This window comes from Enterobacter cloacae complex sp. IR5401 (genome assembly GCF_049238425.1).
In the GTDB taxonomy this organism is placed as follows: Bacteria; Pseudomonadota; Gammaproteobacteria; order Enterobacterales; family Enterobacteriaceae; genus Enterobacter; species Enterobacter hormaechei_C.
Map to the genome: position 1 here is coordinate 1 of NZ_JBMKHN010000016.1, position 56,331 is coordinate 56,331.

The 56,331-nt window shown below is 56.7% G+C and carries 53 protein-coding genes; 34 read left to right on the plus strand and 19 right to left on the minus strand.

Going from position 1 to position 56,331, the window contains the following annotated elements; genetic code table 11:
- The first annotated feature begins 441 nt into the window (after window positions 1–441).
- Window positions 442–1,395: a nickel/cobalt transporter gene (locus ACOTX1_RS19425; RefSeq protein ID WP_023315242.1), complete on the plus strand. Its 954-nt coding sequence runs from the start codon at window positions 442–444 to the stop codon at window positions 1,393–1,395.
- A gap of 33 nt (window positions 1,396–1,428) precedes the next feature.
- On the opposite strand, the gene proP is transcribed toward ACOTX1_RS19425, so the two are convergent.
- Window positions 1,429–2,931, minus strand: a complete 1,503-nt coding sequence (gene proP, locus ACOTX1_RS19430) for a glycine betaine/L-proline transporter ProP (protein ID WP_003860199.1) — start codon at window positions 2,929–2,931, stop codon at window positions 1,429–1,431.
- Between the two features lie 645 nt (window positions 2,932–3,576).
- Here proP and kdgT point away from each other — a divergent pair.
- Window positions 3,577–4,569: a 2-keto-3-deoxygluconate transporter gene (gene kdgT, locus ACOTX1_RS19435; protein WP_003860201.1), complete on the plus strand. Its 993-nt coding sequence runs from the start codon at window positions 3,577–3,579 to the stop codon at window positions 4,567–4,569.
- A 36-nt stretch (window positions 4,570–4,605) separates the two neighbouring features.
- Here the strand turns inward: kdgT and ACOTX1_RS19440 are convergent, their stop codons facing one another.
- Window positions 4,606–5,484 (minus strand): diguanylate cyclase regulator RdcB family protein, encoded by an 879-nt coding sequence (locus ACOTX1_RS19440; protein WP_023315241.1) that lies wholly within the window; start codon window positions 5,482–5,484, stop codon window positions 4,606–4,608.
- The gene (crfC, locus tag ACOTX1_RS19445; protein WP_023315240.1) at window positions 5,481–7,835 is read right to left on the minus strand and encodes a clamp-binding protein CrfC; all 2,355 of its coding nucleotides are present in this window, start codon (window positions 7,833–7,835) and stop codon (window positions 5,481–5,483) included. Before crfC ends, ACOTX1_RS19440 begins: the two co-directional genes overlap by 4 nt.
- Window positions 7,836–8,426: 591 nt before the next feature.
- Here crfC and ACOTX1_RS19450 point away from each other — a divergent pair.
- The 16 genes from ACOTX1_RS19450 to phnP all read left to right on the plus strand — a co-directional run bounded on the left by ACOTX1_RS19450 (window position 8,427) and on the right by phnP (window position 20,108).
- Window positions 8,427–8,762: a zinc ribbon domain-containing protein YjdM gene (locus ACOTX1_RS19450; protein ID WP_003860206.1), complete on the plus strand. Its 336-nt coding sequence runs from the start codon at window positions 8,427–8,429 to the stop codon at window positions 8,760–8,762.
- 80 nt (window positions 8,763–8,842) lie between these two features.
- On the plus strand, window positions 8,843–9,274 hold the full coding sequence (gene yjdN / locus ACOTX1_RS19455) for a VOC family metalloprotein YjdN (protein WP_023315239.1): 432 nt from the start codon (window positions 8,843–8,845) through the stop codon (window positions 9,272–9,274).
- 173 nt (window positions 9,275–9,447) lie between these two features.
- Entirely contained in the window at window positions 9,448–10,236 is a 789-nt protein-coding gene (gene phnC, locus ACOTX1_RS19460; protein ID WP_003860210.1) for a phosphonate ABC transporter ATP-binding protein, read from the plus strand.
- A 22-nt stretch (window positions 10,237–10,258) separates the two neighbouring features.
- Window positions 10,259–11,275, plus strand: a complete 1,017-nt coding sequence (phnD, locus tag ACOTX1_RS19465) for a phosphonate ABC transporter substrate-binding protein (RefSeq protein ID WP_003860211.1) — start codon at window positions 10,259–10,261, stop codon at window positions 11,273–11,275.
- A 53-nt stretch (window positions 11,276–11,328) separates the two neighbouring features.
- Window positions 11,329–12,108: a phosphonate ABC transporter, permease protein PhnE gene (gene phnE / locus ACOTX1_RS19470; protein ID WP_023302942.1), complete on the plus strand. Its 780-nt coding sequence runs from the start codon at window positions 11,329–11,331 to the stop codon at window positions 12,106–12,108.
- A gap of 20 nt (window positions 12,109–12,128) precedes the next feature.
- A complete protein-coding gene (gene phnF, locus ACOTX1_RS19475) occupies window positions 12,129–12,854 on the plus strand; it encodes a phosphonate metabolism transcriptional regulator PhnF (protein WP_003860215.1) in 726 nt (241 codons plus the stop codon).
- Window positions 12,855–13,307 carry a phosphonate C-P lyase system protein PhnG gene (gene phnG / locus ACOTX1_RS19480; RefSeq protein WP_003860217.1) on the plus strand — a complete coding sequence of 151 codons (453 nt, stop codon included), beginning with the start codon at window positions 12,855–12,857 and terminating at the stop codon, window positions 13,305–13,307. It abuts the gene before it with no gap.
- Window positions 13,304–13,888 carry a phosphonate C-P lyase system protein PhnH gene (gene phnH, locus ACOTX1_RS19485; protein ID WP_003860219.1) on the plus strand — a complete coding sequence of 195 codons (585 nt, stop codon included), beginning with the start codon at window positions 13,304–13,306 and terminating at the stop codon, window positions 13,886–13,888. Before phnG ends, phnH begins: the two co-directional genes overlap by 4 nt.
- Window positions 13,888–14,952: a carbon-phosphorus lyase complex subunit PhnI gene (locus ACOTX1_RS19490; protein ID WP_023315237.1), complete on the plus strand. Its 1,065-nt coding sequence runs from the start codon at window positions 13,888–13,890 to the stop codon at window positions 14,950–14,952. The genes phnH and ACOTX1_RS19490 overlap by 1 nt, the downstream gene beginning before the upstream one ends.
- Window positions 14,945–15,790 carry an alpha-D-ribose 1-methylphosphonate 5-phosphate C-P-lyase PhnJ gene (gene phnJ, locus ACOTX1_RS19495; RefSeq protein ID WP_006810438.1) on the plus strand — a complete coding sequence of 282 codons (846 nt, stop codon included), beginning with the start codon at window positions 14,945–14,947 and terminating at the stop codon, window positions 15,788–15,790. The genes ACOTX1_RS19490 and phnJ overlap by 8 nt, the downstream gene beginning before the upstream one ends.
- Window positions 15,787–16,542, plus strand: coding sequence for a phosphonate C-P lyase system protein PhnK (phnK, locus tag ACOTX1_RS19500; RefSeq protein ID WP_003860225.1), 756 nt, complete (start codon window positions 15,787–15,789; stop codon window positions 16,540–16,542). The genes phnJ and phnK overlap by 4 nt, the downstream gene beginning before the upstream one ends.
- Window positions 16,543–16,551: 9 nt before the next feature.
- Entirely contained in the window at window positions 16,552–17,232 is a 681-nt protein-coding gene (gene phnL / locus ACOTX1_RS19505; RefSeq protein ID WP_003860227.1) for a phosphonate C-P lyase system protein PhnL, read from the plus strand.
- Window positions 17,229–18,365: an alpha-D-ribose 1-methylphosphonate 5-triphosphate diphosphatase gene (phnM, locus tag ACOTX1_RS19510; protein ID WP_003860229.1), complete on the plus strand. Its 1,137-nt coding sequence runs from the start codon at window positions 17,229–17,231 to the stop codon at window positions 18,363–18,365. The genes phnL and phnM overlap by 4 nt, the downstream gene beginning before the upstream one ends.
- On the plus strand, window positions 18,362–18,913 hold the full coding sequence (phnN, locus tag ACOTX1_RS19515) for a ribose 1,5-bisphosphokinase (protein WP_086527943.1): 552 nt from the start codon (window positions 18,362–18,364) through the stop codon (window positions 18,911–18,913). Before phnM ends, phnN begins: the two co-directional genes overlap by 4 nt.
- Window positions 18,906–19,340, plus strand: a complete 435-nt coding sequence (gene phnO, locus ACOTX1_RS19520; protein WP_003860233.1) for an aminoalkylphosphonate N-acetyltransferase — start codon at window positions 18,906–18,908, stop codon at window positions 19,338–19,340. Before phnN ends, phnO begins: the two co-directional genes overlap by 8 nt.
- A gap of 9 nt (window positions 19,341–19,349) precedes the next feature.
- Entirely contained in the window at window positions 19,350–20,108 is a 759-nt protein-coding gene (phnP, locus tag ACOTX1_RS19525; RefSeq protein ID WP_003860235.1) for a phosphonate metabolism protein PhnP, read from the plus strand.
- Between the two features lie 52 nt (window positions 20,109–20,160).
- Here the strand turns inward: phnP and yjdP are convergent, their stop codons facing one another.
- Window positions 20,161–20,484: a DDRRRQL repeat protein YjdP gene (gene yjdP, locus ACOTX1_RS19530; RefSeq protein WP_023315236.1), complete on the minus strand. Its 324-nt coding sequence runs from the start codon at window positions 20,482–20,484 to the stop codon at window positions 20,161–20,163.
- A gap of 69 nt (window positions 20,485–20,553) precedes the next feature.
- Entirely contained in the window at window positions 20,554–22,833 is a 2,280-nt protein-coding gene (locus ACOTX1_RS19535; RefSeq protein ID WP_023315235.1) for a hybrid sensor histidine kinase/response regulator, read from the minus strand.
- Window positions 22,834–23,015: 182 nt separating this feature from the next.
- Here ACOTX1_RS19535 and ACOTX1_RS19540 point away from each other — a divergent pair, with 182 nt between their 5' ends.
- From ACOTX1_RS19540 to ACOTX1_RS19565, 6 genes are read left to right on the plus strand one after another with little or no spacing between them, the layout of a single operon-like run.
- Entirely contained in the window at window positions 23,016–24,530 is a 1,515-nt protein-coding gene (locus ACOTX1_RS19540) for a sugar ABC transporter ATP-binding protein (RefSeq protein ID WP_003860238.1), read from the plus strand.
- Between the two features lie 2 nt (window positions 24,531–24,532).
- On the plus strand, window positions 24,533–25,528 hold the full coding sequence (locus tag ACOTX1_RS19545; RefSeq protein WP_003860239.1) for an ABC transporter permease subunit: 996 nt from the start codon (window positions 24,533–24,535) through the stop codon (window positions 25,526–25,528).
- 28 nt (window positions 25,529–25,556) lie between these two features.
- Window positions 25,557–26,498, plus strand: coding sequence for an ABC transporter substrate-binding protein (locus ACOTX1_RS19550; RefSeq protein ID WP_003860240.1), 942 nt, complete (start codon window positions 25,557–25,559; stop codon window positions 26,496–26,498).
- Window positions 26,499–26,547: 49 nt separating this feature from the next.
- Entirely contained in the window at window positions 26,548–27,234 is a 687-nt protein-coding gene (locus ACOTX1_RS19555; RefSeq protein WP_023315234.1) for a D-lyxose/D-mannose family sugar isomerase, read from the plus strand.
- Between the two features lie 10 nt (window positions 27,235–27,244).
- A complete protein-coding gene (locus tag ACOTX1_RS19560; protein ID WP_023315233.1) occupies window positions 27,245–28,105 on the plus strand; it encodes a ketose 1,6-bisphosphate aldolase in 861 nt (286 codons plus the stop codon).
- Entirely contained in the window at window positions 28,105–29,124 is a 1,020-nt protein-coding gene (locus ACOTX1_RS19565) for a carbohydrate kinase family protein (RefSeq protein ID WP_023315232.1), read from the plus strand. The genes ACOTX1_RS19560 and ACOTX1_RS19565 overlap by 1 nt, the downstream gene beginning before the upstream one ends.
- Here the strand turns inward: ACOTX1_RS19565 and ACOTX1_RS19570 are convergent.
- Window positions 29,106–29,837: a response regulator gene (locus ACOTX1_RS19570; RefSeq protein WP_003860246.1), complete on the minus strand. Its 732-nt coding sequence runs from the start codon at window positions 29,835–29,837 to the stop codon at window positions 29,106–29,108. The genes ACOTX1_RS19565 and ACOTX1_RS19570 overlap by 19 nt on opposite strands.
- Before the next feature lie 256 nt (window positions 29,838–30,093).
- On the opposite strand from ACOTX1_RS19570, the gene fdhF reads away from it, so the two are divergent.
- From fdhF to ACOTX1_RS19585, 3 genes are all read left to right on the plus strand, one after another.
- Window positions 30,094–32,241, plus strand: coding sequence for a formate dehydrogenase subunit alpha (gene fdhF, locus ACOTX1_RS19575; RefSeq protein ID WP_080263600.1), 2,148 nt, complete (start codon window positions 30,094–30,096; stop codon window positions 32,239–32,241).
- A 321-nt stretch (window positions 32,242–32,562) separates the two neighbouring features.
- Window positions 32,563–32,715 carry a Hok/Gef family protein gene (locus ACOTX1_RS19580; RefSeq protein ID WP_003860252.1) on the plus strand — a complete coding sequence of 51 codons (153 nt, stop codon included), beginning with the start codon at window positions 32,563–32,565 and terminating at the stop codon, window positions 32,713–32,715.
- A gap of 121 nt (window positions 32,716–32,836) precedes the next feature.
- Window positions 32,837–33,511, plus strand: a complete 675-nt coding sequence (locus tag ACOTX1_RS19585) for a tetratricopeptide repeat protein (RefSeq protein WP_003860254.1) — start codon at window positions 32,837–32,839, stop codon at window positions 33,509–33,511.
- 83 nt (window positions 33,512–33,594) lie between these two features.
- Here the strand turns inward: ACOTX1_RS19585 and gltP are convergent, their stop codons facing one another.
- The gene (gltP, locus tag ACOTX1_RS19590) at window positions 33,595–34,908 is read right to left on the minus strand and encodes a glutamate/aspartate:proton symporter GltP (RefSeq protein ID WP_003860256.1); all 1,314 of its coding nucleotides are present in this window, start codon (window positions 34,906–34,908) and stop codon (window positions 33,595–33,597) included.
- A gap of 423 nt (window positions 34,909–35,331) precedes the next feature.
- Here gltP and acs point away from each other — a divergent pair, with 423 nt between their 5' ends.
- The 3 genes from acs (at window position 35,332) to actP (ending at window position 39,340) form a co-directional block, all read left to right on the plus strand.
- Window positions 35,332–37,290, plus strand: a complete 1,959-nt coding sequence (gene acs, locus ACOTX1_RS19595; protein ID WP_022650235.1) for an acetate--CoA ligase — start codon at window positions 35,332–35,334, stop codon at window positions 37,288–37,290.
- 89 nt (window positions 37,291–37,379) lie between these two features.
- Window positions 37,380–37,694: a DUF485 domain-containing protein gene (locus tag ACOTX1_RS19600; RefSeq protein ID WP_017382635.1), complete on the plus strand. Its 315-nt coding sequence runs from the start codon at window positions 37,380–37,382 to the stop codon at window positions 37,692–37,694.
- Complete coding sequence (gene actP, locus ACOTX1_RS19605; protein ID WP_023315229.1) at window positions 37,691–39,340, plus strand: cation/acetate symporter ActP; 1,650 nt, start codon at window positions 37,691–37,693, stop codon at window positions 39,338–39,340. Before ACOTX1_RS19600 ends, actP begins: the two co-directional genes overlap by 4 nt.
- A 33-nt stretch (window positions 39,341–39,373) precedes the next feature.
- On the opposite strand, the gene ACOTX1_RS19610 is transcribed toward actP, so the two are convergent.
- Together ACOTX1_RS19610 and ACOTX1_RS19615 are read right to left on the minus strand one after the other, a co-directional pair.
- Entirely contained in the window at window positions 39,374–40,063 is a 690-nt protein-coding gene (locus ACOTX1_RS19610; protein WP_022650232.1) for an LrgB family protein, read from the minus strand.
- Window positions 40,056–40,466 carry a CidA/LrgA family protein gene (locus ACOTX1_RS19615; RefSeq protein WP_022650231.1) on the minus strand — a complete coding sequence of 137 codons (411 nt, stop codon included), beginning with the start codon at window positions 40,464–40,466 and terminating at the stop codon, window positions 40,056–40,058. The genes ACOTX1_RS19610 and ACOTX1_RS19615 overlap by 8 nt, the downstream gene beginning before the upstream one ends.
- 102 nt (window positions 40,467–40,568) lie before the next feature.
- Between ACOTX1_RS19615 and ACOTX1_RS19620 the strand changes: the two genes are divergently transcribed.
- Window positions 40,569–41,450: a LysR family transcriptional regulator gene (locus tag ACOTX1_RS19620; protein WP_003860268.1), complete on the plus strand. Its 882-nt coding sequence runs from the start codon at window positions 40,569–40,571 to the stop codon at window positions 41,448–41,450.
- Window positions 41,451–41,544: 94 nt separating this feature from the next.
- Here ACOTX1_RS19620 and ACOTX1_RS19625 read toward each other — a convergent pair whose 3' ends face one another.
- The 4 genes from ACOTX1_RS19625 to soxR all read right to left on the minus strand — a co-directional run bounded on the left by ACOTX1_RS19625 (window position 41,545) and on the right by soxR (window position 46,428).
- Window positions 41,545–43,191 (minus strand): Na+/H+ antiporter, encoded by a 1,647-nt coding sequence (locus tag ACOTX1_RS19625; protein ID WP_003860270.1) that lies wholly within the window; start codon window positions 43,189–43,191, stop codon window positions 41,545–41,547.
- 152 nt (window positions 43,192–43,343) lie between these two features.
- On the minus strand, window positions 43,344–44,693 hold the full coding sequence (ghxP, locus tag ACOTX1_RS19630; protein ID WP_023315228.1) for a guanine/hypoxanthine transporter GhxP: 1,350 nt from the start codon (window positions 44,691–44,693) through the stop codon (window positions 43,344–43,346).
- 294 nt (window positions 44,694–44,987) lie between these two features.
- Window positions 44,988–45,659: a glutathione S-transferase family protein gene (locus ACOTX1_RS19635; RefSeq protein ID WP_003860274.1), complete on the minus strand. Its 672-nt coding sequence runs from the start codon at window positions 45,657–45,659 to the stop codon at window positions 44,988–44,990.
- A 310-nt stretch (window positions 45,660–45,969) separates the two neighbouring features.
- Window positions 45,970–46,428 (minus strand): redox-sensitive transcriptional activator SoxR, encoded by a 459-nt coding sequence (gene soxR / locus ACOTX1_RS19640; protein WP_023315227.1) that lies wholly within the window; start codon window positions 46,426–46,428, stop codon window positions 45,970–45,972.
- A 98-nt stretch (window positions 46,429–46,526) separates the two neighbouring features.
- Between soxR and soxS the strand changes: the two genes are divergently transcribed.
- Entirely contained in the window at window positions 46,527–46,853 is a 327-nt protein-coding gene (gene soxS, locus ACOTX1_RS19645) for a superoxide response transcriptional regulator SoxS (protein WP_003860277.1), read from the plus strand.
- Window positions 46,854–46,859: 6 nt separating this feature from the next.
- Here soxS and ACOTX1_RS19650 read toward each other — a convergent pair whose 3' ends face one another.
- Together ACOTX1_RS19650 and ACOTX1_RS19655 are read right to left on the minus strand one after the other, a co-directional pair.
- Entirely contained in the window at window positions 46,860–48,425 is a 1,566-nt protein-coding gene (locus ACOTX1_RS19650) for an EAL domain-containing protein (protein ID WP_003860279.1), read from the minus strand.
- Between the two features lie 265 nt (window positions 48,426–48,690).
- Window positions 48,691–50,091, minus strand: coding sequence for a sensor domain-containing diguanylate cyclase (locus tag ACOTX1_RS19655; RefSeq protein ID WP_003860281.1), 1,401 nt, complete (start codon window positions 50,089–50,091; stop codon window positions 48,691–48,693).
- A gap of 443 nt (window positions 50,092–50,534) precedes the next feature.
- On the opposite strand from ACOTX1_RS19655, the gene ACOTX1_RS19660 reads away from it, so the two are divergent.
- Window positions 50,535–50,816 carry a YjcB family protein gene (locus ACOTX1_RS19660; RefSeq protein WP_003860282.1) on the plus strand — a complete coding sequence of 94 codons (282 nt, stop codon included), beginning with the start codon at window positions 50,535–50,537 and terminating at the stop codon, window positions 50,814–50,816.
- Between the two features lie 61 nt (window positions 50,817–50,877).
- On the opposite strand, the gene ssb1 is transcribed toward ACOTX1_RS19660, so the two are convergent.
- Window positions 50,878–51,402: a single-stranded DNA-binding protein SSB1 gene (ssb1, locus tag ACOTX1_RS19665; RefSeq protein ID WP_003860284.1), complete on the minus strand. Its 525-nt coding sequence runs from the start codon at window positions 51,400–51,402 to the stop codon at window positions 50,878–50,880.
- A 251-nt stretch (window positions 51,403–51,653) separates the two neighbouring features.
- On the opposite strand from ssb1, the gene uvrA reads away from it, so the two are divergent.
- Entirely contained in the window at window positions 51,654–54,476 is a 2,823-nt protein-coding gene (uvrA, locus tag ACOTX1_RS19670) for an excinuclease ABC subunit UvrA (protein ID WP_003860287.1), read from the plus strand.
- A 3-nt stretch (window positions 54,477–54,479) separates the two neighbouring features.
- Here uvrA and ACOTX1_RS19675 read toward each other — a convergent pair whose 3' ends face one another.
- The 3 genes from ACOTX1_RS19675 to aphA all read right to left on the minus strand — a co-directional run bounded on the left by ACOTX1_RS19675 (window position 54,480) and on the right by aphA (window position 56,078).
- Window positions 54,480–54,833: an MmcQ/YjbR family DNA-binding protein gene (locus ACOTX1_RS19675; RefSeq protein WP_003860288.1), complete on the minus strand. Its 354-nt coding sequence runs from the start codon at window positions 54,831–54,833 to the stop codon at window positions 54,480–54,482.
- A 2-nt stretch (window positions 54,834–54,835) separates the two neighbouring features.
- Window positions 54,836–55,252 carry a secondary thiamine-phosphate synthase enzyme YjbQ gene (locus ACOTX1_RS19680; RefSeq protein WP_003860290.1) on the minus strand — a complete coding sequence of 139 codons (417 nt, stop codon included), beginning with the start codon at window positions 55,250–55,252 and terminating at the stop codon, window positions 54,836–54,838.
- A 112-nt stretch (window positions 55,253–55,364) separates the two neighbouring features.
- Window positions 55,365–56,078, minus strand: a complete 714-nt coding sequence (aphA, locus tag ACOTX1_RS19685) for an acid phosphatase AphA (protein WP_022650226.1) — start codon at window positions 56,076–56,078, stop codon at window positions 55,365–55,367.
- Between the last annotated feature and the right edge of the window lie 253 nt (window positions 56,079–56,331).

The window sequence follows — 56,331 nt, forward strand, 5'->3', positions numbered from 1 at the left end:
GTTCACTCGTTGAGACTTGGTATTCATTTTTCGTCCGAGGACGTTAAGAATCCATGTCACTTTGAGTGCCCACACAGATTGTCTGATAAATTGTTAAAGAGCAGTGCAACGCGGCTTTCGCTCACCGTTGCGAGGTGGCGTATATTACGCTTTCCTCTTTCAGAGTCAACCCTGATTTTCAGGATTTTTTCTCTTCAACCGACCGGGTTGTTTGTGAAGTGATTCACATCCGCCGTGTCGATGGAGGCGCATTATAGGGAGTTCCCGAGCGACCGCAACAGAAAAGTTGCAAAAAAATGACTGATTGCTGTATTCCCCAGCAAAACCCCGCCTTATACCTTTTTACGCACAGACTTATCCACAATCCATTGACGATCCCGGTGTGATCCAGCGATTTGAACACTATACTAGCGGCAAATATTTCTCTCGCGGGTCAACCTCATGACGACACAACGACTTCAACGTGACTGGCGTCTCCCAACCGCCGGGCTCGCCGTGCTGGTGTTACTTATGGCAGGTTTTGCACTGCATGGGCACTGGAATGCTTTTATTCAGTGGTGCCTCGCCACCCAGATCACCCTGCACCGTTATCTGGTGATGTATTTGCTGCAACTTAATAATCATCAGTACAGCGGTGGGCTGTGGTTGTTAACCGGTGCGTTTCTTTATGGTGTACTCCATGCCGTTGGACCGGGACACGGCAAATTCATCGTCACCACGTATCTCACCACCAATAAAGAGAGCCAGCTCGCGGCGCGCGTCGTACCGTTTATCGGTAGCCTGATGCAGGGCGTCAGCGCAATCGCCTTTGTCTTTATCCTGGCGGTTGGATTGAACTTCGCGTCAGGGGATATCAGCACCAGCCGTTGGTACGTCGAGAAAATCAGCGCCCTAGTGATTGCCGCCTTCGGTGCATTTATCATTTATCAGGCGCTCAGCAGCCTGCGTCCGCGCAAAATGGCGATTAGCGCCATCAAGCCGCTTCACCAGCATAATGAACATTGTGGCTGCGGCCATCACGGCGTAGGGGTGGATCTGGCTAAAAGCGACTGGAAAACCCGTCTGGGCGTGGTGCTGGCCATAGGCGCACGCCCGTGCAGCGGGGCAATTATGATCCTGATGTTCTCGAATGCGCTCGGCATTATTAGCTGGGGGATTGCTGCTGTGATGACAATGTCGCTGGGCACGGCGCTGTCGATTATGGGGCTGTCGCTGGCAGTACGTTACGCACGTGAACGCACAGTAGCCTGGTTTGGTGGCGGCACGTCCCTGAACTGGATAATGCCGATGGTCAAAATTGCCGGAGGGGTTGTTCTGATACTGTTCGCGACGGTCCTGTTCCTGACGGTGATCCCCGTCAGCGCTGGCGGCGACTACATCGCCGCAGGATGCTAATAAAAGAAAACCCGCCAGCGGCGGGTTTTTTTATCACTCGTTAATTCTCGGATGCTGGTCAACCAGGCGAGAACGTTTTTTCTGGAGCGCCTCGATCTCTGCGTCAATATCTTCAATCTTCTGCTCTACATTATCGTAGTGCTCACGCAGGATCTCTTTCGCTTCCTGAATATCAGACGCCGCAGGCGTTGCCCCTTTCAGGGGACGATTCGCCGTCTCCTTCATGGTAATACCGGTAATCAGGCCGACCACCGCAATGACCATCAGATAGTAAGCAGGCATCATCAGGTTTTGCGTGCTCTCCACCAGTGAAGCAGCAAGTGTCGGCGTCAGGCCCGCAATCAGAACGGAGATATTAAAGGCTGCCGCCAGCGCACTGTAGCGAATATGCGTCGGGAACATTGCCGGCAGCGTAGAAGCCATCACCCCGATGAAGCAGTTAAGGATCACTGCCAGCATCAGCAGACCGGCGAAAATCAGCCCCAGCACATTGCTGTTAATCAGAATAAAGGCCGGAATTGCCAGTGCGAACAAGGCGACGCTGCCGAGAATAATGAATGGCTTACGGCCAAAGCGGTCGCTCAACAGACCCATAATCGGCTGCACAAACAGCATACCTACCATGATGGCGATAATAATCAGCACACCGTGGTCTTCCGAGTAGTGCAGGTTATGCGACAGGTAGCTCGGCATGTAGGTCAGCAGCATGTAATAGGTGACGTTGGTGGAAATCACCAGACCAATACAGGTCAGCAGGCTGCGCCAGTGTTTGGTCGCAATCTCCTTGAACGACACTTTCGGGCCATCCTGTAACCCTTCACGGTCACCCTGCTCCAGCTTTTCAACGTGCTGCTGGAACGCAGGCGTCTCTTCCAGGGCGTGACGCAGGTAAAGCCCAATGATGCCCAGCGGCAGCGCCAGGAAGAACGGAATACGCCAGCCCCAGTCAAGGAAGTTCTCTTCACCCACTACGGTTGAGATCAGAACGACAACCCCCGCGCCCATGACGAATCCGGCAATCGAACCAAAGTCCAGCCAGCTGCCCATAAAGCCGCGTTTACGGTCCGGAGAATATTCGGCGACAAAAATCGATGCACCGGTATATTCGCCGCCAACGGAGAAGCCCTGCGCCATCTTACAGATCAACAGCAGAATCGGCGCCCATATACCAATAGTCGCATACGACGGAATAAGGCCGATACAGAATGTACTTATCGACATGATGACAATGGTAATAGCCAGGATTTTCTGGCGACCATATTTATCACCCAGCATGCCGAAGAAAAGACCACCAAGAGGGCGAATCAGGAAGGGAACGGAGAACGTACCCAGCGCGGCAATCATCTGCAAGCTGGGATCGGCACCGGGGAAGAACACTTTACCAAGTGCATAGGCCACAAAGCCGTAAACACCAAAATCGAACCACTCCATCGCATTACCGAGCGAGGCCGCTGTAATCGCTTTGCGCAGTTTCGCGTCATCAATAATGGTGACATCGCGCAGCGTGATGGGTTTTACTTTTTTCCTTCTAAGCATAGCTTTCCTCGTAGACTCAGCCCCGTCCGTTTCACAGCGCATTTTGCAAGCTGTGAACCAGAGATCCGCTCCATGCGAATCTCCTTATTCAAGCGTAGCAGGTTTACTTACATTGACGTTTTACCTCAATACAACCGAACCTGTTGACGCCTGTCTGGGCAGTTAAAGACCTTTTTACCCTACCAGCGTTTATATATGTGATCAACTTCACATATATTTTTCCTGTTCGTAAGATGCCTTCAGCTTTTGTCAATTCACGATAAGTAAGGTCATTCTCAACCCCCTTATCAAACAGATCTTAACGCCCGTTATTATTCATTCCCAAACAAAATACAATCACATTTCTTCACAGCGAATTTACACAAAATTTAATTATTAATCGTGGGCAATCCTGTTTCCATTCAATATGTGACGGAGATAACTAAAACAGCGTTTCGTTTTGATTGAATCGCAATTCCAAAGATCGCATGATAAATCCGAACACGATATCTCAGCGGCTTTCAAATGAAGGAATACTGAACGCCTTAATTTCACTTTACAGCATAAGTAACGAATCGATTGGCCTCCAAAAAGGCAATCATTTGAATTTGTTGATCTATTTTTGAGATTTCCGCCAGCCACGCGGGCGAGATGTGAGGGTTAATGATGAAGATTAAAGCAACTATAGAACGCATCCCGGGCGGGATGATGCTGGTCCCGCTGGTACTTGGCGCGATATTAAATACGCTGGCCCCGAATACCGGTGCTTATTTTGGCGGTTTTACAAAAGGTATGATCACCGGAACGGTACCGATTCTGGCAGTCTGGTTCTTTTGCATCGGCGCATCTATTAACTTGCGTGCAACAGGTACGGTATTACGTAAATCAGGGACGTTGGTCATTACTAAAATTGCGGTCGCCTGGGTTGTTGCCATGATCTGTGCGATGTTCATTCCGGAGAATGGAATTCAGACTGGCTTCTTCGCCGGATTATCCGTTCTGGCCATTGTCTCAGCAATGGATATGACCAACGGCGGTCTCTATGCCAGCCTGATGAATCAATATGGCACCAAAGAAGAATCGGGCGCGTTCGTGCTGATGTCCCTGGAGTCGGGTCCACTGATGACGATGTTGATTCTGGGTTCTGCTGGCCTTGCCTCCTTTGAACTACACCATTTTGTCGGGGCGATCCTGCCGTTCCTGATTGGTTTTGCGCTGGGTAACCTCGATCACGATCTGCGCGATTTCTTCAGCAAAGCCACCCCGGTACTGATCCCGTTCTTCGGCTTCGCGTTGGGCAATACCATCAACCTGAACGTAATTCTGGAAACCGGCCTGCTGGGTATTGTGCTGGGTGTTGCCGTCATCGTCATCACGGGTATTCCGCTGATTATTGCAGACCGCGTCATCGGGGGCGGCAACGGAACCGCGGGTGTGGCCGCCTCTTCGGCCGCAGGCGCTGCGGTAGCCAACCCGGTGATTATCGCCCAGATTAACCCGGCCTTTGAACCCGTAGCCGCTTCCGCCACGGCTCTGGTTGCCGCCAGCGTGATTGTGACGGCAATTCTGGTCCCTATCATCACGGCACTGTACGCCAGACGCTTTGGGCATGTGCCTGAGTCCCGGACAGAACATGAAGCGGTAGAAATGCACCACTAACCCTTTCGCCCCCCTCTTTAAAAAGAGGGGGGGCAATCACGTACCAAATATCTCTTCCACCATGCCATCCACAAGCCGTTTTGCCGAACAGAGTCTTGGCATCCCCAGCGCGACCGTTTGCCAGCTCTGCGTCACTGACCAGCTCACCGGATGTTTTTCCGCCTGACACCAGTCCCCCAGCCAGCCCAGCATATCTTTATAATCAATCAGACTGGGAGAAGCGGGCGTCGTCAGCCACTGATGGTAAAAATGCCGGGTGGTGGGAGAAGCATTAATCTCCTGTGCCAGATAATTTGCGGCCATGCTGCGCAGGTTATCTTTCAGCATGGCCGCCACATCACTATTCGCCAGACGACAGGCATCGCCAAACGCCCCCCAGCGCAACTCTTCCAGCACGATAAAGCAGCGGCCAGCCAGCGACCAGCCGTCATACTGCCCGGCTCGCCAGCGGGTAAAAATTTGCTCGCTGTGCTCACCCGCCTGAACCGTAAGACCGCGCTGCGCGAGCGCTTTCTCTTTATAGGCGGCACGCTGGTTGAAATGTGCGGAGAGCTCCTCGTACTGTTGCAACAATCCGGGAGGTTGAGGGAGGCGTGGATTCACCTGCTGGCGCAGGGCTACCAGCCTGTCGGACATACGGGTCAGCGCAAGGTGTCCGGGGTCGAGCATACCGGCAAGTTTCTCCGCCAGACCCAGCCGCAGTGCTGCATTTTCGTTGAGCATTCCCGCCATTGCCCACGGCCGCAGCCGGGTCTGCGTAATGATCTCCTGCGTCAAACGCTCACGAAATTGTAGTTGCTGTGGCCCCAGGAGGGCGTGACGTGCAGCATCCGCCCCCTGGACCAAATCGACCATAAATTTTGGATGAATACACTCCAGCGTCCGCCCGGGACCGTCCAGTAGCTGTGTTGTCATGGTTGCTCTGCCGCGAATAAGGTTTGAATATCATCGCGTAACAGTCGGGTATCTTCCTGAATCCACGCCGCAGTGGTCATACTTTGCTTCAACAACTGGCTAAGCGCCCGGGTTGAATGCTCATTCTGCTGCCGAACGGCAAGGCTATCACGCAAGCTTTCCTGTAACCCAGTCAGGCACAACGAAAACTCTGCAAAGAACGTTGCCATACCTGCCGTAACAGAGACATCGACCTGCGCGGCCAAAGCTTTACGAATTTGATCGCAAAACTGATCGGTATGTTGCGTAAATTTGCCATGAAGCTGAGCGATGTCGATGACATAGCGTGTGCGCGTCACGACATACTCCTCCCAGCCCCAGCCGGGATTATTGAGCCAGCGCGAGACGGTATTACGTACGCTGCCTGCCCCTGCTGGCTGACTGGCGGGAGGGGTGTCCTGCACAATGGCATCATTAAATAACCCGCGCGTATTGAAATTAAGCTGGTTTGCCTGAAACGCCGGGAAGCTAATCCGCGCCCGAAATCCGGCATGACTGAGCTGTTCCTTAATTCGCGTCTCGATGGGTCGCATCGCCTCATTCAACGATCGGGCGAGCGTAGACTCCAGCTGATCGAAGCGTAACGCCAGCTCCCGGCCAATTCTGCTCTGCGCATTCAGCATAATCTGCTCGCATGACGATCGGATCTTGCTCAGGACAATCTGCGCATGCCCTTCATCGTCAAGCACCAGCTGCTGGATCGCATCCGCGTCGTCTTCACGCAAACTGGATGGCTCGCGGCCTGCTAAGTCAAGAATAGACGGGCGGCTAAAAATGTCGCCCAGCGCCTGGTGAAGTTCATCTTTCTGGCGAAGCAGAAAAGCATCCGTTGCGTTGAGCGCCTCTTCAACTTCATGCTGGACCTCATCGCTCACCACGCTCTGCCGCTGACGCAGCATCGTCATATCCTCTTCCAGGCGCGCAATATTCAGCTCCAGCTCATCAAAAGCGACCGTCAGTCCCTGATGGCGAAAGTCCAGGTATTCTCTGGCATTTTGCGCATAGTTCAGCAGCTTATGCGATGCCGACCGTAAAGCGAACAGTGAGGCGTTGGCGTAAGCCGCGTAAATCAGTTTGCGGATGGGCTGTTCGAACAGCGAATCCTCCCACAGCAGATCCGCCGCATGGCGAATATGGCCAATATCGTCCAGGTCGGCCGTTCGCCAGCGGCGGCCCAGCGCGGCCTCGGCAAAATCCTGTACCCAACGCTGATCCTGATGATCGGGAAGGCGCCCATGGACGTTCATCTCATAGCGGGCGCGGTTTGCCAGATAGGCCCACATGGAAGAGACCGGATAAATTTGCCCCGGAGAAATATTCCCTTTCATCAGCGTGCCGGAAATCATCGCCCGCACCTGCTCTTCATCGTCGCTATTACGATCTTTCTGATCGAATTTGTTGACCAGGGCGTAAAGCGGCACGGATTTCCCGGCAGCCGAAATTGCCTGACGAACCTCAGCATCAGAAATGGATTTAAGCTGGGTGTAGTCCATCACCGCCAGAACGGCGGAGGCGCGCGCCAACTGCTCATTGAGCATTTTTTGCAGGTGCGGCTGACCGGCCTCGTTCGGCCCCGGCGTGTCGAGCAGCGTCAGTTGCCCCAGGTGCGCATCCAGACCGGCGAGATGCACAAACTCCACCTCAATCACCGGAATATGTTCAATCGCGGCATACTCAGAGAACGGAAACTCCACGCCCAGCGCCTGAGAAAGCCGCACCAGATCGTTCAGGCTTTTCAGACAATGAAAGATGGGCTCCGCGCCCAGGTGATGTTTTTCAAACGCCTCACCTCTTTCTATGCGCTCCAGCAGCGTATTCATGTCCTTGTCGATTTCCAGACGCCGCGCCAGCTTGCCGCGATCTTTATCGCACAGTTTTTTCTGCAACTGGGTAATCAGGGTATCGATGGGCGAAACGTGCAAAAAATGCAGCACCGGCTCCTTCTGGCCCGGCGTATGGCGGATCAGCGTGGGAAGCGCCGTCATCGGACGATTGCGGTTCGGCAGCACTTCCGTGCCCACAATCGCATTAATGGTGGTCGATTTTCCCGCTTTCATGGTACCCACAATCGCCAGTACCATTTCGAGGCGGGTTATTTTGCGTAATTCATTATTCAGCATCGCCTGCTGAGCGTCGACACCTCGTGCGCTAAAATGCAATGGCAAAACGTTGTTATTAACGCCGCTCATGGCAGCGGTTGTGCTATCCAGTTTTGCAATCGGCATAGATTTTAATGAATCAAGATTGTTCAGAGCGAGCTGTAACAAACGTTCAGCTTCCTGGCTTAATTCAAATATGGTCTGTGTGTGCATGATAAAAGCCTTCCCTTAACGCAAATTTATTACTTTTATTAAGCCACGATGTTTTAATTATACTTTTCAGGCTTATATGATCTCGTATGGAAAACATGTTCATTTAATACAACTAACTGAAGATAATGAGAATTTAAAACCCACCCTCGTAATACGTGTAAAACATCCCCTGGCCAGAAAGCCAAAAGTGAATAGACAAAACGCATTTTCAGGAAACATCAGGATATATCATCGTTATTTACCCACCAAAAAAGAGAGGTATTCCCTGACGCCAAAAGATGTATGTCGTCAGAGGAGGGTAGATAAATAACGGCTTGTTCCTTCACCTTATCCGAAATGGCACAGCGTAGCAATTTGCTGTAATAAAATATTCGATACATTTAGCATGATTACGATCTCTGCCGTTCAGGGCATACGCTTCCCTTAATTCACTGACAGTTCGTGTCATCGCTTGCGCATTTATGCGCTATTTTTATAAAACAATATCACCGACAAAAGTGGGGATTTGCGTTATACTCGCTGCCTTTTTCGGCACACTGCCGTCATTTAGCTGGCGTTTTCCAGCGTGTTAACACTTTTGAGGATACCCACATGCAACTTCCACACTGCCCGAAATGCAATTCTGAATACACCTATGAAGACAATGGCATGTTCGTTTGCCCGGAATGCGCCCATGAATGGAACGATGCGGAGCCTGCGCAGGACAGCGATGCGCTGATCGTGAAAGACGCGAATGGCAACCTGCTGGCAGACGGCGACAGCGTTACCGTTGTGAAAGATCTTAAGGTAAAAGGCAGCTCCTCCATGCTGAAGATCGGCACTAAAGTTAAAAATATCCGTCTGGTTGAAGGCGATCATAATATTGACTGCAAAATTGACGGCTTCGGTCCGATGAAACTGAAATCTGAGTTCGTGAAAAAGAACTGATTGTCCCGCCCGGTGACGCTTCGCTTACCGGGCGTTCGGGAACTACACTTAACGGGCTTTTCTTACGTGAGGTAAAGATTATGCCGTTAAGTCCCTACATCTCTTTCGCCGGCAACTGTGCGGAGGCGGCCGCCTTCTATCAGCAGGCCGTCGGCGCAGAACTCCTCTACAAAATCACCTTCGGCGAAATGCCCAAAGACGAAAACAGCGAAGAAGGCTGTCCGTCAGGCATGAACTTCCCGGATACCGCCATCGCCCACTCTAATGTCCGCATTGCCGGAAGCGATATCATGATGAGCGATGGTCTGCCACCCGGTAGCAGCACGCAGTACGCCGGATTTACGCTGGTGCTCGACACGCAGGACGTGGATGAAGGCAAACGCTGGTTCGACAACCTCTCTGATGGCGGCAATGTCGAAATGGCCTGGCAGGAGACTTTCTGGGCGCACGGATTCGGGAAAGTCACCGATAAATACGGCGTGCCGTGGATGATTAACGTCGTTAAATCGTAGGCCGCATAAGCGCAGCGCATCCGGCAACAGCGCCCGGTGGCGCTGCGCTGGCCGGGCCTAGGGTGATTGTCATCAAACTCCCCTCAACTCTTCAAACTCCCGCAACCAACACTTAACCTGAATGTCATATTGATGCGCCAGCATGAGGCCACATTTATCGTGAGGCCGGGCACATGCAAACTGTCATTCGCGTCGAGAAACTGAGCAAAACCTTCCATCACAACAAGGCGCTGCATGCCGTTGATCTGACCGTCCAGCAGGGCGAAATGGTGGCGCTGTTGGGGCCGTCTGGTTCAGGTAAATCCACCCTTCTTCGTCACTTGAGCGGCCTGATTACCTGTGACAAAACGCCGGAAAGCCGCGTCGAACTGCTGGGGAACACCGTGCAACATGCGGGGCGTCTGGCGAGCGATATTCGCAAAAGCCGCGCTCAGACGGGCTATATCTTTCAGCAGTTCAACCTGGTGAACCGCCTGACCGTGCTCGAGAACGTGCTGATTGGCGCGCTCGGCAGCACCCCGTTCTGGCGCACCTGCCTGCGCTGGTTCTCCCCATCCCAGAAGCAAGAAGCCTTACAGGCGCTGACCCGCGTCGGCATGGCGCATTTCGCCCACCAGCGCGTCTCCACGCTCTCCGGCGGACAGCAGCAGCGCGTCGCCATTGCCCGCGCCCTGATGCAGAAAGCCAAAATTATCCTGGCCGATGAACCTATCGCCTCGCTGGATCCGGAGTCCGCCCGCATCGTGATGGAAACCCTGCGCGACATCAATCAGAACGACGGCATCACCGTGGTGGTGACGCTGCATCAGGTGGATTACGCCCTGCGCTACTGCGAGCGCATCGTCGCCCTGCGTCAGGGACATGTGTTCTTTGATGGCGCAAGCCACCAGTTTGATAACGAACGTTTTGACCATCTCTACCGCAGCGTAAACCGCGTCGAAGAGCGCGCGCAGGCTGCATAACGACCCATAACGAGGAATGGAAATGAGCTATAAAACGGTTGCCGCGCTGGCCTTCACCAGCATGTTCAGCATCAGCACCCTGTTAAGCCCGGCCCACGCCGAGGAGCAGGAAAAAGCACTGAACTTTGGCATCATTTCGACAGAATCACAGCAAAACCTGAAACCCCAGTGGGAACCGTTCCTGAAAGATATGGAAACCAAACTGGGGATCAAAGTGAACGCGTTCTTCGCCCCGGATTACGCGGGCATCATTCAGGGAATGCGCTTCAACAAAGTCGACATCGCCTGGTATGGCAACCTCTCTGCTATGGAAGCGGTAGATCGCGCGAACGGCCAGGTGTTCGCCCAGACCGTTGCGGCAGACGGCTCTCCGGGCTACTGGAGCGTGCTGATTGTTAACAAAGACAGCCCGATCAACAACCTCAACGACATGCTCGCCAAACGCAAAGAGCTGACCTTTGGTAACGGCGACCCGAACTCTACCTCCGGCTTCCTCGTCCCTGGCTACTACGTCTTCGCGAAAAACAACGTCTCCGCCAGCGACTTTAAGCGCACGGTCAACGCCAGCCACGAAACCAATGCCCTGGCCGTGGCGAATAAGCAGGTTGACGTTGCTACCAACAACACTGAAAACCTCGACAAGCTGAAGACCTCCGCGCCGGACAAGCTGAAGGAAATCAAGGTTATCTGGAAATCACCGCTGATTCCGGGCGACCCGATCGTGTGGCGCAAAAACCTCTCCGAGAACACCAAGGACAAGGTCTACGACTTCTTTATGAACTACGGCAAAACGCCGGAAGAGAAAGCGGTTCTGGCACGTCTGGGCTGGGCACCGTTCCGCGCGTCCAGCGATTTGCAACTGGTGCCGATTCGCCAGCTGGCGCTGTTCAAGCAGATGCAGGGCGTGAAGGACAACAAAGGCCTGAAGGACGAAGAGAAGACCAGCAAAGTGTCGGAAATTCAGGCGCAGCTGGACGATCTCGACCGCCTGACCGCCGCGCTCGGCGCCATGACCAGCGTGAATAAAGCGGTGCAGTAACGCCTTTCTCCCTCTCCCTCAAGGGAGAGGGGACTAAACCCAAAGGAGCCAACATGCAAACCATCACCCTCCCGCCGCCAAAACGCAGCTGGTTCTCGCTCATAAGCTGGGCTGTTCTGCTGGCGGTGCTCGTTATCTCCTGGAAGGGCGCGGAGATGGATCCGCTGCTGCTCTTCAGGGACTCAGGCAACATGGCGACCTTCGCCGCCGACTTCTTCCCACCGGACTTCAGCCAGTGGCAGGACTACCTCGGTGAAATGGCGATCACCCTGCAAATTGCCGTCTGGGGCACCGCCCTCGCCGTGATCCTCTCCATTCCATTTGGCCTGATGAGCGCCGAAAACATCGTGCCATGGTGGGTTTACCAGCCGATGCGCCGCCTGATGGACGCCTGTCGCGCCATCAACGAAATGGTCTTTGCGATGCTATTCGTGGTCGCCGTCGGCCTGGGTCCGTTCGCGGGCGTGATGGCGCTGTTCATCCACACCACCGGCGTGCTCTCCAAGCTGCTCTCCGAAGCGGTTGAAGCCATCGAGCCCGGCCCGGTGGAAGGCATCCGGGCAACCGGAGCGAACAAAATCGAAGAGATCCTGTACGGCGTCCTGCCGCAGGTGATGCCGTTGCTCATCTCCTATTCCCTGTACCGCTTCGAGTCCAACGTTCGCTCCGCCACCGTGGTCGGCATGGTGGGCGCAGGCGGCATTGGCGTCACCCTGTGGGAAGCGATTCGTGGTTTCCAGTTCCAGCAAACCTGCGCCCTGATGGTGCTCATCATCGTCACCGTCAGCCTGCTGGATTTCCTCTCTCAACGTTTGCGTAAGCACTTCATCTGAGAAGCGAGGCTTTGATTGGTATGCACTTATCCAGACATCCGACCAGTTACCCCACCCGCTGGCAAGAGATTGCGGCAAAGCTCGAAGTGGAGCTGCGCACGCACTATCGCTGCGGAGACTACCTGCCTGCCGAGCAGCAGCTTGCCGACCGCTACGAAGTGAATCGTCACACCCTGCGTCGTGCCATCGATCAACTGGTGGAGCGCGGCTGGGTCCAGCGTCGTCAGGGCGTCGGCGTGCTGGTGCTGATGCGTCCGTTTGACTACCCGCTTAATGCCCAGGCGCGTTTTAGCCAGAACCTTCTCGATCAGGGCAGCCACCCCACCAGCGAAAAGCTGCTGTCTGTCCTGCGCCCGGCCTCCCGCCACGTGGCGGACGCGCTGGGGATTCAGGAGGGCGACAACGTCGTTCACCTGCGCACGTTGCGCCGGGTGAACGGCGTGGCGGTCTGTCAGATCGACCACTACTTCGCGGACCTCACCCTCTGGCCCGTTCTGCAACATTTCGCCAGCGGTTCCCTGCATGATTTTCTTCAGGACGCGACGGGTATCGTGCTCAAACGCACCCAGACGCGCATCAGCGCCCGCCGCGCGCAGGCGAAAGAGAGCAAGGTGCTGGAGATCCCCAACATGGCCCCGCTGCTCTGCGTGCGCACCCTCAACCACCGTGACGGCGACGTCAACGCAACGGAATACTCCGTCAGCCTGACCCGCGCCGACATGATTGAATTTACCATGGAGCACTGAATGCACTTCGACACCTCCACTCGTCAGCGCTGGATGCGCGTGCTGGCCCACAGCCAGCCTGCTGCGCTGGCTGCCCGCATGAACGCGCTCGGCCTGACGCCGGATTACGACACGATCCGCGCGCCGGAGATCGGCCTGGTGCAGATCCAGGCACGCATGGGCGGCACCGGCGAGCGCTTCTTCGCCGGCGATGCCACCCTCACCCGCGCGGTGATCCGCCTGAAAAGCGGCACGCTGGGCTACGGCTACGTACTTGGGCGCGACAAAACGCACGCCGAGCGCTGCGCAGCGATCGACGCGCTTTTACAGGAACAGCCGCATTTTCAGACGTTAATGGAAACCCTTATTGCCCCGCTGGAAGCCGACCGCGCCGCACGCCTTGCCGCGCGTCAGGCCGAAGTGAATACCAGCCGGGTCGACTTCTTTACGCTCGTTCGCGGAGACAACGCATGACGCTTCAACCTGCTTTTACCCTGGCCGTCCAGGATGCCCAACAGAGTTTCCGTCGCCTGCTGAAAGCCATGAGCGAGCCGGGCGTCATTGTCTCGCTGCACCAGCTCTCCCAGGGCTGGCTGCCGCTGAACCTCGCCTCGACCAGCGTGCTGCTGACCCTGGCGGACAACGACACCCCGGTATGGCTGTCAGGCGCATTGCTGAACGATATCGCCAGCCAGAACCTGCGCTTTCACACCAACGCGCCGCTGGTCGAGCAGCCCCAGCAGGCGGTCTTCGCCGTGGCCGACGAGCAAATCAGCCACGAACAGCTTAACGCCCTGAGCGAAGGCAGCGCCGTCGCACCAGAAACCAGCGCTACGCTGATTTTGCAGGTCTCCAGCCTGAGCGGTGGCCGCATGCTGCGCCTGACGGGTGCAGGGATTGCCGACGAGCGGATGGTCGCCCCCCAGCTGCCGGAGTGCATCATTCATGAGCTGACCGAGCGCCCGCATCCGTTCCCGCTCGGTATCGACCTGATCCTGACCTGCGGCGAGCGCCTGCTGGCGATCCCGAGAACCACTCACGTGGAGGTGTGCTGATGTACGTTGCCGTCAAAGGGGGCGAGAAGGCGATCGCCGCCGCCCATGCCTTGCAGGCGCACAGACGCCGGGGGGATGACGCCTTACCCGAGCTGAGCGTCGCCCAGATTGAACAGCAGTTAAACCTGGCCGTCGACCGCGTGATGACCGAAGGCGGCATCGCAGACCGCGAGCTGGCGGCGCTGGCGCTGAAACAGGCCAGCGGCGATAACGTGGAAGCCATTTTCCTGCTGCGCGCTTACCGCACTACGCTTGCGAAGCTGGCGGTAAGCGAGCCGGTGAAAACGGCGGAAATGCGTTTAGAGCGCCGTATTTCTGCGGTGTACAAAGATATTCCTGGCGGCCAGCTGCTTGGTCCGACCTACGACTACACCCATCGCCTGCTGGACTTCAGTCTACTGGCGAACGGTGAAACACCGCAGCTCAGCGTCTCTGACGCTGAACAAGACGCCTCCCCGCACGTCTTTAGCCTGCTGGCAAACCAGGGGCTGGCGAAGGCGGAAGAAGACACCGGCAGCACACCGGATGACATCACTCGCACGCCGCCGGTCTATCCCTGTTCGCGCTCGTCCCGCCTGCAACAGCTGATGCGCGGCGATGAAGGGTATCTGCTGGCGCTGGCCTACTCCACGCAGCGCGGCTACGGGCGCAACCACCCGTTCGCGGCAGAGATCCGCAGCGGTTATCTCGATGTCGAAATTGTGCCGGAAGAGCTGGGTTTTGCGGTGAACATCGGCGAACTGCTGATGACCGAGTGCGAAATGGTCAACGGTTTTGTCGCGCCAGAGAATGAAGATCCGCATTTTACCCGCGGCTACGGGCTGGTGTATGGCCTGAGCGAGCGCAAGGCGATGGCGATGGCGCTGGTTGACCGTGCGCTCCAGGCGCCGGACTACGGCGAGCATATTGCAGGCCCGGCACAGGACGAAGAGTTCGTGCTGGCCCACGCGGATAACGTTGAGGCCGCCGGCTTTGTCTCGCACCTCAAGCTGCCGCACTACGTCGATTTCCAGGCCGAACTGGAACTGCTGAAACGCCTGCAACGGGAGCGCGCCAATGGCTAACTTAAGCGGCTACAACTTTGCCTATCTGGACGAGCAAACTAAACGCATGATCCGCCGCGCCATCCTTAAGGCTGTGGCGATCCCCGGCTACCAGGTGCCGTTCGGCGGCCGCGAAATGCCGATGCCCTACGGCTGGGGCACCGGCGGTATTCAGATCACCGCCAGCGTGATCGGCGAAGCGGACGTGCTGAAGGTCATCGACCAGGGGGCAGACGACACCACCAACGCCGTGTCGATCCGCAACTTCTTTAAGCGCGTAACGGGCGTCAACACCACTGAAAAAACCGAAGACGCGACGCTGATCCAGACCCGTCACCGCATTCCGGAGACCCCGCTGACTGAAGATCAGATTTTGATTTTCCAGGTGCCGATCCCGGAGCCGCTGCGTTTTATCGAGCCGCGGGAAACCGAAACCCGCACCATGCACGCCCTGGAAGAGTACGGGATCATGCAGGTCAAACTGTATGAGGACATCGCCCGCTTCGGCCATATCGCCACCACCTACGCCTATCCGGTGAAGGTGAACGGCCGCTACGTGATGGACCCGTCGCCGATCCCGAAATTCGATAACCCGAAGATGGACATGATGCCCGCCCTGCAACTTTTTGGTGCCGGACGGGAAAAACGCATCTACGCCGTACCGCCGTACACCCGTGTGGAGAGCCTGGATTTTGACGATCACCCGTTTACGGTGCAGGAGTGGGACGAGCCGTGCGCCATCTGCGGTTCGAAGCATAGCTATCTGGATGAAGTGGTGCTGGACGACACGGGCAAACGGATGTTTGTCTGCTCCGACACCGATTACTGCCGCCAACAGAGCGAGGCGAACAGCCAATGAAACCGCTGCTTTCGGTTAATAACCTGACTCACCTTTATGCACCGGGCAAAGGCTTTAGCGACGTGTCGTTTGAGCTGTGGCCGGGCGAAGTGCTGGGCATTGTCGGCGAGTCCGGCTCCGGTAAAACCACCCTGCTGAAGTCCATCTCCGCGCGCCTGACGCCGCAGAATGGCGACATTTTGTATGAGGGCGTGTCGCTGTATGGCATGAGCGAAGCCGAGCGCCGCCGCCTGCTGCGCACCGAGTGGGGCGTGGTGCACCAGCACCCGATGGATGGCCTGCGCCGCCAGGTCTCGGCGGGGGGCAACATCGGCGAACGGCTGATGGCCACCGGCGCGCGCCACTACGGCAACATCCGCGCCACGGCGCAGCACTGGCTGGAAGAGGTTGAAATCCCCGCCTCGCGCATCGACGACCTGCCGACAACCTTCTCCGGCGGCATGCAGCAGCGTTTACAGATTGCCCGCAATCTCGTCACCCATCCGAAGCTGGTGTTTATGGATGAACCGACCGGTGGGCTGGACGTCTCCGTGCAGGCGCGCCTGCTGGATCTGCTGCGCGGCCTGGTGGTGGAGCTGAACCTGGCGGTAGTGATTGTCACCCACGATTTAGGCGTTGCGCGCCTGCTGGCGGACCGCTTGCTGGTGATGAAGCAGGGTCAGGTGGTGGAAAGTGGGCTGACCGACCGCGTGCTCGACGATCCCCATCATCCGTACACCCAACTGCTGGTGTCCTCGGTATTACAGAATTAAGAGGCCAACATGATCCACGTTGAAAATGTCAGTAAAACCTTTGTGCTCCACCAGCAAAACGGTGTCCGCCTGCCGGTACTGCAAAATGCCTCATTAGAGGTCAGCAACGGCGAATGCGTGGTGCTGCATGGCCATTCCGGCAGCGGAAAATCCACCCTGCTGCGCTCCCTGTACGCCAATTATCTGCCGGACGAAGGCCATATCCATATCCGCCATAACAATGAATGGGTTGATCTGGTCCAGGCTCCCGCGCGCAAAGTGCTGGAAGTACGCCGCTCGACGATCGGCTGGGTCAGCCAGTTCCTGCGGGTGATCCCGCGGATCTCCGCCCTGGACGTGGTCATGCAGCCTCTGCTGGATCTCGGCGTGCCGCGCGAAACCTGCGCCGCTAAAGCCGCCAGCCTGCTGACGCGTCTCAACGTACCGGAGCGTCTGTGGCACCTCGCCCCGTCGACCTTTTCCGGCGGCGAGCAGCAGCGCGTCAACATCGCCCGCGGCTTTATCGTCGATTACCCGATTTTACTCCTGGATGAACCCACCGCCTCGCTCGACAGTAAAAACAGCGCAGCGGTGATAGAACTGATCGAACAGGCCAAAGCGCGCGGCGCGGCGATCGTCGGGATCTTCCACGACGACGCCGTACGCCATCGCGTGGCGGACAGACTGCACCCGATGGGGACAAACGTATGATTATCAATAATGTCAGGCTGGTGCTGGAAAATGAGGTCGTGAACGGCTCGGTTGAGGTGCGGGACGGTGTCATCCGCGCCTTTGCCGAAACCCAGAGCCGCTCACCGGACGCGATGGACGGCGAAGGCGGCTGGCTGCTACCGGGGCTGATTGAGCTGCATACCGATAATCTCGATAAATTCTTCACCCCGCGCCCGAAGGTGGACTGGCCTGCGCATTCAGCGATGAGCAGCCACGACGCGCTGATGGTCGCCAGCGGCATCACCACGGTGCTGGACGCGGTGGCGATCGGCGACGTGCGCGACGGCGGCGATCGCCTGGAGAACCTGGAGAAGATGATCAACGCCGTGGAGGAGACGCAAAAGCGCGGCCTCAACCGCGCCGAGCACCGCCTGCACCTGCGCTGCGAGCTGCCGCACCACACCACCCTGCCGCTGTTTGAGAAGCTGGTGGGCCGCGAGCCGGTCTCGCTGGTTTCCCTGATGGATCACTCACCGGGACAGCGCCAGTTCGCCAACATTGAAAAGTATCGCGAATACTATCAGGGCAAATATTCTCTCAGCGACGCGGAGATGGCGCGCTACGAAGAAGAGCAGCTGGCGCTGGCGGCCCAGTGGTCGCAGCCGAATCGCCTCTCCATTGCCGCTATGTGCCGGGACCGTAATATTGCCCTGGCCAGCCATGATGACGCCACGCACGATCACGTGCGCGAATCCCACCAGCTTGGGAGCGTGATCGCCGAATTTCCCACCACGTTCGAGGCGGCAGAAGCATCGCGTAAGCATGGCATGAACGTCCTGATGGGCGCGCCGAACATCGTACGCGGCGGGTCGCACTCCGGCAACGTGGCGGCAAGCAAGCTCGCCTCGCTCGGCCTGCTGGATATCCTCTCCTCTGACTATTACCCCGCCAGCCTGCTGGACGCGGCGTTCCGGGTGGCGGACGACGAGGGCAACAGCTTCACGCTGCCACAGGCGATTCGCCTGGTGACAAAAAACCCGGCCAGCGCGCTCAACCTTCACGATCGCGGTGAGATTGCCGAAGGCAAACGGGCAGACCTGGTGCTGGCGCACCGCAAGGGCGAGCACGTTCATATCGACCACGTCTGGCGTCAGGGAAAAAGGGTGTTCTGATGGGAAGACTCATCTGGTTAATGGGCCCGTCCGGCTCCGGGAAGGACAGCCTGCTGTCGGCGTTACGGCAGCGGGAACATTCACAGCTGCTGGTAGCGCACCGCTACATTACCCGCGCGGCAAACGCCGGGAGTGAAAACCATATCGCCCTGAGCGAGCAGGAGTTTTTTACCCGCGCCGGGCAAAACCTGCTGGCGCTGAGCTGGCATGCCAACGGTTACTACTATGGCGTCGGCATCGAGATCGACCTCTGGCTGCACGCGGGCTTTGACGTGCTGGTCAACGGCTCGCGGGCGCATCTCCCGCAGGCTCGCGCCCGGTACGAAGCGGCGTTGCTCCCGGTCTGTTTGCAGGTTTCCCCGGACGTTCTGCGTAGCCGGCTGCAAAAGCGGGGGCGCGAAAACGCGCGCGAGATCGACCAGCGGCTGGAACGGGCGGCGCGTTACACCCCGTCGGGTTGCCATCTCCTCAATAACGACGGAAGTTTGCTACAGTCAGTCGAGACCTTTCTATCGCTCATTCGCCAGAAGGTGAAACAACATGCCTGACTGCCAGCTTCGCCCCGCCACCGCCGACGATGCGCCGATCGTTTACGCGCTGATCTGCGAACTTAAGCAGGCCGAGTTCGATCATCAGGCGTTTCACGCCGGGTATCTGGCCAACTTGCGGGATCACAATATGCGCTACCAGCTGGCCGAGCTGGACGGGCAGATCATCGGGATGATCGGCCTGCATCTACAGTTTCACCTGCACCACGCCCGCTGGATCGGCGAGATCCAGGAACTGGTGGTGATGCCGCAGGCGCGCGGATTAAAAGTGGGCAGCCAGCTGCTGGCCTGGGCAGAGGACGTCGCACGGCAGGCAGGCGCCGAGCTGACCGAGCTTTCCACCAGCGTGAAGCGCGTGGACGCGCACCGTTTTTATGTTCGTGAAGGGTATACGCAAAGCCATTTCCGCTTCACCAAACCGCTGTAGAGGTGCGTTATGAGTCTGACGATCACGCTGACAGGAACCGGAGGGGCGCAGCTGGTGCCGGTGTTTGGCTGCGACTGCGCGGCGTGCCGACGGGCGCGTTTACAGGAAAATTATCGCCGTCGCCCCTGTAGCGCGGCGGTGAAATTCAACGATGCGGTCACCTTGCTGGACGCGGGTATTCCACACCTGATGGACGACTGGCCTGCGGGCAGCTTCCAGCAGTTTTTGCTTACCCATTATCATATGGATCACGTTCAGGGGCTTTTCCCTCTGCGCTGGGGCGTAGGCGCCACCATTCCCGTCTACGGTCCGCCAGACGAGGCAGGCTGTAACGATCTGTTCAAACATCCGGGCATCCTGGATTTCAGCCACACGGTGGAGCCATTTGTGACGTTTGAACTTCAGGGCTTGCGGGTCACGCCGCTGCCGCTCAACCATTCAAAACTCACGTTTGGCTATCTGCTGGAGTCCGCCCACAGCCGCGTGGCGTGGCTTTCTGATACCGCCGGACTGCCGGATAAAACGGTGACGTTTCTGCTAAACAATCAGCCGCAGGCGATGATTATCGACTGTAGCCATGAACCGCGCCCGGAGACGCCGCGCAACCATTGTGATTTGAATACGGTGATTGCGCTGAACGAGGTGATTGGCTGTCCGCAGGTGATCCTGACGCATATCAGCCATCAGTTTGACGTGTGGATGATGGATAACCCGCTGCCGTCCGGCATTGAAGCGGGGTATGACGGGATGGTGATGGTGCTGGATTAGGTTTTCTCCCTCTCCCGTGGGAGAGGGTTGGGGTGAGGGCAACAGGCCGCACTTAGCCGCGATCGTAATCGTCTTCCAACCTGCGCTCGTCCTCTTCTAACCGACGCCTGTCGTCGTCCAACTGACGCTGACGCTCGTCTAAACGGCGGCGTCTGTCTTCGAGCTGCCGACGACGATCGTCGTACTGTCGGCTGTCGATTTGACGGCTGCGGTCGTAACGATCGTCGTCATCGTCATTACGGCTGCTGCCGGGGTTATAGGCGTCGTTGATCGCCTGCTGAATATTGCCAATAGCATCATCAATCACATCGGCATGCGCCAGTTGGCTGGTTAAAGTCAGCAGACCCAATAACAGAGCGGTAGAGTAACGTTTCATAAGGCCAGACTCGCAGGTGAACTGGCCTTAAAGTAATGACTGGCTGTTAACGGGAGTAGCGGAGGAATCTCAAATTACCATCACCTTCCGCAGTGCCTGCGCCAGCTGCTGGCGGGTAAACGGCTTACGCAGTAACGGAACGTCCGGCAGCTGTGGGTTATGCGCCGGGCGCAAATCCTGCCCGCTGATCAGCAGCACCGGCAACTGCGGATAGTGGCTGCGTACATGGCCGATCACCTCCGCACCGCTCAGGCCGCCCGGCAGCATCAGGTCGCTGATAAACATGCCGATATCCGGTGATGCGTCCAGCATGTTCAGCGCCTGCTCGCCGTTTTCGGCTTCGAGCGTCAGGTAGCCAAGCTGGTGCAGTTGCTCACACAGGGTATGCCGCACGCCCGCCTCATCTTCCAGGACCAGCACAAGCAGCTCACTTTCTGTCGGGGCCGTGGTCGCCAGCGCGGCATCATTGGAGAACGCGGGCAGCGTCGAGCGCGGCAGCTGGAGCCGCACGGTGGTTCCCTGCCCCGGCGCGCTTTCGATCTCAACGCGCCCCCCGGACTGACGCACAAAGCCGTACACCATCGACAGCCCTAATCCGCTGCCGCTGCCGGTCTGTTTGGTGGTGAAGAACGGTTCAAAGACCTGCGATTTCACCTCCTGCGACATCCCACAGCCGTGGTCAATCACCTCCAGCGCGACCATATCTTGCCTGCGCCCGTCGCTGCGGGTCACACGCTGGTTCCAGGTGCGGATTTTAATCACACCGTTTTGCCCCTCCATTGCATCACGGGCGTTCATCACCAGGTTGATAATGGCGTTTTCCAGCTGGCTGACGTCAATCCATGCGGGCCAGGCCGGGGTTTGCGCTTCAATATCCAGCGTCAGCGTGGCGGGAAGGGAGTGCCGCATCAGCTCGCTCAGGTTCTCCAGCAGCGGCTTCATCTCTACCGCATGGGGTTGCAGGGATTGCTTGCGCGAGAAGGCCAGCAGACGCTGGGTGAGCATGGCCCCGCGTTCCGCGGCTTTGAGCGCACGAGTGATGCGCGGCGCGTCCGGTGACGCTGAATCGGTCAGCTCCAGACTGCCGATAATCACCGCCAGCAGGTTATTAAAATCATGCGCCAGACCGCCCGTCAGTTGCCCGACCGCCTTCATTTTCTGGCTGTGCAGCAGCGCCTCCTCCAGCCCCTGACGTTCGATGCGGTCGACCTCCATCTGCGAGGTCTTCTCCTTAAGCAGCCGCGTGGTGTGCTCCAGCGAAGCGGTATTGCGTGCAAAAACGTTAAACGCGCGCGCCAGTTCCCCCAGCTCATCACGCCGCTGTAGTGCGGGCACCGACACATTCTGCTCTCCGTGAGCGAGGCGCGACATTGCCCTTGAGATAGCCGTCAGGTTGGAGCCCAGATTGCGATAAATATACCAGCAGGCGCAGCCGGTGATGATCAGCGCCAGCACCGCGAAAACGCTGATAAACACGCTGATGGAGCGCAGCTCCTGGTGACTTTGGGCGGTACGCAGCCGGGAGGCCTGTGCCACCTGTTCAACGTACTGATTGATGTCGCGGTTTAATATCGCTACCAGCGCCTTGATGTGGAACATGTACCAGCTGATGGACAGATCGCTCTCTTCCAGCTGCTTCGACAGTGGCGCGAGCTTGCGCAGCTCATCATTAAAATCCGGGAGCACCAGGTTGACCACCGGTTGCAGGGCGCTCGCGGGTAACATCGCGGTTACTGCATCCAGCTGCTGCACCGTGGCGCGCGGTGAAGGGGTATCAATGGCGGCAACGATCAGCCTGTCCATCTCAGCAAGCTGCCGGGGGTCTGGCACATTGCTCGCGTAACGACGGTTGATATCCTGCAAATGACGCAGGTAGCTTTGGCTTTGATACAGCGCGCTGAGCAGCGCGTTACGCTCCAGATGCCGTTTTTGCCCGCGCTCCAGCATTCCCGTCACGCTCTGCTGTAACTCATTGCTCCTGCGAATAATACGCGTCACCAGCGCCGGCTCCTGCTGCGCCAGCGGCGCATCGGCAAGCTGCTCCAGCGAGTGGCGCAGCGCCATCTGCGTCTGTTTAAGCCGCTCAGCTTCGCCTTTGTACTCCAGCGCACCGACCACCTGCGACAGCCGCACCGCCGCCGTTGCCACATTGGCCGTGTCGCGCGCGAGGTTCATGCTGCCGGTCATGTCATCCAGCGTTTGCTGCTGCACCTGCTCCTGGATCTGGCTGGCATGACGAAAGCCGAGCACCGCCACGCCGCTGACCATCAGCGTTACCGCCACTACCAGCAGGTTAAATATCAGCAGGCGACCGCGGGCGCTGGTGAAGAACGGGGGGCGTGATGGCATGGGTTTGGGCTCCTCTGCGGTTTGGTGCCCTCACCCTGGCCCTCTTCCCACAGGGAGAGGGAAAAGGAAAATGTGATGGCGATTAGCTATTCATAACTATGACAAATATGAACAGCTTCTGACATTTTGCATTTACGCGCCTGTGATGAAGTGCAGATATCGACATTCACAGGAGATCCGCCATGAGCAGAACCCCGGTTTTAGAGATGCGCCACATTGCCAAAACCTTTGGCAATTTCCACGCGCTCAAGGGCGTGGATTTGACGGTTTTCCCCGGTGAGATCCACGCGCTGATGGGGGAAAACGGCGCCGGAAAGAGCACGCTGATGAAGATCCTCGCAGGCGCCTATACCGCCAGCAGCGGCGACATCCTCATCGACGGTCAGCCGTTTCACATCAAAGGGCCGAAGGATGCGCTGGCCGCAGGCATTACCCTGATTTATCAGGAGATGCAGCTTGCTCCTAACCTGACCGTGGCGGAAAACATTTTTCTCGGTAGCGAGCTGTCGCGCGGCGGGCTGGTCCAGCGCAAAGAGATGGCTGCCCAGGCCCAGGCGGTCATTGACCGTCTGGGCGCGCAGTTCAGCGCCACCGACCTGGTCATGAAACTGACCATCGCCGAGCAACAGCAGGTGGAGATCGCCCGCGCGCTGCACCGCAACAGCCGCATTCTGGTGATGGACGAACCTACCGCCGCCCTCTCCTCACGCGAAACCCACCGTCTGTTCGAACTGATTTTGCGCCTGCGCGATGAAGGGATGGCGATTATCTACATCAGCCACCGCATGGCGGAAGTGTATGAACTCTCTGACCGCGTCAGCGTGCTACGCGACGGGCAATACGTCGGCAGCCTGACGCGCGACAAGCTCAACGCCTCCGAGCTGGTGCGCATGATGGTGGGTCGTCCGTTAAGCGACCTGTTCAACAAAGAGCGCGATATTCCGCTCGGCAGCCCGCGTCTGAACGTGCATCACCTCACGGATGGCAAAAAAGTGCAGCCGTGCAGTTTGCAGGTTCGCTCCGGTGAAATCGTCGGGCTGGCAGGGCTGGTCGGCGCCGGGCGTTCTGAGCTGGCGCAGCTGATCTTCGGCGTGCGCAAAGCCACCGGCGGCATGATTGAGGTGGACGGCGAACCGGTGGTGATCCACTCCCCGCGCGCGGCCATTGAGAACGGCATCGGTTTTCTCACCGAGAACCGCAAGGAGCAGGGGCTATTTCTGGAGCTGGCGGCGCAGGAGAACATCACCATGGCGACGCTGGAGCGCGACGCCACCTTCGGCTGGCTGAACCGCAAAAAAGCGCAGTCGATTTCCGATGACGCCATCGCCCTGCTCAATATCCGCGTGCCGCATTCTCAGGTGCGCGCAGGCGGGCTCTCCGGCGGCAACCAGCAAAAACTGCTGATCTCCCGCTGGGTGGCGATAGGCCCGCGCATTCTGATTCTGGACGAGCCCACGCGCGGCGTGGACGTCGGGGCAAAAAGCGAGATCTACCGCATCATGAACCAGATGGCGCGCAAAGGGGTGGCGATCCTGATGATCTCCAGCGAGCTGCCGGAAGTAGTAGGAATGAGCGACCGGGTGTACGTGATGCGGGAAGGCAGCATTGCGGGTGAACTGCACGGGCGCGACATCTCTCAGGAAAACATCATGACGCTGGCAACCGGCGTGAACGACACACATCATCAGGCGGTGTAATTATGACAACTCCAACCCATCCGCAGCAGGTGGCGAAATCCGCCTCTGCCAAAAAAATGCTGATGAGCGATCTGATGCAAACGATCGGCATTTTGCCGATTTTAATCCTGATTGTGGCTGTATTTGGCTTTATCGCTCCGAACTTTTTCACAGAAAGTAACCTGCTCAATATTACCCGGCAGGCGTCGATCAACATTGTTCTGGCGGCCGGGATGACCTTCATCATCCTGACCGGCGGGATTGACCTCTCCGTGGGCTCGATTCTGGGCACCACGGCGGTGGCGGCGATGGTGGTCTCGCTTATCCCTGAATTTGCGATGCTCTCCATTCCGGCGGCGCTAATGCTCGGTATGGTACTGGGGCTGTTCAACGGCGCGCTGGTGGCCTTCGCCGGACTTCCGCCATTTATCGTCACGCTCGGCACCTACACGGCGCTGCGCGGCGCGGCCTACCTGCTGGCGGACGGCACGACGGTCATTAACTCCAACATCAACTTCGAGTGGATCGGCAATAACTACCTCGGCCCGATCCCCTGGCTGGTTGTGATCGCCCTGGCGGTGATTGTGGTGTGCTGGTTTATTCTGCGTCGCACAACCCTCGGCGTTCACATCTATGCGGTCGGCGGCAATATGCAGGCGGCGCGCTTAACGGGCATTAAGGTCTGGCTGGTGCTGCTGTTTGTCTACGGCATGAGCGGCCTGCTCTCCGGTCTCGGCGGCGTCATGAGCGCTTCACGTCTCTACAGCGCCAATGGCAACCTCGGCACGGGGTATGAGCTGGATGCAATTGCGGCGGTGATCCTCGGCGGCACCAGCTTCGTCGGCGGGATCGGCACGATCACCGGCACGCTGGTCGGTGCCTTGATCATCGCCACCCTCAACAACGGCATGACGCTGATGGGCGTCTCCTACTTCTGGCAGCTGGTGATCAAAGGGGCGGTGATCATCATTGCGGTGCTGATCGACAAATACCGTACCCGACACCATCAAAGTGCATAACAACAATACCCTACGTGAGGAATACAGCATGAGATTGAAGCCCTTAGTGACCGCGCTCTGTGCTGGCGCGCTGCTGGCCGCAACCCCGTTTGCGCAGGCAAAAGATCTGAAATCCATCGGCGTGACGGTGGGCGACCTGGCTAACCCGTTCTTCGTGCAGATCACCAAAGGTGCCGAGCTGGAAGCGCGCAAGCTGGCGGGGGACAACGTCAAGGTGACGCTGGTCTCCAGCGGGTACGATCTGGGCCAGCAGGTGTCGCAGATTGATAACTTCATTGCGGCGAAAGTGGACATGATCATCCTCAACGCCGCGGATTCCAAAGGGATCGGCCCGGCGGTAAAACGCGCCAAAGAGGCGGGGATCGTGGTCGTGGCGGTTGACGTGGCGGCGGAAGGGGCCGATGCGACCATCACCTCCGATAACACCCAGGCGGGTGAGATGGCCTGTAAGTACATTACCGACCGCCTGAAAGGTAAAGGCAACGTGGTGATCATCAACGGGCCGCCGGTTTCTGCGGTACAAAACCGCGTGGAGGGCTGCCAGACCGAGTTCAGGCGCCACCCGGATATCAAAGTGCTCTCGGATAACCAGAACGCCAAAGGCAGCCGTGAAGGCGGGCTGGAGGTCATGACCTCCCTGCTGGCGGCTAATCCGAAGATAGACGGCGTATTCGCGATTAACGATCCTACCGCGATCGGCGCCGATCTGGCCGCGAAGCAGGCGCAGCGCAACGAGTTCTTTATCGTTGGTGTGGATGGCAGCCCGGACGGTGAAGAAGCCCTGAAGCGCGAAAACTCCCTGTTTGTGGCGACGCCAGCGCAGGATCCGCAGGTGATGGCGGCGAAGGCGGTGGAGATCGGCTATGACATTCTTCAGGGCAAACCTGCGCCGAAAGAGCCTGTGCTGATCCCGGTGACGATGATCGATAAAAAGAACGTCGGCACGTATAAGGGGTGGACGGTTAAATGATCCTTTTCCCTCTCCCACCGGGAGAGGGAACTGTTTTCAAGGAGTCCCCATGAAACGCTCCGACATCAATGAAATCCTCGGCCATACGCGGCAGTTCTTCTCCATGCACGACGTGCATCTCCCGCCTTTTGCCAGCTTTCCGCCGACAAAATGGCAGCAGCTTGACCAGGCCGCATGGCAGGAGGTGTTTGACCTCAGGCTCGGCTGGGACGTGACGGCATTTGGTGGCAACAACTTCGCTGCACAGGGGTTAACGCTGTTCACCCTGCGCAACGGCTCCCCCAACGGCGTGCCCTATGAAAAGTGCTATGCCGAAAAAATCATGCACGTCCGCGACGGCCAGGTGACGCCGATGCATTTTCACTGGCGCAAGCGGGAGGACATCATTAACCGCGGCGGCGGGAATCTGATTATTGAGTTATGGAATGCGGGCGCGCATGAAGAGACCGAAAACACCGACGTGACCGTTACCGTCGACGGCTGTCGGCAGACGCACACGCCCGGCAGCCAGCTGCGCCTCACACCAGGGGAGAGCATCTGCCTGACGCCCGGCCTGTACCACAGTTTCTGGGGTGAACGCGGCTTTGGCGACGTGCTGGTGGGCGAAGTGTCGTCGGTCAATGACGATGAACACGACAACCACTTTTTACAGCCCATTGACCGCTACAACACCATTGAAGAAGACGAACCGGCGGTGCTGGTGCTGTGCAACGAGTACAACCTGTTTCGGATATAAGGAGTGAATGATGCCATTGATTTCTCTTGCCGATGGTCTGGCCCACGCCAGGGAACACCGCTACGCCCTGGGCGCGTTCAACGTGCTCGACTCCCACTTCCTGCGCGCGCTGTTTGCCGCCGCGAAGCAGGAACGCTCGCCGTTTATCATCAACATCGCCGAAGTGCATTTTAAGTACGTGTCTCTGGAGTCGCTTGTCGAAGCAGTGAAGTTCGAAGCCGCCCGTCACGATATTCCCGTGGTGCTTAACCTCGACCACGGGCTGCATTTTGAGGCCGTCGTGCGCGCCCTGCGCTTAGGGTTCAGCTCGGTGATGTTCGACGGCTCGACGCTGAGCTATGAGGAAAATATCCGCCAGACGCGGGAAGTGGTGAAGATGTGCCATGCGGTGGGCGTCTCGGTAGAGGCGGAGCTGGGCGCGGTCGGGGGTGATGAAGGGGGCGCGCTTTACGGGCATGCGGATGAAGCCTTCTTCACCGATCCGCAGCTGGCGCGCGAGTTTGTCGATTTAACCGGTATCGACGCGCTGGCGGTCGCCATTGGCAACGCGCACGGCAAATACAAGGGCGAGCCGAAGCTTGATTTCCCGCGTCTGGACGCCATTCGACGGCAGACGGGCCTGCCGCTGGTTTTACACGGCGGCTCTGGCATAAGCGATACTGATTTCCGCCGCGCCATCGAGCTGGGCATTCATAAAATCAACTTTTATACCGGCATGTCGCAGGCCGCGCTCGCCGCCGTTGAGCAGCGCATGGCAAACCGCCAGCCGCTGTACGATGAGTTTGCCGAACTGCTGCTGGGCATTGAAGAGGCCATTACCGATACGGTTGCGGAACAGATGCGCATCTTCGGCAGCGCGGGGCAGGCATAATGGAACGCAAAGGGATTATCGCCGCAGGCAACATGCTGGTGGATCACGTCCACCAGATCGTACAGTGGCCGGAGCGCGGCTGGCTGGCGGAAATCACCCATAGTGAACGCTCAACCGGCGGTGCGCCGCTCAACGTTCTGCTGACGCTGGCGAAAATGCACGTCGGCCTGCCGTTACAGGCGGTGGGGCTGATTGGGGAAGACAGCGACGGAGACTATATTCTGGCGATGCTCGACCAGTATCACGTCAATCGCCAGCGCGTGCAGCGTACAACATTCGCCCCAACGTCGATGTCGCAGGTGATGACCGACCCCAGCGGACAGCGCACTTTTTTCCACTCGCCGGGCGCCAACCGCCTGCTGGATCTTCCCGCCTTCGATCGTTTAGACGGATCGCTGAAGATCTTCCATCTCGGCTACCTGCTGCTGCTCGACAGCCTGGACATGCCGGACGAGGAATTTGGCACCCGCAGCGCGCGGTTACTGGCACAGATGCGCGATCAGGGGTATGAAACCTCGCTCGATCTGGTGTCCCGCAAGGGCGATCCGCGCTATCAGCCGCTGGTGCTCCCTGCCCTGCGCCATCTTGATTATCTGGTGATTAACGAGCTGGAAGCCGGTGAGTTTAGCGGGCTTGAGATCCGTGACGGCCATGATGCGCTGAACATGGCCCATATCGCCGACGCTGCCACACAACTGCTGGCGGCAGGCGTGCGACAGCGGGTGGTGATCCACTGTCCGGAAGGGGCATGGGGTGAAGCGCCGGGTGAAAAAGGGCAATGGGTTCCGTCGTGGAAGCTGACGCAGGACGAGATTATCGGCAGCGTCGGCGCGGGCGACGCGTTTTGCGCGGGCTTTTTATACGGCTGCCATGAATCCCTGCCGCTGACGGAGAGTATTTATCTGGCGCACGCCTGCGCGCGGGCCAGCCTGCTGGCGGCTAATGCAATTGACGGCGCGAAAACGCTGGCCGAGCTTCAGACGTTTATTCAGGAGAACGGTCAGGCGGCTTTCTCATGATGGGAAACGTCCGTGGCAAAAACATAGCCCAGACCGCGAATGGTTTTGATCAGCAGAGGCTGGTGCGGATTGACCTCAATTTTTCGCCGTAGCCGCATGATCAACACGTCGATAGTGCGGTCAAAGACCTCGGCGCTTTCGCTGTGGGTCAGCTTCAGCAGCTGTTCACGACTCAGTACCCGGCGGGCGTTTTGCGTTAATGCCAGCAGCAGGCCATATTCGCCCTGGGTTAACGGCACGGTATTACGCTGCGGATCGCTCAGCTCGCAGCGGGTGGTGTCCAGCGTCCAGCCGTTAAAGGCAATACCTTCAACGCGCGGCGCGGCAGGCTCCGCGTCCAGCGCGCCAGTACGACGCAGCACCGCCTTAACGCGGGCGACCACCACGCGCGGATTGAACGGTTTTCCGATGTAATCATCAGCGCCCATTTCCAGCCCGACGACCACATCTGATTCACTTCCCAGCCCCGTCAGCATTACCACCGGTAGCGATGGTCGCTGCTTTTGCAGTTGCAGTAAAACCTGTAATCCGTTGATATCCGGCAGCATCATGTCCAGCAGAACCAGCGCAATGCCGGAGTCCTGCTGGACACGGTTCACCGCGTCCTGCCCAGAGTGACACGTCAGTACGGTAAAGACGTGCTCGCTGAGCACATCCTGTAGCAGTTCGCAGACTGCGACATCATCGTCAACCACCAGAATCGCCGGTTTCATCGCATGCTTCCGTCAGGGAATTATGTTAAGTCTGAACCATTCTGCCGCCGGCTCCAGCCGAATTGTTTTTTACGTGACGGAAATTCAATCCATGTCACATCCCCTGCCCTTTCGACACGTCAATTTTGACGATTGGCTGTTTTTCGTCAGGGTTTTGCCCCGCAAAGGGTCGTAAAGTCAGGAAATACCCATAATAAAAACATGGCATAGAAGCTGCATATTGGGCAGGTAAGAACTGTTTAACTGGAGCAAAGTGATGAAAAAAGTCGTCACGGTTTGCCCTTATTGTGCCTCAGGTTGCAAGATCCACCTGGTGGTCAATAATGGCAAAATCGTCCGGGCGGAAGCGGCGCAGGGTAAAACCAATCAGGGCACGCTGTGCCTGAAAGGATATTACGGCTGGGATTTTATTAACGATACCCAAATCCTCACCCCGCGCCTGAAAACCCCTATGATCCGCCGCGAGCGCGGCGGCAAGCTGGAAGCCGTCTCCTGGAATGAAGCGCTGGATTACGTCGCCACGCGCCTCAGCGCCATCAAGGCCAAGTATGGCCCGGATGCGATTCAGACCACCGGCTCCTCACGCGGAACCGGGAATGAAACCAACTATGTGATGCAAAAATTCGCGCGCGCCGTTATTGGTACCAATAACGTCGACTGCTGCGCTCGCGTCTGACACGGCCCATCGGTTGCAGGTCTGCACCAGTCGGTCGGTAACGGCGCAATGAGTAATGCCATCAACGAGATAGATAATACCGATCTCGTCTTCATCTTTGGTTATAACCCGGCGGATTCTCACCCTATCGTCGCGAACCACGTTATTCGCGCTAAACAGAATGGGGCGAAAATCATCGTCTGCGATCCGCGCAAAATTGAAACCGCGCGCATTGCGGATATGCACATTGCATTGAAAAACGGTTCAAACATCGCGCTGTTGAACGCAATGGGGCACGTCATTATTGAGGAGAACCTGTACGACCAGGCGTTTGTCGCGACCCGTACAGAAGGCTTTGAAGAGTATAAGAAAATAGTCGAGGGCTATACGCCTGAATCCGTCGAAGCGATAACCGGCGTCAGCGCGCAGGAGATTCGTCAGGCGGCCAGAATATATGCCGGGGCAAAAACCGCCGCCATTCTCTGGGGCATGGGCGTGACCCAGTTCTACCAGGGCGTGGAAACCGTGCGCTCGCTCACCAGCCTCGCCATGCTGACCGGCAATCTGGGTAAAGCGCATGTGGGCGTGAACCCGGTGCGTGGTCAGAATAACGTGCAGGGTGCGTGTGATATGGGCGCGCTGCCGGACACCTATCCGGGCTACCAGTACGTCAAATTCCCGGAAAACCGCGAGAAGTTTGCGAAGGCCTGGGGCGTGGAGAGCCTGCCGGCACACACCGGGTATCGCATCAGCGAGCTGCCGCACCGCGCGGCGCACGGTGAAGTGCGTGCGGCCTACATCATGGGTGAAGATCCGCTCCAGACCGACGCCGAACTGTCCGCAGTGCGCAAAGGCTTTGAGGATCTGGAGCTGGTGATTGTTCAGGATATCTTTATGACCAAAACCGCGGCAGCGGCGGATGTGATTTTGCCGTCGACCTCCTGGGGCGAGCATGAAGGTGTCTATACGGCGGCAGACCGCGGCTTCCAGCGCTTCTTCAAGGCCGTCGAGCCGAAATGGGATCTGAAAACGGACTGGCAGATCATCAGCGAAATCGCCACCCGCATGGGCTACCCGATGCACTACAACAACACCCAGGAGATCTGGGACGAGTTGCGGCATCTGTGCCCGGACTTTTATGGGGCAACCTATGAAAAAATGGGTGAGCTGGGCTACATCCAGTGGCCGTGCCGGGATGAGTCAGAATCCGATCAGGGGACGTCATACCTCTTTAAAGAGAAGTTCGACACCCCGAACGGGCTGGCGCAGTTCTTCACCTGCGACTGGGTCGCGCCGATCGATAAGCTCACCGACGAGTATCCGATGGTGCTCTCCACCGTGCGTGAAGTGGGCCACTACTCCTGCCGTTCCATGACCGGCAACTGCGCCGCGCTGGCGGCGCTGGCGGATGAACCGGGTTACGCGCAGATCAACACCGCCGATGCCGAACGGCTCGGTATTGAAGATGAAGCGCTGGTGTGGGTGAATTCGCGTAAAGGCCGCATCATTACCCGCGCGCAGGTCAGCGACCGTCCGAACAAAGGGGCAGTCTATATGACCTACCAGTGGTGGATTGGCGCCTGCAACGAGCTGGTGACCGAGAACTTAAGCCCGATAACCAAAACGCCGGAGTATAAATACTGCGCCGTAAACCTGGAGTCCATTGCGGATCAACACGCTGCGGAACAGTATGTGATCGACGAATATAACAAGCTGAAAGCCCGACTGCGCGAAAGCGCAATGGGTTGAAGCCGTTAATCTATCGTTGAATAAAGGGAGTGATATATTCACTCCCTTTTTATTTCCGATTAATTCATAAGAAATAGAAATTATTATTCTGGAAAGCGGCTCGCAGAAATAATGTAATTTACGCAGAATAGAATTACATCTTTGCATTTTAATTCAGAGGGATAAGATGTGCGGCGGGTGCTTAAGACTTTCTGTCTTGAGCATTGTTGAGGGACAGAAAGTAGAAAGCCCCGGGAAATTTTCATTTACCCGAGGCTACTCCCTCAACTCCAACAAGTTGAGAGTAGCCTCTTATTCTTTTTTTGACAAGGAGTAAAAGGCATGACGCCTTTAAAAACTGCGTTAGGCATCGTCTTTATTGTTTGCCTGACGATAGTGATCTTTACCTTTATTACTCGCGGCAGGCTCTGCGAGTTTTCAATAAAGAGTGAACATCAGGAGGTGGCGGCGAAATTAGCCTGTAACGCAGGCTAACCTCTTCGGGCGGAACGCGTGTTCCGCCCGGCTTGTGGGATGCTGAGGTCTTAACGCACCCGTTTTTTTCTTCTGTCGCCGCGATTATACTGCGCGGCGTGTACCCAGATGATAAGAATCCATGAAAATCCTTTTTCTGATGTTGTTATTTTTAACCGCGTTTGCCCATGCCGATGAGATAGGCAGCCAGTATAAAAAGCAGGCTGAAGCGGGCGATGCGCGCGCGCAGTATTATCTCGCCGATACCTGGTTCAGTTCCGGCGACAGCGCGCAGGCGGCGCTGTGGGCGGAAAAAGCGGCAAAAGGCGGTGATGTCGACGCCATGGCGCTGCTGTCGCAAATCCACTTTTCGCAGGGTGACTATGCGCAGGCTAAAGCCCTGGCCCAACAGGCAAACATTGCGGGCAGCAAACGCGGCGCGATCATGCTGGCGCGTGTGCTGGTGAACACGCAGGCGGGCAAAACCGACTACCCGCAGGCCATCGCACTGCTGCAATCGGCGACCGAAGACATCGATAGCGACTCGGCGGTAGACGCGCAACAGCTGCTGGGGCTGATCTATGCCAACGGCGTTGAAGTTCCTCAGGATGACGTGCAGGCCGCATCGTGGTTCAAGCGGAGTTCGGCTCTGTCCCGGACGGGCTATGCGGAGTACTGGGCAGGAATGCTGTTCAGGCAGGGTGAGAAAGGCTTTATCACACCGAATAAGCAGAAAGCGCTTTACTGGTTAAACCTGAGCTGTACCGAAGGGTTTGATACCGGGTGTGAAGAGTTTGATGCATTGAGCGGGGAGTAAATTGTTGCCCGGTGGCGCTGCGCTTACCGGGCCTACGGCTTATGTAGGCCCGGTAAGACGAAGCCGCCACCCGGCTTTTTACATCACTGGTCAGCCGTTTTATCAAAACGACCCAGTACCTCGCGTTCATACGCCAGCGCTTTTTTACGGTCGAACTTGTGTTCCCACTTAGCGATTACCAGTACCGCCAGGGCATTACCCACCACGTTCAGCGCGGTACGCGCCATGTCGAGGATACGGTCCACACCGGCAATAAACGCCAGGCCTTCCAGCGGAATACCGACGCTGCCCAGCGTCGCCAGCAGCACCACGAAGGAGACGCCCGGCACGCCTGCGATCCCTTTTGAAGTCACCATCAGCGTCAGAACCAGTACGATTTCCTGCCACAGCGACAGGTCAATGCCGTACAGCTGCGCGATAAAGATCGCTGCAATACTCTGATACAGCGTTGAACCATCCAGATTGAAGGAGTAACCGGTCGGTACAACGAAGCTGGTAATGGACGCCGGCGCACCGTAGGCCTCCATCTTCTCAATGATACGCGGCAGTACGCTCTCGGAGCTTGCCGTGGAGTACGCCAGAATCAGCTCATCCTTCAGGATGCGGATCAGGATCCAGATGCTGAGCCCGCACAGGCGCGCCACAATGCCCAGCACCACCAGCGCGAAGAACAGAATCGCGAAGTGCACCAGAATCACCAGCTTCGCCAGCGGCCACAGGGAGGCAAAGCCGAAGTTCGCTACGGTCACCGCAATCAGCGCGAATACCCCGACTGGCGCATAACGCATCACCATGTGGGTGACTTTGAACATGGTTTCGGAGATAGAGCGGAACACGGTCACCAGCGGTTCACGGTGCGTCGCGGGCAGGGAAGAAAGCCCCAGGCCAAAGAGTACCGAGAAGAAGATGATCGGCAGCATCTCGCCCTTCGCCATGGACGCGATAATGTTGGTCGGTACCAGCGAGAGAATAGTCCCCATCAACCCATGCGAATGGCTCTGCACATCGGCGGTTGTGCTTTGGTATTTCGAAATATCCACCGTCGCCAGCTGCGACATATCGATCCCGGCACCAGGCTGGAACACGTTCGCCAGGGTGATGCCAAGTACGATGGCAACCGTAGTGATCACTTCGAAATAGAGAATGGTTTTAACGCCGATGCGGCCTAACTGTTTCGCATCACCAACACCCGCGATACCGACCACCAGCGTCGAGATCACAATCGGCACAACAATCATCTTGATCAGATGAATAAAGATATCGCCCGCAGGGGAGAGAAGGTTCGCAATCAGCCACTCGCGACTGTCGCTATGATAATGGAGGTAACTGCCCAGCAAGATGCCCAGCACAAGGGCCAGCAGGATCTGCCAGGCCAGGCTGACTTTCAAATTTTTCATAGAAACTGACTTCCTCAATGAAATCTCCGCACCATCAAAACTGCATGAATATGGAGACATACTGAAAGGGTATGAATTGTGTTGCGTTGGTTTATGGGATTTTTTAACGCGCCGTATGAGTATCATTTGCACGGCATGCTGCGCAAGCCTTAAAGAACAAGGCATTTCACTGCAAAAAGTGTCATTGTCGGTAATTTATAGCAATTCGCATAAATAACCGTTTGTTATACAAAATATTTTCACTTCAAAAAAGTGAATAATTCTTCAGATGAATTATTTCCCTTCAAAGTTTCATTCGCTCAATTTTCATACTCTTCAGACATTGCGTGATCTGTCGCCCAAATACTAAACAAAGCTTGTAAAGCCCCTACTATTAACGTTTTTGCGACATATTATTAACATCTTACAAGGAGAAAAAAAGCCATGAGCCAAATACACAAACACGACATTCCCGCAAACATTGCGGACCGTTGCCTGATAAGTCCGGAGCAGTACCAGGAGAAATACCAGCAGTCCGTTTCCAGCCCTGACGCGTTCTGGGGTGAGCAGGGTCACATCCTCGACTGGATCAAACCTTATCAGAAGGTAAAGAACACCTCTTTCGCGCCGGGCAACGTCTCCATTAAATGGTATGAAGACGGCACGCTGAACCTGGCGGCGAACTGCCTGGACCGCCATCTTGCCGAACGCGGCAACGAAACGGCTATCATCTGGGAAGGCGACGATGCCTCTCAGAGTAAACACATCTCGTATAAAGAACTGCATCGCGACGTGTGCCGCTTTGCCAACGTGCTGCTGGCCCAGGGCATTAAAAAAGGCGATGTAGTGGCGATCTATATGCCAATGGTGCCGGAAGCGGCGGTGGCGATGCTGGCCTGCGCGCGCATCGGCGCGATCCACTCCGTTATCTTCGGCGGCTTCTCGCCGGAGGCGGTTGCCGGGCGTATTGTCGACTCGAATTCGAAGCTGGTGATCACCGCTGACGAGGGCGTGCGCGCCGGGCGCGGTATTCCGCTGAAGAAAAACGTTGATGAAGCGCTGAAAAACCCGAACGTGAAATCCATCAGTAACGTCATTGTCTTCAAACGCACGGGCGGCAAAATCGACTGGCACGAGGGGCGTGACCTGTGGTGGAGCGATCTGATTGAAAAAGCGAGCGACCAGCATCAGCCGGAAGAGATGAACGCGGAAGATCCGCTGTTTATTCTTTATACCTCCGGCTCCACCGGTAAGCCGAAAGGCGTGCTGCATACCACCGGCGGCTATCTGGTTTACGCGGCCACCACCTTTAAATACGTTTTCGACTACCATCCGGGCGACATCTACTGGTGTACCGCCGACGTGGGCTGGGTCACCGGCCACAGCTACCTGCTGTACGGCCCGCTGGCCTGCGGCGCAACGACGCTGATGTTTGAAGGCGTACCGAACTGGCCAACGCCGGCGCGTATGTGCCAGGTGGTTGATAAGCATCAGGTCAACATTCTCTACACCGCGCCAACGGCGATCCGCGCATTAATGGCGGAAGGCGATAAAGCCATCGAAGGCACGGACCGCTCTTCCCTGCGCATCCTCGGCTCCGTGGGCGAGCCGATCAACCCGGAAGCCTGGGAGTGGTACTGGAAGAAGATCGGCAACGAGAAGTGCCCGGTGATGGACACCTGGTGGCAGACCGAAACCGGCGGCTTTATGATCACCCCGATGCCGGGCGCCACGCAGCTGAAAGCCGGTTCGGCCACCCGTCCGTTCTTCGGGGTACAGCCTGCACTAGTGGATAACGAAGGCAATCCGCAGGAAGGCGCCACCGAGGGCAATCTGGTGATCGTCGATTCCTGGCCTGGCCAGGCGCGTACCCTGTTTGGCGACCACGAGCGGTTCGAGCAGACCTACTTCTCGACCTTCAAAAACATGTACTTCAGCGGCGACGGCGCGCGCCGGGATGAAGACGGTTATTACTGGATCACCGGACGCGTGGACGACGTGCTGAACGTCTCTGGCCACCGTCTGGGCACGGCGGAGATTGAGTCTGCGCTGGTGTCGCATCCGAAGATTGCCGAAGCGGCGGTTGTCGGCATTCCGCACAACATCAAGGGCCAGGCGATCTACGCCTACGTCACCCTGAACCACGGCGAAGAGCCGTCGCCAGAGCTGTATACCGAGGTGCGCAACTGGGTGCGTAAAGAGATCGGCCCGCTTGCCACGCCGGACGTGCTGCACTGGACCGACTCGCTGCCGAAAACCCGTTCCGGCAAGATTATGCGCCGTATCCTGCGCAAAATCGCGGCAGGCGACACCAGTAACCTCGGTGATACCTCAACGCTCGCGGATCCTGGCGTGGTGGACAAACTGCTCGAAGAGAAGCAGGCCATCGCAATGCCTTCATAATTTTTTTCTCCCTCTCCCCTCACCCTAACCCTCTCCCCATAGGGGAGAGGGGATAAAACAAACCAACCTTACTTCTGGAGATTTCTGTGATGAATAACGATATTTGTCAGCAGATAGAGAATAGTGCGCACTACAGGGAGCTGGTCGAAAAACGGCAACGGTTTGCCTTCATCCTTTCCATCATCATGCTGATTATCTATGTCGGCTTTATTCTGCTGATCGCCTTTGCGCCGCACTGGCTGGGCACCCCGCTGCATGAGGGTACCAGCGTCACGCGCGGTATTCCGATTGGGATTGGCGTTATCATCATTTCGTTTGTGCTCACGGGTGTGTACGTCTGGCGTGCGAACGGTGAATTCGATCGTCTTAACAGAGAAGTTCTGCGCGAGGTAAAAGCATCATGAAGAGAATTCTGACGGCGCTCGCCGCCACACTTCCCTTTGCTGCCCATGCAGCAGATGCCATTACCGGCGAGGTCCAGCGCCAGCCAACCAACTGGCAGGCGATTATCATGTTCCTGATTTTCGTGGTGCTGACGCTGTATATCACCTACTGGGCGTCGAAACGCGTGCGCTCCCGTAACGATTACTACACCGCGGGCGGCAACATTACCGGCTTCCAGAACGGTCTGGCGATTGCGGGAGACTTTATGTCTGCCGCCTCGTTCCTTGGGATCTCCGCGCTGGTGTATACCTCAGGGTATGACGGCCTGATCTACTCCCTCGGCTTCCTTGTCGGCTGGCCGATCATTCTGTTCCTGATTGCCGAGCGCCTGCGTAACCTGGGGCGCTATACCTTTGCTGACGTCGCCTCCTATCGCCTGAAGCAGGGGCCGATTCGTACCCTCTCCGCCTGCGGTTCGCTGGTGGTGGTGGCGCTGTACCTGATTGCGCAGATGGTGGGCGCGGGTAAGCTGATCGAGCTGCTGTTCGGCCTGAACTACCACATCGCGGTGGTGCTGGTGGGCGTGCTGATGGTGATGTATGTCCTGTTCGGCGGCATGCTGGCCACCACCTGGGTACAGATCATCAAGGCGGTACTGCTGCTGTTCGGCGCCAGCTTTATGGCCTTTATGGTGATGAAGCACGTTGGGTTCAGCTTCAATAATCTGTTTACCGAAGCCATGTCAGTGCATCCGAAAGGGGAAGCGATCATGAGCCCGGGTGGGCTGGTGAAAGATCCGATATCCGCGCTCTCGCTCGGTCTCGGCCTGATGTTCGGTACCGCAGGTCTGCCGCATATCCTGATGCGCTTCTTCACGGTGTCAGATGCGCGTGAAGCGCGTAAGAGCGTGTTCTACGCCACCGGGTTTATGGGTTACTTCTATATCCTGACCTTTATTATCGGCTTTGGCGCGATCATGCTGGTGGGGGCAAACCCGGCGTTTAAAGACGCGGCGGGCGCGCTTATCGGCGGTAACAACATGGCGGCGGTGCATCTGGCCGACGCGGTGGGCGGCAACCTGTTCCTTGGCTTTATCTCTGCCGTGGCCTTCGCCACCATCCTCGCGGTGGTTGCAGGGCTGACGCTGGCCGGCGCGTCTGCGGTCTCGCATGACCTCTACGCCAACGTTTTCCGTAAAGGCGCGAGCGAGCGCGATGAGCTAAAAGTCTCCAAAATCACCGTGCTGGTGCTGGGCGTCGTCGCCATCCTGCTGGGGATTATGTTCGAGAAGCAGAACATCGCCTTTATGGTCGGGCTGGCCTTCTCGATTGCGGCAAGCTGTAACTTCCCGATCATTCTGCTCTCCATGTACTGGTCAAAACTGACCACCCGTGGGGCGATGATTGGCGGCTGGCTGGGGCTGCTGACGGCGGTGATCCTGATGATTCTGGGCCCAACGATTTGGGTGCAGATCCTCGGTCACGAAAGCGCTATCTTCCCGTATGAATACCCGGCGCTGTTCTCCATTGCCGTGGCGTTTATCGGTATCTGGGTCTTCTCGGCTACCGACAATTCGCCGGAAGGTAACCTGGAGCGTGAAAAATTCCGCGCCCAGTTTATCCGCTCGCAAACTGGCCTGGGCGTTGAGCAGGGCCGCGCGCACTAAGTCTTTTCTCCCCGGTCGCTCTGGCCGGGGAGCTTAAAACATCACCCACGCCACCAACGGTGCGATCAGCACCATCGTGACGCCCGAAAGCATCATCACCAGGCTCGCGACAACGCCCTCCTGCTGTCCCAGCTCATAGGAGCGTGCCGTGCCCGCGCCGTGCGACGCCGCGCCAAATCCCGCGCCTTTGGCCATTCCTTCCCGAATAGAAAGCCGCAGAAACAGCATATCGCCCACCGCCATCCCAAAGACGCCCGTCACCACCACAAACAGCGCCACCAGATCCGGCTGGCCACCGAGCGGTTTGGCGGCTGCCAGCGCAAACGGCGTGGTCACCGAACGCACCGCCAGGCTGCGCTGGATTTCATCCGACAGGGTAAACAGGCGCGCCAGCCAGACCGAGCTGCACACCGCCACCACCGTCGCGGTGACGACGCCCGCGCTGAGCGACATCCAGTGGCGTCTGATAATAGCGAGGTTGTCATAAACGGGTACGGCGAAGGCGATGGTCGCCGGGCCGAGCAGCCACAGCAGCCAGTGGGATTCGCCAATGTAGTTCTGCCAGGAGATATGGCCGAAGACCAGCATCAGCACCAGCAGGATCGGCGTAAAGACCAACGGCATCAGCGGCAGCGCGCGAAAGCGGCGATACAGGCGCTTGTTGGCAAAGTAGATGACAACTGTCGCAATCAGGCACAGCAGGCTTATCTGAAAGTTAGTCATGCTTCTGCCTGCTGATTTCAAAGCGATACACCTTATCCACCACCCAGGCGGTGGCGCCCAGCACCATCAGCGTGCTCAGGGCGATAACCGCAAAGATGCGCCAGCCGTCGACCATCAGCAGTTGTGCATAATTCACCACCGCCACCACGGCCGGCACAAAGAACAATAGCATCTCCGCCAGCAGCCAGCGCGCCCCGGCGCGCACCCAGTTAAGGGGCAACGCGCGACAGAGGATCAGCGTCAGCATCAGCACCATCCCCACCAGGTTGGCGGGTAAAGGCAGATGCAGCCAGTCGACAAGATATTCCGCGAAAACAAACAGTCCCGCGTAAAGCAGTACCTGAACCGGTACCTGAAGTCGTTGCACAACGGCAGGCGTAACACGGCTTAACGCCACGGCCATGGGGGTTTTCCTCAGAAATGAGACGAGGCGCCAGTATAGTGAGCGTACGGTATCGACTGAAATGAATTAAAATCATCGAAGGTATAGTTTCGAGGAATAATCATGGACATAAGAACGCTGCGCTATTTTGTCGAGGTGGTTCGCCAGCAAAGTTTTACTCGCGCAGCGGAGAAGTTATTCGTAACCCAGCCGACCATCAGCAAAATGCTGAAAAACCTCGAAGATGAGCTGAACTGTACGCTGCTGATCCGCGACGGGCGCAAGCTACTGCTGACCGATACCGGTCGCGTAGTGTTCGAGCGCGGGCTGGCCATTCTGGCAGAGTTCCGCCAGCTGGAGGCCGAGCTTGGGGACATCAACCACCTGACAAAAGGGCTGCTGCGGCTCGGTATTCCGCCGATGGTCGGCATGATGATGGCCGGGCCGATAAGCCTGTTTCGTCAGCGCTATCCCGGCGTTGAGCTAAAAATTTCTGAATTTGGCGGCCTGACCGTGCAGCAGGCGGTGATGAACGGTGAACTGGACGTGGCCATGACGGCCCTTCCCGTAGAGGAGGAAAGCGGCCTGGCGACGCTGCCGCTGTTCAGCCACCCGCTGTGCGTGCTGGTGCCGCGCTCCGGCGACTGGCTGAAGATAGACTCAGTAAAACCCGAGCTGCTCGGCGAACACCCGCTGCTGATTTACAACGAAGATTTTGCCTTAAGCCGCCAGCTGATGGCGCTGTTTAACCAGCACAACGTAAAGCCGCGCATTGCGGTGCGCAGCGGCCAGTGGGATTTTCTGGCGGCGATGGTACAGGCGGGCGTGGGGATTGCCATTCTGCCGCAGCCGATCTGCGAGCGGCTGGATAAAAACACGCTGCGCTGGATCCCGCTGGAGAGCGACCTGCACTGGCAGCTGGGGATGATCTGGCGTGAAGGGGTCTATCTGTCGCACAGCGCGCAGGCGTGGTTGCAATGCTGTGAGGGGTTTTGGGTGCCCTGACCCCTCACCCCAACCCCTTTCCCCATAGGGCGAGGGGCTCGATCGGTTCCCTCTCCCCTATGGGGAGAGGGCTAGAGTGAGGGGGCAAAGCGCGCTACTGATTCTCTATCAACAACGCTTCCAGCAGGTCCAGATCGTGCAGCAGCTTTTGCAACGTCTCGTTGCTGATCTGCCGCGTCGCGCGCAGGTGATACAGCTCGGCACGCTCGGAGCGCAGCGCCGCCAGGCGGAAACGGCGTTCGAGGTTCTCTTCCTGCAACGAACTTTCCACGTCGTTACGTCCGTCAGCACGGCGACGCAAATTACCAATCACGCGTGAACTGACTTCCTTCAGCAGCTGGTTATCAATGTTCTCTTCGGCATCGGCGGCCAGACGCTCCTCCATTTTCTCGATGGCGACAATCGCCACTTCCGCCGTCGCCGCACGGGCAATCCGCTCTTCTTTGTGCTGCTGCGAGGAGTCACCCGCGTCAATATGTTGCAGCAGAATCGGCAGCATAATCACGCCGACAAACAGCGAGAAGAGGATCACGCCCGCCGCCAGGAACACCAGCTCGTAGCGCGCCGGGAAGACGTCGCCCGTCGGCAGAAGCAGGGGAATGGAGAGTACACCAGCAAGGGTGATCGCCCCGCGAACGCCCGCGAAAGAGGCAATCAGCAGCTCGCGCGTGGTCCACGAGCCAAACTCCATCGGCTTTTTGGTCAGGAAGCGAACGCTGAATTTCTTCATCGTCCACAGCCAGCCGAAACGTACCAGCATCAGCGCAAGGTAGATGAGCACGATATCGGTAAATAGCATCCAGACTTCAACGTTTGGATCCGCTTCGGCCGCAATCAGCGAGGATTCCATAATGCCCGGCAGTTGCAGGCCCAACAGCAGGAACACCATGCCGTTAAAGACAAACTCGAGCATCGCCCAGGTACTGTTTGCACGCAGGCGCATCGCCAGCGGTGCGCGGCGCATCACGCCGGAGCGGGTGATGGTCATCCCCGCGGCTACCGCCGCCAGAATGCCCGACACGCCGATATGTTCGGCAATCAGGTAAGAGGCGAACGGCAGCAGGAACAGCAGGACGATCTGCGTCGCCGGTTCATCACCACCCCAGCGGCTAAGGAAGCGCAGCGAGCGTCCGTACAGCCAGCTCACTACGAAGCCCGCGAGGATACCGCCAATCGCCACCTTGAAGAATTCCAGGGTCGCGCCGCCTACGGTAAAGACCATGGTGCCCATGGCAACCGCCACGGCAAACTTCAGGGCGACCAGGCCAGAGGCGTCGTTCATCAGCGCCTCGCCCTGCAAAATGCCCATGATTTTCTTTGGAATGCGCCCTTCACCCACAATGCCGGACAGCGCCACGGCGTCGGTAGGCGACAGCACGGCAGCCAGCGCAAAGGCGGGGATGAGCGGGATCCCTGGTACGGCCCAGTATATCAGGAAACCAATCCCGACCACGGTGACGACCACCAGCGCCAGCGCCAGGCCGAAGATCTCTCGCCCGTGCTCCAGAAATTCGCGCGTCGGCGTTTTCCAGCCATCGGCAAACAGCAGCGGCGGGATAAACAGCACGAGAAACAGTTCCGGATCGAACTCCACGTGCAGACCGAACGTCGGCCACGCCAGCAGCGCGCCGATAGCTATTTGCATTAAGGGCAGGGGGACCTGGAAGGGCAGTACGCGTGTAACCACCCCGGATAATGAGACCACAAGGGTCATGATGAGTATTGTGAAGAAAATTTCCATGCGTTCCCTGTTTGCTGTGTTTCTTATAAGCCAAACCTGAGGCGTCGTGCCTCTTATTCTATCCTCTCCAGAGTAACGTAAAAGGCAACAGGATGAGTCCTGAAAATAAAAACGGGCGGCCTTAGCCACCCGTTTTCGCATAAAAAGTCAATTCAGATGGCCCAGCCGCCCGCGTAGAACGCCACCAGCGCAACGGCGATGACCACGGTCCCAATGTTCAGCTTGCGCCACTCACCGGAGACCAGACGCCCAATCACCAGCGAGGCGAAGCCGATCATAATGCCGGTCACGATGTTACAGGTCAGCACGATGAATACCGCAGTGATCAGGCCGGACATGGCATCAACAAAATCCGCGAAGTCGATTTTCGCCACGTTGCTCAGCATCAGCAGGCCAACGTACATCAGCGCAGGTGCGGTCGCGTAAGCTGGCACCAGATAAGAGAGCGGAGAGAGGAACAGGATCAGCAGGAACAGCACGCCAACGGTGATGGCCGTCAGGCCGGTTTTGCCGCCTGCCGCCGTACCCGCTGCGGACTCAATGTACACCGCCGCAGGCGCCGCACCCACCAGGCCAGAGAAAACGCTGCTCAGGGAGTCGGTGGTCAGCGCTTTGCCGCCGTCAATAATCTGTCCGTCTTTATCCAGCAGGTTCGCCTGACCGGCCACCGCGCGGATGGTGCCGGTGGCGTCAAACACCGCGGTCATTACCAGCGCCAGCACGCTTGGCAGGATCACTGGGTTCAGCGCGCCCACAATATCCAGGCTGCCAATCAGGGAGTTGCCTTTGTCATCGCTCAGCGACGGCATGGCGAAAATCCCGGAGAAATGAACGGTCGGGTCGAAGATCAGGCCGACGATGGACACGCCGATAATGGTCAGCAGAATGCCGCCCGGCACTTTCAGTTTTTCCAGGCCAATGATCACCGCCAGACCCACCAGCGACATGATCACCGGGAAGCTCGCGAAGTTACCCAGCGCAACCGGCAGGCCGTCCAGCGGGTTCTTGATGACCAGGCCGACGCCGTTGGCAGCGATCAGCAGCAGGAACAGACCAATACCGATGCCGGTGCCGTGCGCCACGCCCTGCGGCAGGTTGCGCAAAATCCAGCTACGAATGCCGGTTGCTGAAATTACGGTGAACAGCACGCCCATCAGGAACACGGCGCCGAGCGCTACCGGGACGCTGATCTGCTGGCCCAGCACCAGGCTGAAGGCGGTAAACGCGGTCAGGGAGATGGCGCACCCGATCGCCAGAGGCAGGTTCGCCCACAGGCCCATCACAATCGAACCCACACCCGCAACCAGGCAGGTGGCAACGAAGACCGCCGCTGGCGGGAAGCCCGCTTTGCCGAGCATGCCCGGCACCACGATGACGGAGTACACCATCGCCAGAAACGTGGTCAGACCGGCAACAACTTCCTGGCGCACGGTGCTGCCGCGAGCAGAAATTTTAAACATGGCGTCAAGTGAACCGCCGGTACGCGCAGATGGCGTAGACATAGAAAACATCCCCTGAGAGTTTTTTAGGAAGTCCGTAAGCGAGGTGGAGACGCCACTGCCAGCTAAACGTCAAATCCTTGTGTTGCGTTTGCGACGAAAGGGCGTCACAGAAAAAGCAAACGTTTAGCTCCGCGCTTACAAACGGGTGGTCAAATTAAGGCAAACGATTATCTAGCCTAATACCCGCCCTTTTCAACTGAACTTTCTCGTTTTTCGCTAAAATTGCCTCATGACGATGAAGAATTAAGCAGAGGATGCGCAAACGTTATCGTCCATGCGCAATTTCGTTAAATTTCATCCCTCGCCGGGGATCGTCAGTGGGCCGCCTTTCGCAAGCGTTGTCTGCCAGCCCGGACGTGCCTCCACTCTCTGTTTCCACGCCGCTATGTGGTCGAGATTGTCGATGCCGCCTCTCGCCAGCAGGGCGAAGAGGGGAAAACTCATCTGGATATCAGCCATGGTCAGCGTGTCGCCGGCAAACCAGCTGTTTTCGGCAAGATGATCGTTAATAAAGCGCGCATGCGTTTCCAGCTGGCGGTTGAGATACGCTTTTTGCACCCCCTGCCCCAGCGCCTTACCCAGCGTGCGCAGGCCAAACGGGACGGGTGGTTTGCCGAGGCTGTTAAACACCAGCTTCATTAACAGTAGCGGCATCAAAGACCCTTCGGCGTAATGCAGCCAGAAGCGATACTGCACTTTATGGGCGGGATCTAACGGTTTGAATCGTGACGCCGAATCGTACGTTTCCTGAAGATATTCCAGAATCGCACCTGATTCGGCCAGAACCAGTCCGTTATCTTCGAGTACCGGGGATTTTCCCAGCGGATGCACTTTTTTGAGCGAGTCTGGCGCGAGCATGGTTTTTTCGCGCTGGTAGCGCACGATGTCGTACGTCAGACCCAGCTCTTCCAGCGCCCAGAGGACACGATGTGAACGAGACTGATTAAGGTGGTGGACCGTTAGCATGATGTTCTCCGATGATTCATACTTTTTAACTATAGAAAACTGAACAACTTCACGAAAAAAATTCGGCTAAAATCTCACCGTCTCCGGTGGCAAAAACGGCGGCCGGGCATAAAATTAAAGTGTCAGTACAAACCGGAACCTCCTTCACAAGCTCGACACGAGGGGTACTGATGTCGGGGGAAACCCTCCCGTGAGCCAGCGGGATAGAGAGAAAGACAAAGACCGGAAAAAACTAAAGCGCCCTTAGTGGCGCTTTAGTTCTTTATGTTTGTTGCCGGGTGGCGGCTGCGCCTTACCCGGCAAACACCTCTCAATCCTCCTCCAGCAACCGTGCCCCTGTTCCCTGCTCGCCCAGCCTGTCACCCGGGTTACGCAGCGGGCAATCGCTACGTGATAAACACCCGCAACCAATGCAGCCATCCAGTTCATCGCGCAGGGCCACCAGCGTGTAAATACGACGATCCAGTTCTTCTCGCCACTGGGACGACAGCTGCTTCCACTCTTTCGCGCTCAGCGAGTGTCCTTCCGGCAATACGCCGAACGCGTCACCAATGGTGGCCAGAGGAATGCCGATACGTTGCGCAATTTTGATAATCGCCACGTAGCGGAGCACATCGCGCGTGTAGCGCCGCTGGTTTCCGGCGTTACGGATACTTTTTATTAACCCTTTGCTTTCATAGAAGTGGAGCGCCGACACCGCCACACCGCTTCGCTTAGCCACTTCACCGGGGGTTAACAGTGCTTTGATGCGCGGTAATCTCTTTTCCATAAAACCTCTTTACCTCAAGTTAACTTGAGGAATTATACTCCCCCGCAGAGAAAATGACGAATCAACCAGGACAGATGTCTCCACAGAGGGGTAACCTTATGTCGCATCAGCAAATTATTCAGACACTTATTGAATGGATTGATGAACATATCGACCAGCCGTTGAACATTGATGTGGTCGCTAAAAAGTCGGGCTATTCGAAATGGTATTTACAGAGAATGTTCCGCACCGTAATGCATCAAACGCTGGGTGATTACATTCGCCAGCGCAGGCTCCTGCTGGCGGCGCAGGCGTTACGCTCAACGCAGCGGCCCATTTTTGATATCGCAATGGATCTGGGCTATGTGTCGCAGCAGACCTTTTCCCGCGTCTTCCGCCGCGAGTTTGACCGTACGCCGAGCGACTACCGCCATCAGCTCAATTAATGCGTGTTAACGCAAGGGTTGCTGCTGCCAGGCCATAAATGCCTGGGGCGGCATCGCTTTCGCGAAGTGCCATCCCTGGCAATACTGTACGCCACGCTTCAGCAGCCAGCTCACCTGCTCCCCCGTCTCGACCCCTTCCGCAATGGTTTTCAGCCGCAGGCTTTGCGCCATCTCAATGATGTGCTCGGCAATCAGGTGGCTGGTGCTGTTGGTGGTTAAGGTATCGATAAAGGATTTGTCGATTTTCAGGATATCGACGTTCAGCGAATAGAGGTTATGCAGGTTAGAGTAGCCGGTTCCGAAATCATCAATCGCCACTTCATACCCCGCCTGACGAAACGCCTGAATGACCGGCGTGGTTTTCGGCACGTCAATAAACCCCCGCTCCGTCACCTCAATTTTGATCTGCTGCGCGCGAACCGAGTAAAAGCGGGCTTTGTCGGAGATCAGGGCGATAAGACGTGAAGAGTGGAAATCTGACGCCGACAGGTTAATCGAGACATACAGATCGGGATGAGCGGCAAGAAAATGGCCCAGATCGCTGAACACCTCCTCCACGACGTAATCCGTAATGCGCTCAATCATCCCCTCTTTTTCTGCCAGGGGAATAAATTCCGCCGGGCTCATAACCTGACCGTTGAATCCAGGCCAGCGCAACAACGCCTCTGCCCCCACGCACTGGTTATTTTTAATATCAATAATGGGCTGATAATGGACGCACAGCTGGCGTTTATTCAGCGCCCGGTGCAGAAGTCGGCCAGGCGAATTGAATTCACGGTGTGTACGCGACCACACCAGCAGAATAATAATGCTGCAAATTATCCCTAGCGGTAGCGTCAGGGTAGCCTGATGATAAAGCGTTTTATAAAAACGGGCACTGGAGGTTGAAACGATGGCCGCAATGGGCCGCTGCTCTGATTTTACGATCGTATAAAAACGGTCATCTTTCTGAAAAGTCGTTTCCTGATGTCGAAGCATCGAATGCAATAAAGAAATATTGGCTTTCTGGCTCACAGAAAAGAATGCATTGCTGACGGTGTCATACACTCCCCACGACAGGGAACGATCGTCTGACATCACCTCACTGTACGAAAGCGGGTTGACCACTGCGACATAATTTCCGCGCTGCATATATATCATTTTATAACCATTAAAAAATGGTGTATCGCGAAAATAATAGATAGCAACGTCGGGTTTACGTGTGTAATTGGCAGCGGGGATGATGTAAGGGTGTTCCGGCGTAAAAAGGGTCGAGCAGAGAAAGTCCTGGCCATCAGCATAAATTAAATCGGCAACAAAAAGGCGACCGCGGGAAACGTTCAACATATATTGACGATGCTCCGGCGTACACACTTTGCCCTGATATTTTTCCGCGTCTTTCCGGGCCAGGTCAACCTGTTGAATAACCCGTTCAGTTTTATTTAAAGCAAGTTCAGCAAACGTGCGCAGCTGGGCGCTGATTTCCGACACTGCACTAAGCTGGGCAAACCATAGCGCAAGCATCACCGGCAGCATAACTACCATGATAATCCCGACCACTTTGAGCATTTTGCGCCGCGCGCTACGATTCATTTCCCGCTCTGTATCCCTGCATGTTGTACGCCTGTAGCAATGAAGACCGGCTGCTTTGATAAACAGGTGATTACGTTGCATGAATCATAGGAAGTTAGCAACTGACTTTTGGTATTAAAAATCCTAAAATTCGTGATGCCGATAATATTTTCCCGTAAGCCAAACTAAAAGTATTCATTTCGTTTCTGATAAGGAAAATAATTACCCGCGACAGGTGTGGAAAATTCGCTGGCTGAAATAGCCTGCTCTTTGTTCTTATGCTGATTTATAAATAATCAGACGCCAGGACCGTTTTTCCTCTTCCCGTACGCTTGGCGTCATATAATGCCTTATCGGCACGCATCAGTATGGCAGAAGTATCTCGTTGCCCCTGACAGACTTCAACCACCCCGGCGCTGAAGGAGAGTACCAGCGTTTTATCGCCCACACGCAGCGGTTTTGAGATCAGCGCGGCACGCAGGCGAGAAGAGAGCAACGTAGCGGCCATACCATCCGTACGCGCCAGCAGAAGAACAAACTCTTCGCCCCCCACCCGTCCCAGCGCTGACCCGGCCGGGCTCACCTCGCGAATACGGTCGCAAAAGTGAATCAATGCTGCATCGCCAACCTGATGTCCCCACCGATCGTTAATCTGCTTGAAATAATCGAGATCGAACATCAGGAGACAGAAGTGGCTACTGACATCCTGCGGCGAACTGGCTGCCAGCGCCATTTTGAGCTGCTGTAAGATTGTCGAGCGATTCAGACAGCCCGTCAGATCGTCCGTGGTGGCTTTGACGGTCAGCTGCTGTTCTGCTTTTTTACGTTCGGTGATATCCAGGCCAATATTGAGAATGGAGTTATCCGGCAAAAGGATGTTTGACCAGAGAATCGTTAACTGCGTCCCGTCTTTACGCACCGGGTGCCATTCGTACATATCCTTAAGTGGTGCGAAACGAACCGACTCCTGCACGCGCTGTCGCTCCTCGGGATCCGGATAAAACAGGGCCAGCGGATCGGGGTGCTCGTCGATTTCAGTCATACTCCAGCCAAAGACTTTTTCGCATTCGGCATTCCACAATACACACCGGTTATGCCTGTCAAAGGCGTTCATTAATACCGGCGCACGCTCAAATAAGGTTTTATATTGCGTGACGACGCGCTGCATTTCTTGCGCCGTTTTTTCCCGCACGATGATGTCATCAAAATAATCTTTTAGCTTCTCAACCAATACCACCACGATATTTTTCAGTATCGGCAACGAGGTAAGTTTTCCATTAAAAGCCAAAAAGAAATAACCACTGCACTGTCTGCCATGCGCTGAGAGTTTACACAGGACGCCGCTTTGCAGCCGCGCATAGCCCGGGTGCTGAGGGGAAAATACCGCCCGGCCAATATGCGCTTTCCAGTATATAACCCGCCAGGCGCGGTGATGCCGCTGCAACAGGGTGCTGGCAAGAAAATCCGCCACGTTGAAGGCGTGACACGTCACGTCGCCGGCACAAACCACGCGCGGCCCGTCTGCGGATTCGACACTGACCCACGAGAGATTTGCCCCCAGAGCGCTGTTGATGGTTTCCAGCATTTCCACCGGCGAACACTGCGCGTTGAGTTGCGGCATCAGCTTCGCCAGGGCGTGCAGCGCCTGCATGCTGTCGTTAATAATCTCGCGTCTTTGTTCTTTCATTATCTTTTCGCAGGTCATTAATCGAGAGAGCAACCGCAATAACTCATATCTGAATAAAAGAATAAGACCACGAAATCAAAGAGCATGCTGAGTGTAAAACAAAGAATATAAAATCCAAAAAAGGCAATTAATTCAATGCGATGAATTATTTCTGCGGGTACATTTATTGTTCCACACAAGCATAATCCATAGACATACTGCTGTAAACGCTATACAGCCGAAGGTGTTTTGCAAAGGTTTTGCTATCTGAATGAATTAAAAATAAAAATTCCGACCAGACGCGGATACGAGCGACGACGATATATTTTCCCTGGTAATAAACCCACTTTTACCTCACGCGGATACTGGCTAATAAAACAGCAAATGTGATATAGTTCACACATCTTATGTAACGAGAAACATTGTTTCATTCCAGTTCGTCTGTTTTGTCGAGGATGAGTATTATGGCAACCATTACCACCAGCATGGTGCTCCTGCGCTGGCCGTTGTTGAGCGCGGTTTTGATGTTCCTGGCCAGCACGTTAAACATTCAGTTCCGAAAGTCCGACTACGCAGGTCTTGCTGTGATTAGCACCCTGTTAGGGTTAGGCGCCGCATGCTGGTTCGCAACAGGTTTGCTCGGTATTACGCTGGTGGATATAGCCGCCGTCTGGGAAAACATTAAAGTGGTGATGGTTGAAGCCATGAGCCACACCCCACCAGACTGGCCGATGGTGATTACCTGATAGCCTGTTATAAAAAAACCCAGACATTATCTGGGTTTTTTGTGTTTCACGCGTCTGGATATCAGAACGGGATATCGTCGTCGAAATCCATTGGCGGTTCGTTAGACGGTGCCGGAGCAGACTGCTGCTGCGGACGGGACTGCGCGCCGCCGCTAAACTGATTGCCGCCCTGCGGCTGCTGAGGCTGGCCCCAACCGCCCTGCTGCTGGCCGCCACCTGCCGGTGCGCCGCCGCCCTGACGGCCACCCAGCATCTGCATGGTGCCGCCAACATTCACCACCACTTCCGTGGTGTATTTTTCCTGACCGGATTGATCGGTCCATTTGCGGGTACGCAGTTGGCCTTCAATGTAAACCTGAGAGCCTTTACGCAGATACTCACCGGCCACTTCAGCCAGTTTGCCAAACAGCACAACACGGTGCCATTCGGTCTGCTCTTTCATTTCACCGGTCGCTTTATCACGCCAGGATTCGGAAGTAGCCAGCGTAATGTTGGCAACTGCGCCACCACTCGGCATGTAGCGTACTTCCGGGTCCTGGCCCAGATTACCGACGAGAATCACCTTGTTTACGCCTCTGCTGGCCATGTTCGTGTCTCCTGAATACGTTTCTTAATAGTGTAAACGCGCGAGTGTACCATTTCCACGCTGCATTTTGATAGCTGCGAGATGGATTCCAGAGTTCTCGTGCGAACATAACATTGTTACACAGTCCGTCAGAAAATGCATTCCAATACTGTATATTCAAACAGGTCATTTTGTGTCATAATTAGCCGTTTCTGACAGCCGTTTGTCCTTCAAACAAATCAGGCAATCCGTGTTCCAACCGGGAAAGGTGAATGGATAAGATCGAAGTTCGGGGCGCCCGCACCCACAATCTCAAGAATATCAACCTCATAATCCCTCGCGACAAACTCATCGTCGTGACCGGGCTTTCGGGGTCTGGCAAATCCTCACTGGCTTTCGACACCTTGTATGCCGAAGGACAGCGTCGTTACGTTGAATCGCTCTCGGCGTACGCGCGTCAGTTCCTGTCGCTGATGGAAAAACCGGATGTCGACCACATTGAAGGGTTATCTCCTGCTATCTCCATTGAGCAGAAATCCACGTCGCATAACCCGCGATCCACGGTCGGTACCATTACCGAAATCCATGACTACCTGCGTCTGCTGTATGCGCGCGTGGGCGAGCCGCGCTGCCCGGATCACGACGTTCCGCTGGCGGCCCAGACCGTCAGCCAGATGGTGGATAACGTGCTGTCGCAGCCGGAAGGCAAACGCCTGATGCTGCTGGCGCCAATCATTAAAGAGCGTAAGGGCGAACACACTAAAACGCTGGAAAATCTGGCAAGCCAGGGCTATATCCGCGCCCGTATCGACGGCGAAGTGTGTGACCTGTCCGATCCGCCAAAGCTGGAGCTGCAAAAGAAACACACCATCGAAGTGGTGATTGACCGGTTTAAGGTACGTGAAGATCTGGCGACGCGTCTGGCGGAATCCTTTGAAACGGCGCTGGAACTGTCGGGCGGCACGGCGGTGGTGTCAGACATGGACGATGCAAAAGCGGAAGAGCTGCTCTTCTCCGCTAACTTCGCCTGCCCGATTTGCGGCTACAGCATGCGCGAGCTGGAACCGCGCCTGTTCTCGTTCAACAACCCGGCGGGCGCGTGCCCGACCTGTGACGGCCTGGGCGTTCAGCAGTATTTCGACCCGGACCGCGTGATCCAGAACCCGGAACTGTCGCTGGCGGGTGGCGCCATTCGCGGCTGGGACAAGCGTAACTTCTATTACTTCCAGATGCTGAAGTCGCTGGCGGAGCACTACAAGTTCGACGTTGAAGCCCCGTGGGCCAGCCTGAGCGCGAACGTACATAAAGTGATCCTGTTCGGTTCCGGCAAAGAGAACATTGAGTTCAAGTACATGAACGATCGCGGTGACACTTCCGTGCGTCGCCACCCGTTCGAAGGGGTGCTGCACAACATGGAGCGCCGCTACAAAGAGACCGAATCCAGCGCGGTGCGTGAGGAGCTGGCGAAGTTCATCAGCAACCGCTCCTGCGCCACCTGCGAGGGTACACGTCTGCGTCGCGAAGCGCGTCACGTGTTTGTCGAAAACACGGCGCTGCCGACCATCTCAGACATGAGCATCGGCCACGCGATGGACTTCTTTAACAACCTGAAGCTCTCCGGCCAGCGCGCGAAAATCGCTGAAAAAGTGCTGAAAGAGATCGGCGATCGCCTCAAGTTCCTCGTGAACGTTGGCCTGAACTACCTGACGCTTTCCCGCTCGGCTGAAACGCTCTCCGGCGGTGAAGCCCAGCGTATCCGTCTGGCGAGCCAGATTGGCGCAGGCTTAGTCGGCGTGATGTACGTGCTGGATGAGCCGTCTATCGGCCTACACCAGCGCGACAACGAACGCCTGCTCGGCACGCTGGTTCACCTGCGTAACCTTGGCAACACTGTGATTGTGGTTGAGCACGACGAAGACGCCATTCGCGCCGCTGACCACGTGATCGACATCGGCCCGGGCGCTGGCGTGCACGGCGGACAGGTGGTGGCAGAAGGGACGCTGAAAGACATTATGGCGGTGCCCGAGTCGCTGACCGGCCAGTACATGAGCGGCAAGCGCAAAATTGAAGTACCAAAACAGCGCGTGGCGGCGAACCCGGAAAAAGTGCTGAAGCTAACCGGGGCGCGCGGCAACAACCTGAAGGACGTGACCCTGACGCTGCCTGTCGGGCTGTTCACCTGCATCACCGGCGTGTCCGGTTCCGGTAAATCGACGCTGATCAACGATACGCTGTTCCCGATTGCGCAGACGGCGCTGAACGGCGCGACGCTGGCTGAACCTGCACCGTACCGCGACATTCAGGGGCTGGAGCATTTCGACAAGGTTATCGACATCGACCAGAGCCCGATTGGCCGTACGCCGCGTTCCAACCCGGCGACCTATACCGGCGTCTTTACGCCCGTACGTGAACTCTTTGCCGGCGTGCCGGAAGCGCGTTCACGCGGCTATACGCCAGGCCGTTTCAGCTTTAACGTGCGCGGCGGCCGCTGTGAAGCGTGCCAGGGCGACGGCGTAATCAAGGTTGAGATGCACTTCCTGCCGGATATCTACGTGCCGTGCGACCAGTGTAAAGGTAAGCGTTATAACCGCGAAACGCTGGAGATTAAGTACAAAGGCAAGACCATCCACGAAGTGCTGGATATGACCATCGAAGAGGCGCGCGAGTTCTTTGACGCCGTCCCTGCGCTGGCGCGTAAGCTGCAAACCCTGATGGATGTGGGTCTGACCTATATCCGTCTGGGGCAGTCAGCGACAACGCTGTCCGGTGGTGAAGCGCAGCGCGTGAAGCTGGCGCGTGAGCTGTCTAAACGCGGTACCGGTCAGACGCTGTACATTCTGGATGAGCCGACCACCGGCCTGCATTTTGCGGATATCCAGCAGCTGCTGGACGTGCTGCACCAGCTACGCGATCAGGGCAACACCATCGTGGTGATTGAGCACAACCTGGACGTGATTAAAACCGCGGACTGGATTGTCGATCTCGGCCCGGAAGGCGGCAGCGGCGGCGGTGAAATCCTCGTCTCCGGTACGCCAGAGACCGTTGCAGAGTGCGAAGCCTCGCACACCGCGCGCTTCCTCAAACCGTTGCTGTAATCGTTACACGGAGAGCTGCTGTCGGATCGTTTCCGGCAGCAGTTCTACCGCCTGTTGATACGACGCATCCACCAGGTAGTAAATTTGCGAATCTGGCAGCGAGCCGTCGAGAAACACCGTACTCCAGTGTGCTTTATTCAGATGCTTGCTAGGCCTGACATCATCGTGCTGCTGGCGCAGTAAGTCGGCCAGTTCAGGACTGGTTTTCAGTGATGCCGCAGGCCGCGCATCCACCTCTTTCACCATCGCGAACAACACATCCCCCACTTTGATCTGCGTGGCTTTCCAGTCGCTGTGTACGCTTTGTTCCGCCCCCGGCTTGCTCATGCAGTACTGAAGTATCTCCGAAATTGTCATCTTTATTCCCCTTGTAGCGTTGCGATAATTTTACGCGAACCACCGTGAATGCGATGTTCTCCCAGCCAGATCCCCTGCCACGTTCCCAGCAGTAACCGTCCGTTGTAGACCGGCAGCATCAGCGAGACGCCCAGCAAAGAGGATTTGATGTGCGAAGGCATATCGTCCGCCCCCTCGTAATCATGCTCATACGGGGCGTTATCCGGGACGGTTTTCAGAAAATGCCGCTCCATGTCAGACCGGACGGTGGGATCGCAATTTTCATTGAGCGTGAGAGAAGCAGACGTGTGCTGAAGCAGCAGATGCAGCAAACCCGTTTTGACGCGCGACAGGTCGCGGATTTGCCCGATGACTTCGTCCGTCACAAGGTGAAATCCGCGTGGTTTTGCGCTTAAGGTCAGGGTCTGTTGATACCACATGTGCTGCTCCATTATGAAAGGTGAATCTTTCTAAGTGTGCAGCAAGAAAGCGAAAGGTAAAACCCGCGCAGCGAGATTTGCTTAAAAAAGCATTCACCCCGCCGTTAATGCATCAGTATTCAGAGTTAACGATCACCTCTTCACCAAATTTTCCGGCCATCGGCAGCGGTCGGTAGGTGGAGTTCGAGGCGCGTAACACCCTGATGCCTCTGGCTCCCACGTCGTGCGCCGCGGTGATGTCGTTATCTGAATCCCCGTAGAACACTTTGATATTTTTCTTTTCCAGCCACTGGGTTTTGGTGTTTTGCCCTTCCTGGTCCCCGGCAAAAATGACCGGATTCATGCTGGCCGCCGGGATCAGAAAATCATCCTGTAGCGTTTTCGAGACGGTTTCGGTTTTGGTCTGGCTACGTCCGGTCACGAAGTAAATGCTGTCGCCGCGCTTTACGTGCATGGCGATCAGCGCGCGGGCAACCTCTTTCGGGATACTGAACTCATCCCAGCCGTTGTTCATCTTTTCCCAGAATTCCGGGTTTTTCAGATAGGCTTCGCTGTCCGGGGAGTACGTTTTTTTGCCGCGCCAGAAACCGGGGCTGGAGAAGAGAACGGTATCGTCAATATCGAAGCCCACGGCTATCGGCGGGCGACCCGTCAGGCTGTTTTCAATTTGTGCCACTGAAACCCAGTGAATGGGGGCCTGTTCGGCAAGAATGGCGGCGGTGGTGCCGGTGTAAAGCGGCGTGGGTGCAGAAGCCCGCGCAACAACGGTACTATTAAGCGAGAACAATAAGCAGGCGGCGCTGAGCGCCAGTGTGATCTTGCGCATATTTTCCCCTGAATATTCAGTTTGTTATCTTTTTATTTTGAGCGGATGGTCAAAAAACTATCCGACCATAACCCCAGCGGGAGGGGAAGGAAAGGAGTTTTTACTTATGAAGCGGAATAAAAAGAAGACGATCACAAAGTGTGGATGAGTGATGTAGGCCCGGTAAGGCGCAACCGCCACCGGGCAAGATTTTCTGCGGCCTGATGTCCTCACCCCAGCCCTCTCCCACAGGGAGAGGGAGATAATAAGTAGT

What these genes read in the sequence shown, in the direction of transcription:
- uvrA (WP_003860287.1), top strand. Translation starts at nt 51,654, where the DNA reads ATGGATAAGATCGAAGTTCGGGGCGCCCGCACCCACAATCTCAAGAAT.
- phnF (WP_003860215.1), top strand. Translation starts at nt 12,129, where the DNA reads ATGCACTTATCCAGACATCCGACCAGTTACCCCACCCGCTGGCAAGAG.
- ACOTX1_RS19680 (WP_003860290.1), bottom strand. Translation starts at nt 55,252, where the DNA reads ATGTGGTATCAACAGACCCTGACCTTAAGCGCAAAACCACGCGGATTT.
- phnC (WP_003860210.1), top strand. Translation starts at nt 9,448, where the DNA reads ATGCAAACTGTCATTCGCGTCGAGAAACTGAGCAAAACCTTCCATCAC.
- ACOTX1_RS19650 (WP_003860279.1), bottom strand. Translation starts at nt 48,425, where the DNA reads ATGAATCGTAGCGCGCGGCGCAAAATGCTCAAAGTGGTCGGGATTATC.
- soxS (WP_003860277.1), top strand. Translation starts at nt 46,527, where the DNA reads ATGTCGCATCAGCAAATTATTCAGACACTTATTGAATGGATTGATGAA.
- actP (WP_023315229.1), top strand. Translation starts at nt 37,691, where the DNA reads ATGAAGAGAATTCTGACGGCGCTCGCCGCCACACTTCCCTTTGCTGCC.
- ACOTX1_RS19540 (WP_003860238.1), top strand. Translation starts at nt 23,016, where the DNA reads ATGAGCAGAACCCCGGTTTTAGAGATGCGCCACATTGCCAAAACCTTT.
- acs (WP_022650235.1), top strand. Translation starts at nt 35,332, where the DNA reads ATGAGCCAAATACACAAACACGACATTCCCGCAAACATTGCGGACCGT.
- phnK (WP_003860225.1), top strand. Translation starts at nt 15,787, where the DNA reads ATGAAACCGCTGCTTTCGGTTAATAACCTGACTCACCTTTATGCACCG.
- ACOTX1_RS19625 (WP_003860270.1), bottom strand. Translation starts at nt 43,191, where the DNA reads ATGGAAATTTTCTTCACAATACTCATCATGACCCTTGTGGTCTCATTA.
- phnL (WP_003860227.1), top strand. Translation starts at nt 16,552, where the DNA reads ATGATCCACGTTGAAAATGTCAGTAAAACCTTTGTGCTCCACCAGCAA.
- ACOTX1_RS19580 (WP_003860252.1), top strand. Translation starts at nt 32,563, where the DNA reads ATGACGCCTTTAAAAACTGCGTTAGGCATCGTCTTTATTGTTTGCCTG.
- ACOTX1_RS19585 (WP_003860254.1), top strand. Translation starts at nt 32,837, where the DNA reads ATGAAAATCCTTTTTCTGATGTTGTTATTTTTAACCGCGTTTGCCCAT.
- yjdN (WP_023315239.1), top strand. Translation starts at nt 8,843, where the DNA reads ATGCCGTTAAGTCCCTACATCTCTTTCGCCGGCAACTGTGCGGAGGCG.
- ACOTX1_RS19600 (WP_017382635.1), top strand. Translation starts at nt 37,380, where the DNA reads ATGAATAACGATATTTGTCAGCAGATAGAGAATAGTGCGCACTACAGG.
- phnM (WP_003860229.1), top strand. Translation starts at nt 17,229, where the DNA reads ATGATTATCAATAATGTCAGGCTGGTGCTGGAAAATGAGGTCGTGAAC.
- ACOTX1_RS19655 (WP_003860281.1), bottom strand. Translation starts at nt 50,091, where the DNA reads ATGAAAGAACAAAGACGCGAGATTATTAACGACAGCATGCAGGCGCTG.
- proP (WP_003860199.1), bottom strand. Translation starts at nt 2,931, where the DNA reads ATGCTTAGAAGGAAAAAAGTAAAACCCATCACGCTGCGCGATGTCACC.
- yjdP (WP_023315236.1), bottom strand. Translation starts at nt 20,484, where the DNA reads ATGAAACGTTACTCTACCGCTCTGTTATTGGGTCTGCTGACTTTAACC.
- phnD (WP_003860211.1), top strand. Translation starts at nt 10,259, where the DNA reads ATGAGCTATAAAACGGTTGCCGCGCTGGCCTTCACCAGCATGTTCAGC.
- phnG (WP_003860217.1), top strand. Translation starts at nt 12,855, where the DNA reads ATGCACTTCGACACCTCCACTCGTCAGCGCTGGATGCGCGTGCTGGCC.
- ACOTX1_RS19440 (WP_023315241.1), bottom strand. Translation starts at nt 5,484, where the DNA reads ATGACAACACAGCTACTGGACGGTCCCGGGCGGACGCTGGAGTGTATT.
- ghxP (WP_023315228.1), bottom strand. Translation starts at nt 44,693, where the DNA reads ATGTCTACGCCATCTGCGCGTACCGGCGGTTCACTTGACGCCATGTTT.
- gltP (WP_003860256.1), bottom strand. Translation starts at nt 34,908, where the DNA reads ATGAAAAATTTGAAAGTCAGCCTGGCCTGGCAGATCCTGCTGGCCCTT.
- ACOTX1_RS19615 (WP_022650231.1), bottom strand. Translation starts at nt 40,466, where the DNA reads ATGGCCGTGGCGTTAAGCCGTGTTACGCCTGCCGTTGTGCAACGACTT.
- phnP (WP_003860235.1), top strand. Translation starts at nt 19,350, where the DNA reads ATGAGTCTGACGATCACGCTGACAGGAACCGGAGGGGCGCAGCTGGTG.
- ACOTX1_RS19490 (WP_023315237.1), top strand. Translation starts at nt 13,888, where the DNA reads ATGTACGTTGCCGTCAAAGGGGGCGAGAAGGCGATCGCCGCCGCCCAT.
- phnH (WP_003860219.1), top strand. Translation starts at nt 13,304, where the DNA reads ATGACGCTTCAACCTGCTTTTACCCTGGCCGTCCAGGATGCCCAACAG.
- phnO (WP_003860233.1), top strand. Translation starts at nt 18,906, where the DNA reads ATGCCTGACTGCCAGCTTCGCCCCGCCACCGCCGACGATGCGCCGATC.
- ssb1 (WP_003860284.1), bottom strand. Translation starts at nt 51,402, where the DNA reads ATGGCCAGCAGAGGCGTAAACAAGGTGATTCTCGTCGGTAATCTGGGC.
- ACOTX1_RS19635 (WP_003860274.1), bottom strand. Translation starts at nt 45,659, where the DNA reads ATGCTAACGGTCCACCACCTTAATCAGTCTCGTTCACATCGTGTCCTC.
- ACOTX1_RS19545 (WP_003860239.1), top strand. Translation starts at nt 24,533, where the DNA reads ATGACAACTCCAACCCATCCGCAGCAGGTGGCGAAATCCGCCTCTGCC.
- ACOTX1_RS19425 (WP_023315242.1), top strand. Translation starts at nt 442, where the DNA reads ATGACGACACAACGACTTCAACGTGACTGGCGTCTCCCAACCGCCGGG.
- soxR (WP_023315227.1), bottom strand. Translation starts at nt 46,428, where the DNA reads ATGGAAAAGAGATTACCGCGCATCAAAGCACTGTTAACCCCCGGTGAA.
- ACOTX1_RS19620 (WP_003860268.1), top strand. Translation starts at nt 40,569, where the DNA reads ATGGACATAAGAACGCTGCGCTATTTTGTCGAGGTGGTTCGCCAGCAA.
- ACOTX1_RS19560 (WP_023315233.1), top strand. Translation starts at nt 27,245, where the DNA reads ATGCCATTGATTTCTCTTGCCGATGGTCTGGCCCACGCCAGGGAACAC.
- ACOTX1_RS19610 (WP_022650232.1), bottom strand. Translation starts at nt 40,063, where the DNA reads ATGACTAACTTTCAGATAAGCCTGCTGTGCCTGATTGCGACAGTTGTC.
- crfC (WP_023315240.1), bottom strand. Translation starts at nt 7,835, where the DNA reads ATGCACACACAGACCATATTTGAATTAAGCCAGGAAGCTGAACGTTTG.
- ACOTX1_RS19565 (WP_023315232.1), top strand. Translation starts at nt 28,105, where the DNA reads ATGGAACGCAAAGGGATTATCGCCGCAGGCAACATGCTGGTGGATCAC.
- kdgT (WP_003860201.1), top strand. Translation starts at nt 3,577, where the DNA reads ATGAAGATTAAAGCAACTATAGAACGCATCCCGGGCGGGATGATGCTG.
- ACOTX1_RS19570 (WP_003860246.1), bottom strand. Translation starts at nt 29,837, where the DNA reads ATGAAACCGGCGATTCTGGTGGTTGACGATGATGTCGCAGTCTGCGAA.
- ACOTX1_RS19450 (WP_003860206.1), top strand. Translation starts at nt 8,427, where the DNA reads ATGCAACTTCCACACTGCCCGAAATGCAATTCTGAATACACCTATGAA.
- phnE (WP_023302942.1), top strand. Translation starts at nt 11,329, where the DNA reads ATGCAAACCATCACCCTCCCGCCGCCAAAACGCAGCTGGTTCTCGCTC.
- ACOTX1_RS19555 (WP_023315234.1), top strand. Translation starts at nt 26,548, where the DNA reads ATGAAACGCTCCGACATCAATGAAATCCTCGGCCATACGCGGCAGTTC.
- ACOTX1_RS19550 (WP_003860240.1), top strand. Translation starts at nt 25,557, where the DNA reads ATGAGATTGAAGCCCTTAGTGACCGCGCTCTGTGCTGGCGCGCTGCTG.
- ACOTX1_RS19535 (WP_023315235.1), bottom strand. Translation starts at nt 22,833, where the DNA reads ATGCCATCACGCCCCCCGTTCTTCACCAGCGCCCGCGGTCGCCTGCTG.
- phnJ (WP_006810438.1), top strand. Translation starts at nt 14,945, where the DNA reads ATGGCTAACTTAAGCGGCTACAACTTTGCCTATCTGGACGAGCAAACT.
- aphA (WP_022650226.1), bottom strand. Translation starts at nt 56,078, where the DNA reads ATGCGCAAGATCACACTGGCGCTCAGCGCCGCCTGCTTATTGTTCTCG.
- ACOTX1_RS19675 (WP_003860288.1), bottom strand. Translation starts at nt 54,833, where the DNA reads ATGACAATTTCGGAGATACTTCAGTACTGCATGAGCAAGCCGGGGGCG.
- ACOTX1_RS19660 (WP_003860282.1), top strand. Translation starts at nt 50,535, where the DNA reads ATGGCAACCATTACCACCAGCATGGTGCTCCTGCGCTGGCCGTTGTTG.